The sequence below is a fragment of the Sphingobium sp. FW306-1B-F04DB genome (genome assembly GCF_058781925.1).
On the sequence record NZ_JBYSXE010000007.1, the window covers coordinates 56,088 to 112,103 of the forward strand.

Below are 56,016 nucleotides of genomic sequence, written 5' to 3' on the forward strand. Positions count from 1 at the left end.
CGGTCGGCGGTCGCCGATGCGGCCGCGGCACCGGCCGTCGCGCCGGCAGTCGCGGTCGACAGCGAGTCGCTCGCCGATTCTTTCGATATGATGCTGGTCGAGGCGATGACGCTCGACGAAGCTGCGCTCGCCGAAAGCGAGACGCTCGATACCGGCGAGTACGAGGCGATCGAGGAAAGCCGCGACCTGGAGGCGCTCGCAGAGGCGCGCGGCACGCTGATCGACAGTTTCCGGCAAGCCGATGAGCGGGCCGACCTCGCACCCGCCATCGAACAGTTCGCGCCTGTCGTCCTGATGGCGCTGCGCACCGGCATCGGCCTGGTCGGGCGGCCGAAGGTGGTCGGCTTTCTCGCCAAATATCTCGCGCAGATGATCGCTAAATGGATCGGTCCCGCGCAAGCCCGACCGCTTGCCAACGCCATCGTCGATACCGGACTGAGGATGGCCACGCTCGAGGCCGAGGGCGAGGATTTTTCGGACCAAAGCGAGATCGTCCCGACCGCGCTGACGAGCGTCGTCGAAGATAGTGTGCGGCGCTTCGCCGAAAGCGAAGACTATGTCTTCGAGGACGAGGATCTCGCGCAGATCGCGCTGGCCGATGCGTTCGGCGAGGCCGTCGCGACGCACTTTCCGCAAGAGCAGGTGCGCGAGGAATTGCAAATCGCTCCGTCGCTCGGCGGCGCGTTTGTCACGCGCCGCGCGCGCGCGCTTCGGCCGTACGGCAAATACAACCGGACGCCCGAAATCGAGGTCTCGGCCAGGATGGCGGATCGCCTGCCGGCGTTCGGCGGGTCCTCGGTCGGGGCGACGATGCGTGCCGCGGGCGCGCGGTTCCCCATGCGCGCGCGCATGCACGTCTATCAGGCCAAGGCCGGGTCGACGGTTCCGGCGATGCTTCGCCACGACCGCCGCGGCCGCGCCACGGCCTATCCACTGACCCAGGGCGCGGCGGGTTTGCTGCTCCGCGAGCCCGGTCTCGGGGGCGGGGTCGCTGCGCGTTATCTCCAGACTCCGCGACGGATCGCCGTCGGTCAGCGCGTCTATGTGCTCGAGCCGCTCGGCGCGGGCGGAATTAGGTCCGACGGCGCGCCGAGCGCCGCACCGAGCCGGTCCCGGCTGTCGATTTTGCGCGGTGGGGCGCAGATTGTCGCGAACATTTATCTGTCCGAGGCCGAAGCGCAGCGTGTCGCGGAAGCCGTTCGCCAGGGCCGGGGCCACGGCGTCCTCCTCAAGGCATTGCTCGATGTATTCGATCGAAAGCCGCGCATGCGGGGCGAGACCGAAGAGCCGGGCGAGACGTTCGGCGAGGACGGCGAGGCGTTCCAGGATTTCGCGACCGGCATCGCGTCACGGTTGCCGGCAGGTTTCAAGGCGATGCTCCGCCGCCGCATTTCTGCGTGGATCAAGCCCGCACTTGCCGGATGGGTGCGCGGCAATGGCGAAGCGTTCATGCGGGCAGCGGCGCATCCCGATCCCGGTGTCACTGTTCGGGTAAAGCTGTCCGGGGTGCCCGGGCTGACGCAAGGCACTGCAGGCAAGCCGCCGACCTTGACCTCGCTCGCCCGATCGCTGCGCGGCACGCCGGCGATAGCGATTTCGGTCGCGCCGGGGCGCTCAGGCCGGTGAGTTCGGCTGTCTCCCTCGAACAGGCGCTGGTTGCCGCAGACCTCGAACGGCAGGTGGCGCACTGGCTCGCCTCGGCGCGCACCTTCCGCGCCGCCGAGGAGTTCGCCTCGCTCGCCGCATGGGCATCGGTCGAACGTGAGATCGGCTTGCCGCTGCGCCGCCAGTTGCACGCGATCGTCGAGGAATTGATCGCGATGGGTGATTCAACCGCGGCGCTCGTCGCCGAAGCGCGCAGGGACGCAGCAGTCACCGCCAAGGCGGCCGCCGCGGTGCAACGCTTCCGCCGCCGCTACGTCCAGGTCGATACGACGCTCGATTTTCTTGGCGACGCAATCAATTCGCGCACCAGCCCGGTGCTGTGCGCGGCCCTTTCGACGCTCGACCGGCTAGCTTACGCGAGCATGACGCCCGCGCTCGAACGCGCCGGCAAACCCGTGCCGCGCGTGCTCGTCTATCAGGACAAGGGGACGGGCGCGTCGATCCTGCGCGCGGGCGTGCGGCTCTGGGCGCCCGGCGCGGTCATGCCCGTCGCGGCGATCAAGATCGTGCGGCACAATCTCTATCGTCCGACATCGCTGTTCCACGAATCGGGGCATCAGGTCGCGCATCTGACCGGCTGGACCGAGGCGACCCGCACCGCGCTCGGCAAGGCGCTGGCCGACGATCCGCAACTCGCGCAGATGTGGACGCCCTGGGCGTCGGAAATCGTCGCCGATGTCTTCGCCTTCCTCCACACGGGCTACGCCTCGGTCGCGGCGCTTTACGATGTCGTCGGCGACGCGCGGACGATCCTGCGCTGGCCGGTCGGCGATCCGCATCCGATCGGGTGGCTGCGCACGGCGCTCGGCTGCGAATTTTCGCGGCAGTCCTTCGATGCGAGCGGTCCCTGGAACAGCCTGCAGCGCGCGATGATGGCGCATTTCCCGACGTCGCGCGCGGACGAGACGCTGCGCCCGCTGCTCGAACGCTCGCTCGCGGCGATGCCCAGGATAGCGCGCGCCTGCCTCAACGCGCCGGTGCCCGCGCATGGTGACAAGCCGATGACCGAGGTGCACGATCCGGCGCGCGTCTCGCCGGCGGCGTTGGCCGAACTCGAACGCGCGGCGGGGCCAGCGCTGTGGACCTCGCCGCACTGGCGGCAAGCCGAAGGTATCAGGATCGTGGCGCTGGCGGGCCTGCGTGAGGCCGAGCGGCCGGAGACGGCGTCGCATTGGATCGAAAAGGCGCGGACCTGGCTTGGTTCGCAAGCGAAGGCGGCTTGAAGGAAAGGAATGGATGATGGCCCGATCAAGCTCAACTTACGGCGGGGACGGCGTCAGCAATGAAGAGCTCCAGACCCAGATAGATCTGATCAAGAAGGCGTTGACCGAAGTTGCCCTCGGGAACTCGATCAAGGATGCGATCGGAGATGGCTTTGCCAATCTCGCAGACATGCTCGAGCCGCTGCGGACACTGCGCCCGGCTCGCGGCGCCCTCAGCGAGCAGGAAGCGCTCGTGCTGCAATGTATCCACGCAACGCTAGCGCGGCCGGATTATTCGGACGTTGAAGGCGGTTTCGGTGAGGTCATCAGGCCCGCGACCAGCAAGACCGGAGGAAAGAGTCATGATCCAGCAACTCGTTGAGCGCTTGATGGCATCCGGGTCGGGCATGTCAAAGAAAGATGCGGCGCAAGCCGTGCTGTCGGCCGATCCTATGGACCTTATCCTGTACATGGAGCAGGTCTGGGAAGATGCCGATCGGGTCGACGGCGACCATCCCGACGAGGGCCGCAAGAAGCTCGTCAAGATGGGCCGGTTCACCGGTCTCGATCCGATTTCGCCGCTGACCTTCGGCGCATGGGATCATTTCGGCTATGCCTATGCCCTGGAGAACACGCGCATCGTTCAAATTCTCGGGCGGATCGTCCGTGAATATCGCAACGGCGAGGGCCTTGGCGTACCGACGCCCGCGACACGCCGCTGGGTCGAGGCGACCGAGGCGCTGCTCTTCGGCGCCGCCAATCCCTTCACCGCCTGGCTTTCGACGAGCAGCCTACGCAAGGATCCCGAGGCGGTCCGCCGCAACGCCTATTGGCGGATGTTCGGGCTCGACCTGGCGTTCGGCAACGAGGACAACAGCGCGCCCGTCTATGACAAGGCGCACGCCGCCAACACCGGCTTTGCGTCGCTGTTCGAGGAACTGCTCTTCGAACTCTGGCAGGCGATGAGCAACGAGCGCAATTTCGCCGGATCGAACCAGGCCGACGACGATCGCATCTTCCGCATCGCCGAACAGCTCAAATATGTGCTGACCTCGCGGCGGCAGCAGGGCCTGTTGCGGCGCGAGGAACTGTCCGCGGCGACGGCGCTGGGCTGGGCCGAATTGACGGTCAGCTTCGACACGCCCGTGGCGCTCGATCTCGGGGCGAACGCGTCCAGCCCTGCAAACCGCCTGCGCATCATGGGCGAGCGCGTCGGCTTGGCGGCGCACAGCAAATCGGCGGCGTTCTTCTCGATGGCGGCGGAGTTGTCCAAATTCCTGCGCGTCATCGAGTCGGGCATCGTCAGCGGCCCGGACAAGACCTGGGTGCTCTATGTGACGCAGCCGGCCGGACCGAACGAACCGGTGCCCATCGGTACCGAAACACGCCGCGTCATCACCGAATGGGCGGCAGCTACGGGCAAGAATCTGAAGGAGCGCAGCAAGCCCGTCGATGTTCGCCAGCCGCGCCTTGTCGCGGTGCAATAGCGGAACGATCCGGAAAGGAGCGAGCGATGGACTATCGGAGAGAGCGTTTCGACACGTTCGGCTTTGAGTCGCCCTTTGCCGAGAGCGATATTCCGGCATCGGCTTTCTCGGCGGACGGCGAAGGCGGCTTCGAGGCGTTTGCCTGGGAGAGCCCATATCCCGCGCCCACCGCGTGGCGGGGCGAGTTTGAAGCCGAATCCGGCCCGCTCAATTTGTCGGGCATGCTCGGCATCCGCGGGCGCTTCGACGACCCGGCGCGCAATCCCGCCATCGACATGGATGGGACGAAGTTCGACGCCTTCCTGCAAGGCGGCAACCGGCAGGAATTCGCGGCGAAATGGCTGGCGAGCCGGCCCGCGCTCGCCGAATCGATCGCCGCGCCGCGGGGCGATCTGAAGTCCGGCGACATCGCCAAGGCGTGGTTCGTCATTCACGATGTCGGCGTCAAAAGTTCGCTGAGCGACACGCGGTTCAATGCGAAGGACACCAAGAAGAAATCGGTCCATGGCTTCGTCAATCGCGCCGGAAATTACGCCGCGACGCATGATTTCGCGAAGCGCAAGAGCGGGACGATCTACGAATTCGTCAGCAAGCGCGGCCAGGAGATCGCGGGCGGAAAGACCGTCAACATCGAAACCGTGCCCGACATCGAGAATGTCACGTTGAAGGCCGACGGCACGCTGCCCGCGCCGCGCGATGCGGGCAACTACGCGTCGATCGGCTTCCGCCGTAACCGCAAGATGCGCAAAGGCATCTACTACAAGTGGACCAAGGCGGCGTTCGAGGTCATTGCCGATCTCTATATCCTTGCGTCTGCGCGTGCGGGCCATCTCCTCACTATGACCGCGCACAAGGAGATGGATCGCAACCTCGGCCGGTCGGTGATCTGGCGCGAATATTCGGCGGCCGAGATCGCCAGAGCCTCGACCAAATATCTGAAGGCCGCGCGCGACCGGCCGAGCGACTATCACGGCGATCCTTATGGCTTCGATTTCCAGGCGCTCTACGACGTCGTCACGCGCAAACTGAATGCGCTCGGTGGCCGGCAAATGCCCGCGGGCGCGCGCTATGGCATCAATCCGCTGCGCGTTCGCAAAGCCGATGGCGAGGATATCGGCAATGGCAGTAGCCACAAGCACGAGTTTCCGCACCAATCGAGCCCGGACATAAAGCGGGACACCGGCCTGAAGGCGGCGGGCTGGTGGCAGTCCGCGAAAATCGGTGAAGCCTTCGGATCGGATTTCGACGAGGCATTTTCGGATGAACTCGACGAGGTTCTGGCCGAGGTCGGGCACGAGTTCGAGGAATCGCAGGACGCTTTCGATCAGGAGTGGGCCGCCGAGGAGGAGGCGTTGGCCTGGCTCGACCTTGAGGACGAAGAGACCGAAAATTACCTTTTCGAAGAAGAATGGGAAAGCGTTCCGGAGCAGGTCGCGACGTCGACGCCATTGCTGGGGGGGCGGCTTTGGTCGAGCGCCGATCCGATACTGCGGACCAAACACGCGATCTTCGTTTCGCCCGCCGCAATCGGCCAAGGCCGCGTCGAAGTGCTCCTATATGTGCACGGGCTCCTGCGTCCGTGCGGCGGCATGCCGACGGGCGGCGTCGCATCGTTCATTTCGGGAGACAAGTTTGCGCTGGGCGCAAGCGTCGCGGGCAGTGGACGGCCGATGATACTGATCGTGCCGCAATTTCAGGACGCGAGCGACAAGCAATGGTCGACGCGCGGATTGGATAAGCCCGCGGTGCTCAACGCCTATGTCGAACGCTGCCTGGCGGAGGCGGGCCGAATTCTCGGGCGCGGGGCCCCCGAGTTGTCCGAGCTCATCGTCGCCGGGCATTCACGCGCTTATGGCGTGCTCTATCCGCTTGCGGGGTCGTCCGCTTCGCGAGCGATGCGCGAAGGGCCGCTGTCGAAGCTATCGGGCTTGTGGTTCCTCGACGCGAGCTACGGCGGCTTTCCGGCCTCGGCGCTCGCCAAACTTCTCACGGTCATGCCGGGCCTCAGCGTCAAGCAGGTCTACATCGCTGGAAGTCCCACCGATTCCTTTGGACGCAAGAAGCGTGAAGGGCGGCTGGCGTACATGCCCGTTTCTCGAGGAGCTTCCAATCACTGCCAGATCCCCGCAAAATGCCTGGCCGATCTCCTCGCCAACCGCCCGCTGAGCGTGGCGTACAAACCCGTCTCAAAGCGCGAGAACTTCGCGCCCGACTATCTCGGCCAGTTCGAGGACGAAGATTTCGATCTCGAGGAGGAAGATTTTTTCGACCTCCAAGACGAGGGATCTTTCGCGTTCGAGGAGGAGCAGGAGTCGTGGACCGACCGCTTCGACGAGGACGAGGATGGCGAGGATTTCGATCACGACATGGAGGCATCGCAATCTGAAGACGAGGCCGAACGTCGCTGCAGTCACAACGAGGCGCTTTTTGAAGGCATCGAGCCATTCATGGAGTCAGAGGCCTGGTCCTCGTCCCCCGAGCAAGTCGCCTTTCGCGAACGCGTGCTTACCGCGCACATCAAGCGGACCGAGGGCCGCAAGAAGATGAAGGCGCAGCCCGACTTGCGCGACGATCAGCTCGCGACGATTCCGGGGACGAAGATCCAAACGCGCAAAGACACCGCGATCGCGGCGGGCAAGCTGCTCAGCGCGATCAACGCCGACCTGGCGGTGGCACAGGCGGCGGGCGATGCCGACGCAATGAAGATCCGCAATGTTTCGGTGACGAGTGGTTATCGAAGCGCGAGTCGCCAACTCAATCTCTGGCGTGGCGTGTTTTCGGCAAAGGGCGGCTATTACGACAGCACCGAGGCGGCGCGTCGTGGCCTGCCGGGCGGGCCGCACTCTGACGCAGCGATCGACTATCTCCTGAAATCGACGGCTTCTGGCGGCTTCGGCCTCGGCGGCCGGATCGCCGCGCCGGGCTTCAGCAACCATCAAGGCGGAACCGCGCTCGATTTTCTGGTCAATCTCAAGGGTGGCGGCGCGATCAAGCATAGCAGCAAGGAGCACTTTCGCGCGATCTGGCGCAGGTCATGGTTTCACCCATGGATGCAGCGCAATGCCGCGCGCTTCGGCTTCCGCCCGATCCCGACCGAGGAATGGCACTGGGAATATCGACCTGATCCAACCTCGCAAGGCGAGGATTTCGATGCATTCGACGACGAAGACGAGCGTTTCGAAATTATCGATCAATTCGGGACGGACTGGTTCGATGAGAATTTCGATTCCGAAGCCGAGGATGAGGCGTGGGAGGCGAGCGGCGCTTTCGAGGACGAGACAGATTTCGAACACGAAGAGCCAGAGATGGCATTCGCCGATCTTGCGCCGGAGCCCTATCGGATCGCGGGCGGCCATTTCGACAAGGATCAGAAAAGGCACGCTGCGACACATCCGGCAGGTCTGCTAAGAACCATCTCGGTCGTGGGGCCGCAGGAAAAGAAGCTTGTCGCCAAAGCGCCGTACCCGATCACGGTCGGCAAGGAACTGATGCGCTTCGAAGACGGCAAGATCGGGGAATGGATCGCCGATTACAACGCCTTCACGCACGATTTCGAAGAAGTGCTTCGAGCGATCGGTCGGTTGCGTGATCTGCTCAGCGCAGGGTCGCCAGAGGCCCCCACAGACCTCAATCAACTCCAGAAATGGAGTTTCAAGCCGACCGACGACACCTCTGCAACGGCGGAGATCAAGAACCGCTACCGTCTGTGGCGCAATGCGCAGAAGGAATATGACACGACGTTAATCGCGATTGCGCAATCGGAGCGCGAGATCGGCCGATTGCGCAAAGATTTCTGGGTAGCGCAAGGCAAATTGTTGCGCAGCATCGCGCAAGCGCGGCGGCTGAAAAAGCCTGAATTCGAGGGGATTGACTTGCGTCTCAGCGACCTTGTTTCAGTGGCGACAGCCGGCACTTTTTCCTTAGGCGTGTTGACCGGTGCCGCGCTGCTGGGCGACTGGATTATGGAAGCGAGAAACAAACGCGAGGAATATGATAAAAAGCTCAAGGAATTCGTCCAGGCGACCAAAGAATCCAGCCAGGATGTACGCGATAATCTCGACGCCTTCCAAAACGCGGGCAAACGCTACTGGGACCATGTTGCGCGGCTCCAGGACCAATTTAAAGGCCTGAAGGGACGTGAGGCGGCCCGGCTCGATTCAAGGGTCGCAGCCGTGGACTTCGCTCAGGCGATCCCGCCGAAGTCGATGAAGGACGGTGCCAAGCTCGCCGCGATCAGGATGCCCGCCCAGGTGGCGAACACATGGCGCACCCTCGCCATTGTTGGACCGCGTGCGCTTGCGCTCATGATGTCCTTGAGGCGTCGCTGGCCCATCGTCGAAAGGGCGGTGTTGCGCTTCAGGCGCGGGCCGGATCCAATGGGATTGGAAGATGCCACGCAGCTGGCGCTGGCTGCAAAGCGCGCTGAGTCCTGGAACACCGTTCTCACTAAAGAGGATGTCGAAGAATGGAGGGCCGTGAATCGCCTATGGGATGAGGCTTACGCAAAATTCTATCGGTGAGACGAAATATTCATCCCGTTGCCCCGCCCCCAACTCGAGGTAGCTGGCGAAGAGGATGGAGCCTGCGGATGAATTATCAGGAGCGCGCGATCGCGGCGGTCCTTCGGGCTAATGTCACCACTACAAGGCAGGAGTTGATCTATTGCAATAGGCCAGCTCGATACCTGTTGCCCGTCGCAGAGGCACTCGCAGCAATGCAGTCTTCCGATCGGGAAGCATGGCTGCATATGCGCAATATCCGGCTAGGCGGTCGAACTCCGATGGAGGTTCTTGAGGCGGGCGATCCTGGATCGTTCATTTCCTTGTGCCGCGCGCTTCCGACAGCGAATTCATGAAGCTTCCCAGCCCTAAAAGACTGAGCCGCTACGTTCTCTTTGCCTGGATGCCACAGGCTACAGAAAGTCTTTATTGTCACTGACGTTGGGGAAGGGCGGCGCTGTGAACGCGGATCAACGGTCATATCGGTCGTCGCGGGAGATTTAGATTGTCAAAGGCAGGATTCACCTGAATGGTTCCGCCCTGCTAACCCTTGAGGCAGGTCGGAAGTTTCAATTGCGAGCCTACATCATGACCCCTCGGCGCCTGCGGCCGACCCGATCGACTTCGACCAGTTTCTCGCGGTCGATATCCGTGTGGGCACGATCGTCGCGGCCGAGCCCTATCCCGAAGCGCGCAAGCCCTCGGTCAAGCTCGTGATCGATTTCGGCCCGGCGATCGGACGCAAGAAGTCCTCGGCACAGATCGTCGCCAACTATGCGATCGAGGCGCTTGTTGGGCGCCAGGTCGCCGCCGTCGTCAATTTCCCGCCGCGACAGATCGGCAGGTTCATGTCCGAAGTGCTGACGCTCGGCTTTCCCGACGAAGCGGGGGAGGTGACGCTGTTTGCGCCCGACAAGCGCGTGCCCGACGGGGGGCGGCTGTTCTGATGCGTTGAGCCGGGCGCGGCGGGAAGCCGCTTGCCGCTCGGGAAAATCGCCTTAATGCTGCACCCCAAAGAGAGTGGGAGAGCGGGATTATATGGCGAGCATCGCGGCAGGGCCGGCGCACGAGCCGAGCAAGAAGGACATCAGGCTGGTCATCGCCGCGTCCTCGCTCGGCACCGTGTTCGAATGGTATGATTTCTTCATCTACGGCACGCTCGCCGCGATCATCGGCCGCACCTTCTTCCCCTCGGGCAGCCCGACGCTCGAGCTGATCCTGTCGCTCTTCGGCTTTGCGATCGGCTTCGGTTTCCGTCCGCTCGGCGCGGTGCTGTTCGGCTATCTCGGCGACAAGCTCGGCCGCAAATACACTTTCCTTGTCACCATCACGCTGATGGGGCTAGCCACCGCCGCGATCGGCTTCGTGCCTTCGGCCGCGACGATCGGGTTCGCCGCGCCGATCATCATATTGCTGTTGCGCGTGTTGCAGGGATTGGCGCTGGGCGGCGAATATGGCGGCGCCGCGATCTATGTCGCCGAGCATGCGCCTGACGGAAAGCGCGGCTTCTACACGAGCTTCATCCAGGCCAGCGTCGCGGGCGGCTTCATCCTTTCGCTCGCGGTCGTGCTCAGCACCCAGGCGATCGTCGGCAAGGAGGCATGGGACGCGTGGGGCTGGCGGATTCCCTTCATCTTCTCGCTGCTCCTGCTCGCGGTGTCTCTGTGGATGCGGCTGAAACTTTCCGAAAGCCCGGTCTTCAAGGCGATGAAGGAAGCCGGCGAAATCGCCAAGAACCCGCTCAAGGAAACCTTCACCTATCCCGGCAATGGCAAGCGCCTGTTCGTCGCGTTGTTCGGCGTCGCGGCGGGCCTGACCGTCATCTGGTACACCGCGATGTTCCAGGTGCTCTACTTCCTCCAGAACGCATTGAAGGTCGAGGACTCGGTCGCGCAGCTGCTCGTGGGGATCGGCGCCGCGTCGGGGCTCGTCTGGTTCGTGCTGTTCGGCTGGCTGTCGGACAGGGTGGGGCGCAAGAAGCCGATCGTGATCGGCTATGCGCTGACGCTGCTGCTGCTCTTCCCGATCTTCAAGATGATCGGCGGCGCGGCCAATCCCGAACTGGCGAATGCCGCCCAGCGCGCGCCCGTCGTCGTTGCTGGTCCCGATTGCGGTTACGACCCCTTCGCCAAGGCGCAGGCAAGCGAGTGTGGTCGGCTGCTCGACTATTTCTCCAAAAAGGGGGTGAGCTACACCAAGGCCGAGGCGCCCGTGGTTTCGGTCGCGATTGGCGGGGTGCCTGTCGCGGATCTCGCACCCGAAGCGCTCGACGCGCGGCTTGCCGGGGCCGGCTATGACCTCGACAAGGTGAGGCCCGCCGGCGTATCGATCCTCCTGATCCTGCTCGGGGTGCTTTCGCTCTCCGCGTTGTCGGGGATGACCTACGGTCCCGTCGCGGCGCTGCTATCCGAGCTGTTCCCGCCGCGCATCCGCTACAGCTCGATGTCGATCCCCTATCATATCGGGACCGGCTATTTCGGCGGATTTCTGCCCGTGATCAGCCAGTACATCATCGCGCGAACGGGCGATCCCTATTCGGGGCTCTGGTACACCATTGCGGTGGTGGCGCTGGCGCTGGTGGTCTCGCTCTTCTGGCTGCCCGAGACCGCCGACCGCACGCTCGACGCCACCGGCTGAGGCCGCTAGGGCGCGCAGGGTGAGCATCTGCGATTCCCCCCTGCGCGTACGGGTCGACGCCTCGGCGCTGGTCCATAACTGGCAATGGCTGAACCAGCGCAGTGGCACCGCGGCGTGCGGCGCGGCGATCAAGGCCAATGGCTATGGGTTGGGTGCCACCGACGTGCTGCGCCACCTGAGCGCGGCGGGCTGCCGCGACTTTTTCGTCGCCACCTGGGCCGAGGCCAATGCGCGCGCGCCGCTTGCCGAGGGAGTATCGCTCTCGGTCCTTCACGGCGTGCGTGCCGAGGACATGGCGGCAGCGCGCGCGGGACGGGCACGGCCCGTGCTCAACACGCCAGAACAGGTGCGCCGGTGGAAGGAGGCGGGCGGGGGACCATGCGATGTCATGGTCGATACCGGAATGAACCGACTGGGCGTCGCCTCCGCGGATATCACGGCAGGCCTGCTCGACGGACTGATGATCGAGACGCTGATGAGCCACCTGGCGGCTGCCGACGACGATACGCCGATGAACCGGGCGCAACTGGCGGATTTCGCTACGTTGAAGGACCGCACCAGCGCGCTGCGGATGAGCCTCGCCAACAGCGCGGGTATCTGTCTCGGCACGGATTACGCTTTCGATCTCACGCGCCCCGGCATTGCGCTCTATGGCGGCATCCCGCGCGCCGAGGCTGCGGGATATATCCGCCAGGTCGCGACTCCCGAAGCGCAGATATTGCAGCGGCGGCGGGTGAGCGCAGGAGATCGGGTCGGCTACAACGCCACGTTCACGGCGACGTGCGACATGGAGCTTGCGATCCTCAATATCGGTTATGCCGACGGCTATCTGCGCGGTTTCTCGGGCACGGGACATGCGGTGGCCGGAGGCGCGAAGCTGCCCGTGATCGGCCGTGTGTCGATGGACCTGCTGATCGTTTCGGTCGATGCGGCGCCCGAGCTCGCCGAGGGCGATTGGGTAGCGATCGGTTATGACCTGCCCGAAGCCGCAGCCGCATCAGGGCTGTCGCAATATGAGCTGCTCACCGGGCTGGGGCAGCGGATGGAGCGCGTCTGGCGCTGAGCAGCGTCAGACGCGCAGGCCCCAGGGATCGAAATCCGCGGCCCTGATCCAGCGCGTCGATATCCATTTCTCGCCGCCGTCGACGGGAAGCCCCGCGTGCCGGCTCATTTCCTCGACCTGACCGTCGCTGCGCGTATTGGCAAAGACGATCGCGTCGCCGGCCTGTCCCTTGAACTCGATGCCCGCCTCCGGAAAGCGCGTCGCGCCCCCTGCATAGCCATCGTTCAGATAAACGATCGCGGTGATGATGCGCTGGTTGCGCTCGCCGGGCAGACAGTCGTGATGCAGCCGGTATTGCTGGCCGGGACTGTAGCGCAGCACGGTGAGCGGCTCGCCCTGCTCGGCGCGCGTTCCCGTGGCGGCGGCAATGCGTCGATTGAGCGCCTCGATCACGAGATCCTGCTGGATGGGGCCGAGAACCGCGCCTTCCGAGGTGCGGATCGGGTGCAGCATCGTCTTGCCTGTGGCCGGATCCGCAACGATCGAGGGTGTGAGCAGGGGGCGTGACAGCGCCGCGACGTGCGCGCATTCCGCGACGCTGAAGAGGCCGCGGAGCACGCCGATCCGCGGCTGCCACGATAGCGGCTCGACCTTGGGCACCGACACGGGCGCACCGGCATCTGTCAGCGCCATCGCATCGATCAGCACCATTTGTGCGGCGGCGGCGGCATCATGCGCGGCGGCAGCGCGCAACAGCGCGATCGCTCCCGACCAGTCGGGCGCAAACCCGCCTGCGCCAAGCGCGGTAAAGACGGCATAGGTGATCGCGGCGCCGGCGTGGCCCGCTTCGCCCGCGCGACCGAGCAACTGGCGCGCGGCGCCGAAATCGCGCGGCAGCGGATCGCCATAGACATGCCAGAGCGCAAGCTGGTGCAGCGCCCCGGCATCGCCGCGCTCGGCGGCCTGTGCGACCACGTGCACCGCTTGTTCGGCGGCACCGGACGCGAGCAGCTCCGCGCCGTGATCGATTGCTGAAAGGGGCACTGTCACCCCGTCGGCCCTATCGGAAATCAGGGCGAAAAAAAAGGCCGGGAGGAAGTCCCGGCCTTTCAGTTTGTGTGTCGATGTCGATCAGAACTTCGCCACGACGCCCGCGTAGAAGTACTGGCCGCGCGTGTCGTAGATACCCGAACCCGCGCCGACGCCGGTCAGCCCGAACGGCGGCTTGGTGTTGGTGACGTTGTCGACACCCAGGTAAACGTTGAAGTTCTCGTTCACCTCGGCGTCCATCCGGATGTCGTGATAGAAGACGTCCGGATAGAACTTCACCGGACCGTAGTCCGCGTTCTGCGGCGGCAGGCCGTTCAGCGGGTTAAAGTCCTCATAGGTGTTGAGATACATCTGGTCGATCCAGCGCATCTGGTAACCGAAGGTGAACCTGCCGAACTTGAGGCTCGAGTTGAAGTTCACCTGATCGGTCGGATCGCCCAGTTCACCCAGGATCCGGTTCTTGAAGTCCGGGTTCGACGGGTTGGTGAAGTCGTCGCGCTGGAACATGTGAGTCCAGATTGCGCTCAGGTTCAGCTTACCCCAGCCGAGATCGTGGGTGTAGTCCACGTTCGTGTCGATGCCGCGTGCCTTCAGCTTCGCGAAGTTCGTCGAAGCCTGGAGCAGTGAGCCTTCGAGGATCCGGAAGGGCTCTTCGCCACGCGGACCGCCGCTCGCCCCTGCACGCTCGAAGAGCGCGCAGAACTGGTTGTTCAGATCAGGCGAGTCGTAGCAGAGGTTCGCGATCTGCTGCGCCGAGACCGAGGCAATGACGTTGTCGACGGTGATGTCGAAATAGTCAGCCGAGATCGAGAAACCGGGCAGGAACGACGGTGTGAAGACACCACCGACGGTCCACGAATCCGACGTCTCTTCCTTCAGGTCCGGGTTGCCGCCGCTGACGATTTCGAGCGACGACGAGTAGACATAGTCATAGCCCGCCGGACGACCGGCCGCGGTGCAGTTCGCGACGCGGTTCGCCGAACCCGTCGCCAGGTTGCGGGCCGAGCAGGGATCGACGAAGCCCGGGGCGAAGTTCTGGCCCTGTGCCGAGAAAAGCTCGGACAGGTTCGGCGCGCGGACCGAATGCGAATAGGTTCCGCGCAGGCGCAGATCCTGGATCGGACGCCAGTCGATGCCGCCGCTATACGCGTACACCGTGCCGGTTGCGCCCTTGTAGTCGGCGACACGACCCGAGCCCGAGAGCGTCAGTTCCTGAAGCAGCGGCACGTCCTTGATCAGCGGAACGCGAACCTCTGCAAACGCTTCCTTCACCTCGAAGGCGGGCGACGAGAACGACGGAATGGCGTTGTAGAAGGCGTAACCGGCCTGCGTCAGATCGTCGAGGTCGTACTCGTTGGTCTCACGGCGATATTCCGCACCGACCGAGAAGCCGATCGGGCCACCGGGCAGCTCGAACAGCTGGCTGAGATCGCCAGCAACGAAGCCGCTCGCGACGAACTGGGTGATCTTGCCCCTCGCTTCGGACTGGACGGTGAGATAGTCACGCGCCGCCTGGCTGACCGAACCCTGGCCAAAGGGATTGATCGGAACGCAGGCCGCGATATCGGCGGCAAGGACCGCCGGATTGCCGCCAACGTCGTCGCCTGCATAACGCGGATCGATCTGCGAACGGCAAACGATGCGACCGGTTGCCGGGTCGACCGCCGAGTCGACGGCAAGCAGGTAACGCTGCGTGTTGATGTTGCCTTCGATCCGGTTGCGCTCTTTGTATTCGCCGTAGTTCAGCGAGAGCTCGTAGTTCCAGTCATCATTGAAGTCGCCACGCACACCGCCGACAAAGCGGTAGGTTTCGCGCTTGATGTTTTCGTCGCGAATGCCGAGGTCGACCCAGTTGCGACGCAGGCTGAAGCGGAACGAACCATTGTTGATCGCGGCCTGCTGAGCGGTGAGCTGCGCGGCGGTGAGCGCGGCACCCGTGTTCGGGTTGACCGTGGTCGCCAGGAGCTGCGTAGTGAGAGCAGCGCGTGCCTGGGCCGACAGATAGGGGTTATCCAGCCGGATACCTTCGCGGTTCACAGCGCCGCGCGCGCCGCCCGAGATGAAGTAGGACGGGTCATTGAGGCCGGCAACGAAGATGCCGTCAGCCAACGTCTGACCCTGCGAGAAGAACGGACCGCTCTGCGAACCGAACGCTTCGGTGCGGACGTACTTCGCTTCGATGAACGGAACGAACGCGGGGGAGACCTCGAAGTGGCCGATGAGGTTGGCCGAGTAGCGCGTCAGGTCGGGTATCAGCGTCAGCAACTGACCTTCGCGGTTCGACGCGCCGTTGCCGCCGATGAAGTTGCCGTTCGGGCCAAGGCCGACGCGCGTGCCGGTCTGTGCGACAAGCGAACCGTTGGGCTGGAACAACGAGGCGCAGGTGAACGCCGCGCCAAGCGCGTCCTTGCCGCACGGCGCTGCAGCGTTTGAATAGCGCAAGGCGACCATACCGCCGAGCGAGATCGTCGCCGAGCGGATGTCGCGGAAGAAGATGCGGTCGACCACATCGTCGGCGCCGTTGACCGAACCCGCCCCGTCGCTGTCGACGATAACGAAGTTGTCGTTGGTCCTCAGATTGGGACGACCCGAACCATAGTAGCGGCTTTGGTGCGAATATTCGAGGTTGAGCGCGATATTGCCGCGATCGTCCGCGAAGTTGGTGCCCGCGAGCGCCGAGACATACTGGTTGCCGGCGTCGTTGTACTTGCTGATGCCGCCCTGGCCGCGAACTTCCAGTCCTTCGAAATCGTCCTTGAGGATGAAGTTGACAACGCCCGCGATCGCGTCCGAACCATAGATCGACGAGTTACCGCCGGTCACCAGTTCAACGCGCTCGATCAGGTCGGTCGGGAAGGTGTTGGTGTCGGGCGAGACGCCGTTCGAAAGGATGTCGGCGGCGACGTGGCGGCGGCCGTTGACGAGAACCAGCGTGCGCTGCGTGCCCAGACCGCGAAGATCGAGCAGGTTGAGGCCGCGCGTGCCGAGGAAGCGCGTCGAGTTGCCCTGGCTGAAGGTGCTGCGCAGCTGGGGCAGTTCGTTGAGGATGTCGCCGACCGAGGTCTGGCCCGTCTGGAAGAACTCCTCACCGGTCACTGTCGTGATCGGAACGGTCGATTCAAGATTGGCGCTGCGGATGCGCGAACCGGTGACGACGATGGCGTCCGCGGGGGCTTCGGTCTCGGCCGCCTGATCGGCCGCGGCTACTTGATCCTGCGCTAGGGCGGGTTGGGCCAGCGCGATGGTAAGGCCCAACGCACCAGTGCTGGCAAGCAAATGCCGTAATTTCATGTGTGATGTCTCCCAGATAGGCGACCAGCTGTGGGCCGCTTGCGACGAGATGGACCACGAACGCGCCATCCAGGGCAATATTCATGAGAGATTAAGCCAACTTTCGTCGGGCGATGATGTATTTTTGCAACATCATTGCAAAGTGTTGCTGCGCCCGATCGATACAGGTGGATGAACGGATGATGCCTTGCAGCCATCCGTGGCGCTAAAACATTTCCGAAATATTTCGTTGAATGTAATATTATTGCAAAGGCCCGATCGGGTCGATGCGGATGCGGCTATGCGCCGCGTGACGGAACCTCGCCACGGGGACCGGGTGCAACCATTTGCGGCGCGGCAATGCCGCTCGAATCAGCCAATGGTTAAATTATGTTAGGGATTCAGCGCTCGACGCACATGGCTATGCCCATGCCGCCGCCGATGCACAGCGTCGCCAGCCCCTTTTTCGCGTCGCGCTTCTGCATCTCGTAAAGCAGCGTCGCCAGCACGCGCGCGCCCGAAGCGCCGATGGGGTGGCCGATCGCGATCGCGCCGCCATTGACGTTGACCTTGTCGGGGTCGAAGCCGAGCTCGCGCCCGACGCACAGCGCCTGCGCGGCAAAGGCCTCATTGGCCTCGATCAGGTCGAGGTCGGCGACGCTCCAGCCCGCCTTTTCGAGCGCGCGGCGTGTCGCGGGCACGGGGCCGATGCCCATGATCGAGGGATCGACGCCCGCCGAGGCCCAGCTCGCGATGCGCGCAAGTACGGGCGCACCGCGCCGTGCAGCCTCGTCGGCCGACATGATCACCAGCGCCGCGGCGCCGTCGTTGAGCCCGCTCGCATTGGCGGCGGTGACGGTGCCGTCCTTCTTGAAGGCGGGGCGCACGCCCGAAACGCTGTCGAGCGTCACGCCCGCGCGGATATATTCGTCCTGATCGACGATCGTGTCGCCCTTGCGCCCCTTGATCGTGACCGCGACGATCTCGTCGACGAAGCGGCCCGCGGCCCGCGCGGCCTCCGCCAGATTTTGCGAGCGCACCGCGAACCCGTCCTGATCCTCGCGCGTCACCTGATATTGTTCGGCGAGGTTCTCGGCGGTGATGCCCATGTGATAGCCGTTGAAGACGTCGGTGAGCCCGTCCTTGATCATCGTGTCGACCAGTTCGAGCGCACCCATCTTGGTGCCCCCGCGCATCATCTGCGCGTGCGGGCTGAGCGACATGCTTTCCTGGCCGCCCGCGACGACGATCGTGGCATCGCCCGTCGCCACCGCCTGCGCCGCCAGCGCGACCGCGCGCAGTCCCGATCCGCACACCTGGTTGACGCCCCAGGCGGGGACTTCCTTGGGAATGCCCGCGGCCATCGATGCCTGGCGCGCGGGGTTCTGCCCTTGCGCCGCCGTCAGCACCTGGCCAAGAATGACCTCGGACACCTCTTCGCCCGCAACGCCCGCCTGCGCGAGTGCTGCCTCGATCGCGACGCGCCCCAGCTCATGCGCCGGCGTCGATCCGAACGCGCCAAGGAAGCTGCCAACGGGGGTGCGCTTGGCGGCGGTGATGACGATATCGGTCATGGTGTCGACTCCGGCTTGAGGATCGGTGCGGGCGCTCTCTATCACTGGTGCTGCAATTGCGAAAGCCAGCGGCCGAGCGGTTGCCACAGGTTTTCTTGTGCACTGCGGCCAACGACCATGCCGACATGACCCGCGCCCAGCTCCAGGCGACTTGGCAGACCAGTCGCGGTCGCCGCGGGCACGATCTTGTCTTTCAGGGAAATGATGTCGAATACCGGGCAGGTGATGCTCTCGGGCAGGATCTGCTTGCCCGCGACCGACCATGCCCCCTGTCCGGGTGTGTCACTTCCGAAAAAATCCTCGAATGCCTGCCTTCCCGCGCCGAAAGTCAGGGGGGCGCCGCCATTGGCCCAGTCCTCGAGCGCGACAAAGCCGCGCATTGCCGGGTCCGCCGGATCAAGCGCCGCCAGCGCCTCGTACTTCGCGATCGTCCGCGCGGGGTCGAGCCGCCAGAAGGCGGTCTGCAGAACCTCCATCGGCAAGGAGCCGATCATGTCGCAACTCGCCCTTGCGCTCGCCCAGAGCGCCAGCATGTCCGCGCGCGCTGCGGGGGGGAAGCCGTTGAAGTTCCACGGCGCCGCGATAAGCGCGAGCCCTGCCATGGGTCGCAGTGCCGCGGCGGCGAGCGCCATCGTGCCGCCGAGGCAATAGCCCGCGAGGGCGGGGCGCGCGTCCAGTGCGTCGATCAGCGGCAGCAGGAATTTTTCGATATGGCCGGCGATGTCGAGATCGCGTTCCTCGGCAAGCGGGACTCCCCAGTCGAGCAGCAATGGGCGGATGCCCGCACCGATCAGCCAGCGCAGCATGGAATTGTCCTCGGCAAGGTCGAGCACGAAGGGCGGGTTGATCAGGGATGGCACGAAGATCACCGGGCGGCCGCTGCCGCCATAATCACGCAGGCACGCCCTGCCAGAGCGCGCAACGACGGGCATCGGCGCCGGCCGATCGTGTCGCGGCGCGTGCTGATAGGCGCGCAATCCCGCCAGTGCCGCCGCCATGCGTTCGGGCGATGCTGCGGTTTCGCTGCGCAGCAAATCCAGAAACAGCGGCAGCGGGCGGGGCCCGTGTTGCGGTGCGGCATCAAATGGTGCAGTGTCGTACATATTTGTTTGCGGGGTATTCTCTATCATGAAGAAATCTTCGTCAGGGGACGGCACGGTCATCATCAAGAAATACGCGAACCGCCGCCTCTACAATACCGATACCTCAAGCTACATCACGCTCGACCACCTCGCCCAGATGACGCGCGAGGGGCGCGAGTTCAAGGTGCTCGACGCCAAGACCGAGGAAGACATCACGCACAATGTGCTGACCCAGATCATCATGGAGGAGGAAGCACGCGGCCAGACGATGTTGCCCGTCAACTTCCTGCGCCAGCTGATCTCGATGTATGGCGATTCGATGCAGGCCGTCGTGCCGGGCTATCTCGAAGCGTCGATGGAGAGCTTTCGCCGCAATCAGGAACAGTTCCGCAGCGCGGTCGAGGGCGCGTTCAGCCACGGACCCTTTGCCGAGATGGCGAAGCGCAACATGGCGATGTTCGAGGCGGCGGCCAGCGCGTTCAAGCCGGGGAGCGAAGCAAAGCCTGCCGCGCCCGAAACCAAGGACGACGAGATCGAGGCGCTCAAGCAGCAGCTCGCCAGTCTCCAGGACAAGATCGACAAGCTGAGCAAATAGGCGCGAACTGCGCGGACGCGCGCTCCGACTTCACATTTCACGCATAGGCCATCTGGATGCGACCTTCTTCGCCGGCAGCCGCTCGGCCGCCGGTGCGGAAGCGTACGGGGCAGCATTGCAGATCGTCATTTGTGCGGTCCGGCGTAAGGTGAGGAGGCGGCAAGCAAATCCACAAAGTCGCTATTGCTAGTCATTCTCATTGCCGTTAGGGCGCATCCGGATTGTTGCGTCTTAAGGGGAATCGTTTCGTGCGCCGTCTTGCCTTTCGCTCGTCCTTGCTTGCCTGCGTGGCCTTCACCTGCCTGCCGGCGCACGCCGAAACCGCGGATGAGGCGAGTGCGGTCGATGCGGGGGACGCAGACGCGATCGTGGTGACTGCCGCGCGTACCGAACTGCCTGCGAGCGCGCTGCCCTTGACGGTCGACGTCATCGACTCCGAAAGTCTTGCGCAGCAGGTTTCGATCGCAGGTTCCGTGGTCGATGCGGTCTCCAACCTGTCGCCATCCTTCTCGCCGACCCGGCAGAAACTGTCGGGCGCGGGTGAGACGCTGCGTGGGCGTTCACCGCTTTACGCGATCAACGGCGTTCCGCAGTCGACGCCGATCCGCGACGGATCGCGCGACGGCTACACGATCGATCCCTTTTTCATCGACCGGATCGAGCTGATCTACGGCTCGAACGCGCTTCAGGGCATCGGTGCGACGGGCGGCGTCGTCAACCAGGTAACCGTTGGGCCGCCGACCAAGGACGGCTTCAGCGGTCGCGCATTACTGCAGGGCTCCGCAGACAATGATTTCTCCAGCGACGGATTCGGCGGCAAGATTGCAGGTCTCGTCAGCTGGCGTGGCGGAGCGTTCGACGCGACGGTAGGCGCGACCTATGAGACGCGCGGCGCCTTTTACGATGCTGACGGGCGCCGGATCGGCGTCGACGGCACGCAGGGCGAGGTGCAGGATTCGAAGAGCTGGTCAGTATTCGGCCGCTTCGGCTGGCAGGTGAGTGACAGCGTGCGGCTCGATCTCATCGCCAACCATTTCGAGCTCAACGGCGATGGTGACTATGTGGTCGTTGCGGGCAACCGCGCGACCGGTCTACCGACGAGCAGCAAGCGCGGCACCGCGCCCGGCACGCCGCCGTCCAACACGGCCAATTCGGTGTCGCTGACGCTGACCGACGACGATCTGGCGGGCGGGCATCTCGTCGCGCAGCTGTTCTACAACAAGACGAACGATGTGTTCGGCGGCCCCGTGCCACGCCCCAACGACACCTTCCAGGATCCGACGATCGCGCCCAACGGAACATTGTTCGACCAGTCGGCGAACAAATCGCGCAAGATCGGCGGCAAGATCAGCTACGAGCGCACGATCATTGACGGCCTGACCGGAACAATCGGCTTTGACGCGATGGTCGACAAGACCGAGCAGTCGCTCGTCCAGACCGGCCGTGCCTGGGTCCCGCCCACCGAGTTCGTGACGCTCGCGCCGTTCGGCCAGCTCAATCTCGCGCTTCTCGACGACAAGGTGCATCTGGCGGGCGGCGTGCGTTGGGAGAATGACAAGCTCAAGGTGGACGACTTCCACACGCTCGCCTCGACGACGCTGTCGCGCCCCGCGCCCAACAATGTCTTCGGCGGCGTCGCCGTCTCGGGTGGCTCGCGCTCGTTCCAGGATGCCTTGATCAACGGCGGTGTGGTGATCGAGCCGGTCGAGGGCGTGCGTGCCTACGCCTCCTATGCCGAGGGTTACACCATCGCCGATATCGGCCGCATCCTGCGCGGGATCAATCAGCCCAACATCGACATCGATACCTATATCGACCTCGAACCCGTGGTGTCGAACAATCGCGAAATCGGCGTCGAGCTGAAGCGCGGCCCGCTCAACGCCAGCGCTGCCTATTTCTGGTCGTCGAGCAAGAAGGGCAGCCTTCTCGTGCTGCAGAACGGCGTGTTCAACGTTCAGCGCCAGCGCATCGAGATCGAGGGGCTCGAACTCAATGTGGCGGTGCAGATGCCGATCCCGGGCCTTGATGTCTCGGCGGGCTATGCGCATCTGACGGGCCGCACCGACAGCAACCAGGACGAGGTGGTCGACATCGACCTTGACGGCGCCAATATCTCGCCCGACCGCTTCAACCTCGCCGCGAATTATCGAAATGGCCCGTTCAGCGCGCGTCTGCAGAGCCAGTTCTACCTGTCGCGGCGGTTCGACCTGTTCATCAACCCCACGGCAGCGCAACTTCTGACCGAAAAGGAAAATGCGTTCGACGGTTACACAGTGGTCGACGCGTCGGTGCGCTACGCGACCAGATTCGGCGGCATCTCGCTCAGCGTCCAGAATCTGCTCAACGAACAGTATATTACCTACAACAGCGACACGACGCGCGCGGGGGACAATCTGCTTTATTTCGCTGGCCGCGGACGCACCTTCACGCTGGGCTGGGACTATCGCTTCTGATGATGCGCGCGCTCGACCTGATCCATCGCTGGACCGGCGGGCTGATCGGCCTGGTGCTCGCGGTGCTCGGATTGAGCGGCGCGATGCTTGTCCACAAGGATGCGTTCCTGCGCGCGACAGTGCCGCACGCCGCCGATGCCTATCGCGGCGACGCGGCGGCGATCGGCGGGGCGGCCGCGCAACTGTTCGACGCCGCGGACGCGCCGCGCTCGATCGTGCTCGCAACCGACGGCAGGGGGCTCCACCAGTTCAACTTCGGCAAAGGGGCAGGGGGTTATGCCGATCAGGCGGGACATGTCGTCGCGCGCTGGGACAGCAGCTGGGGTCGCCCCGAAACCTGGCTGTTCGACCTGCATCATCACCTGCTGACCGGCGACACGGGCGAGACGATCGCGGGAATCGCCGGGCTCATCGGGCTCGGTTTCGTCATCACCGGGATCATTCTGTGGTGGCGGACGCGCAAGACCTTTGAATTCCGCATCTGGCCCAAGCGCATGTCGCGCCCTGCGATCGTCCGGCACCATCGCGATCTGGGCGTCGTCATCGCACCGCTGCTCTTTCTGTCGATGCTGACGGGTACGGTGCTTGTGCTCAAGCCCGTCCGGAATTTCCTGCTCAGCCCCTTCTCGTCGCCCGCCGAAATGAAGGCGGCGCTGGCCCCGCCCGAGCACAAGGGCGGCGCGCTGGCTATCAAGGGGGAGGGCTGGGTCCGCCTAGTCGCTGACGCCAAGGCGCGCTTTCCGGACGCCGAGCCGCGCGTCATCGCGCTGCCCGACGAGCCCGGCGAAATGATCGCGATGCGGTTGCGCCGCGCCGATGAATGGCTGCCGCAGGGGCGCACCTATGTCTGGTTCGACCCTGCCGACGGGCGCGTGGTGGGGACGCGCGACGGGCTCGCACTGCCGCTGGGTTCGCGCATCTTCAACCTTGCCTATCCGCTTCATGCCGCCAAGGTCGGCGGCCTTGCCTACCGGCTGGTGATGACCGTCTCCGGCCTGACGCTGGCGATGCTCGGCGGTTTCGCGGTCTTCACCTTCTGGTCGTCGCGCGGGCAGCAGCGCAAGGCGCGGCGGCGTGCCGCGACAAGGCCTGTGTCGTCACGCGGTTGACAAGCCCGGCACGCCCTTTAGCTCCTGAAGCATAACCAAATGTTCGAGGAGCGGGGTATGCGTATCTGGGGTGGAATGGCGGCGATGGCGCTCGTGCTGTCGGCGGGCATGGCAGCGGCACAGCAGCCGGCGCAATCGGCGGAGACATGGATTCATGCGGGCCGGTTGCTGGACCGGCCGGGCAAGGCGCCGCGCGGCGCCACCACCATCATCATCCGCGAGGGCAGGATCGCAGAGGTGCGTGACGGCCATGTCGCGCCACCTGCCGGCGCGAAGCTGGTCGATCTCTCCAACCGCTTCGTGCTGCCCGGGCTGATCGACAGCCACGTCCATCTCGATTCGGACGCGGGGGGCGTTCAGGCGCTCGTCGAAAGCATCGAATCCGAGCCCGCCACGAACGCCTTTCGCTCGATCGTCAACGCGCGCAAGACGCTCGACGCCGGCTTTACGACCGTACGCAATCTCGGCGACGGCAGCGGCGCGACGCTGGCGCTGCGCGATGCGGTGGCGAAGGGCGTGGTGCCCGGTCCGCGGATCATCGATGCGGGCCGCCCGATGTCGACCACAAGCGGCCATATGGACGCGACGCTCGGCATTGCGGAGGAACTGCACAGCGCGATCAATCAGGAAAATCTCTGCGACGGCGCGGACGAATGCCGCAAGGCGGTACGCAAGCAGATCCGCCGCGGCGTCGACGTCATCAAGATCGCGACCACCGCTGGGGTCAACAGCCGCATCGGCGCGGGGCTCGGACGCCAGATGTTCGACGACGAGGTGAAGGCGCTCGTCGATACCGCGCATCTCTACGGCAAGAAGATCGCGGTGCACGCGCATGGGGTCGACGGGATCAACATGGCGCTTGCCGCAGGCGCGGATTCGATCGAGCACGGCACGCTGCTCGACGACCAGAGCATCAAGCTCTTCAAGCAGTCGGGCGCCTGGTATGTCCCGACGCTCTCGACGGTGAACGGCTATCTCGAGCGGCTCGCCGCCGATCCCGATGCCTATCCGCCCGCGGTGCTCGAAAAAGTGAAATGGCGCATCGGCATCACCGGAAAGGCGCTCGAAAAGGCGGTGCCCGCGGGCGTGAAGATTGCATTCGGAACCGACGCCGGCGTTTCCAAGCATGGCCGTAATGCCGATGAGTTCGCGCTGATGGTCAAGCACGGCATGACGCCGATGCAGGCGATCGAGGCGGCGACGGTCAACGCCGCGACGCTGCTCGGCGTCGAGAAGGAGGTCGGCAGCCTCGAACCCGGCAAGGCGGCCGACCTGATCGCGGTTTTGGGCGATCCGCTTGCCGACGTCTCGGTGCTGACGCGCGTGTCGTTCGTGATGAAGGATGGCCGGACCTACAAGGCGGTCGACTGATCCCATCGGAACCCGCGTGCCGCCTCGCTCATTCTGACTCCGTAGCAAAGGAGCAGAAGCAAATGGCGGCACGCGCTTACTGGCAGGGCCAGATCCGGCTGGCGCTGGTCTCGATCCCGGTGGAGATCTACTCCGCGACCAAATCGGGCGCCTCGATCGCGTTCCGGCAGATCCACGAACCTTCGGGCAAGCCGATCCGCTACGAAAAGGTCGTGCCGGGTATCGGCCCCGTCGACAAGGACGAGATCCTCAAGGGCTTCAAATATGAAAAGGGCAGTTATGTGCTGCTCGAACCCGACGAGATCGAGGCGGTCAAGCTGGAGAGCAAGAAGACGCTCGAGCTCACCCAGTTCGTCGACATGCACGAGATCGACGTGCTCTATTACGAGAAGCCCTATTATGTCGTCCCCGCCGACGATCTGGCCGAGGAAGCCTATGTCGTGCTGCGCGAGGCGCTGAGGCGCACGAAGAAGGTCGGGCTCGGCCAGCTCGCGATGCGCGGCCGCGAATATGTAGTGAGCCTCAAGCCCTGCGGGCGCGGCATGGTGATCGAGACGCTGCGCTACGCCGACGAGGTCAATCGCGCGACCAGCTATTTCCGCGACATCGGCGATGCCAAGCCCGATCCCGAGCTGCTGGAACTCGCCGAGGCGCTGATCGAAAAGAAGGCGGCTCCCTTCGATGCCAGCGAATTCCACGACCGCTATGTCGATGCGCTGAAGAACCTTGTGGAGAAGAAGCGCAAGGCGAAGGGACGCAAGATCATCGAGGACAAGGACGAGGAACGGCCCAGCGGATCGAACGTGATCGACCTGATGGCCGCGCTCAAGAAGTCGATCGAAAAGCCGGCGGGCAAGGCGCCGGCGAAGAAGAAGGCGCCCGCCAGGCCCGCGGCCAAGAAACCCGCGACGCGCAAAAGGGCGTGAACGATGGCTCGCGCCGCCGATCCGCTCGGCGAATATAACCGCAAGCGCGACTTCGCGAAGACCGCCGAGCCGCGCGGCCAGCGCGGGCGCGAGACGGGCAACAGCTTCATCGTCCAGAAGCATGATGCCACCCGGCTGCACTATGATTTCCGGCTCGAGCTCGACGGGGTGCTGAAAAGCTGGGCGGTGACACGCGGGCCCAGCCTCGACCCCGAGGACAAGCGGCTCGCGGTACGCACCGAGGATCATCCGCTGAGCTATGGCGGCTTCGAGGGCAGCATTCCCAAGGGCGAATATGGCGGCGGGACGGTGATGCTCTGGGATCGCGGCACCTGGACGCCGGTACCCGGCAAGGACCCGCGCAAGACGCTGAAGGATGGGCACCTCCATTTCACGCTCGATGGCGAGCGGATGAAGGGTGAATGGTTGCTCGTCCGCATGAAGCCGCGCCCCGGCGAGAAGCGCGAGAACTGGCTGCTGCGCAAGATCGACGACGAATATGCGGGCGCGGCCGATGCCTTGGTCGCGCGCGAGCTGACCAGCGTGAAGACGGGCCGGACGATGGCCGAGATCGAGGCGAAAGCGCCCCCGACCTCGCTCAAGGGCAAGAAGGGCAAGGCGTTCGACGCCGCAATGGCAAGGGCCGCAAAACTCGATCCTCCCCGCGCGAAGCGGGGGGAGGGGGACCATGCGAAGCATGGTGGAGGGGCCGGCTCAGCGATTGCCCCTCCACCGCCGTTCCGGCGGTCCCCCTCCCCGAGCAGAGCTCGGGGAGGAACAGCGAAGCTACCCGCCTTCCACGCGGTCCAGCTGGCGACGCTGGTCGATCATGTGCCCGCGGGCACCGGCTGGCTGCACGAGATGAAATATGACGGCTATCGCTGCCTGCTTGGCGTGGGCGGCGGCAAGGCCAGGATTTACACGCGCTCGGGGCTCGACTGGACCGACAAGTTCTCCGAGATCGCTGAGGCCGCACTCGCGCTCGACCTCCCCGCCCCGCTGATCGATGGCGAGATCGTCAAGCTCGACACCAGGGGGAATCCCAATTTCTCGGCTCTTCAGGCGGCACTGAGCGAGGGACGGCAGGGCTTCACGCTCTTCGCCTTCGACCTGCTTTCACTCGATGGCAAGGATCTGACGGGCACTCCCAATATCGCGCGCAAGGAAAAGCTCGCCGCGCTGCTCAGGGACGCGCGGTCGCCGATCGTCTATGCCGAACATGTGCTCGGCGGTGGCGAAAAGCTCTTCGATGCCATCTGCAAGGCGGGGCAGGAGGGTGTGGTCTCGAAAAAGGCCGATGCCCCCTATCGCGGACGGCGCACACAGACCTGGCTCAAGACCAAATGCACCAGGCGGCAGGAGTTCGTAATCCTGGGCTGGACGCCGAGCAGCGCCAGCGGACGAACCCTGCGATCGCTGATCCTCGGACTCAACGACAGCGATGGACTGCGCTATGCGGGCAAGGTTGGCACGGGCTTCAATGCGCGCAATATCGATACGCTCATGGCGGGGCTCGGGAAGCTCGAGCGCAAATCGGCGCCCGTGGAGGTTCCCCGCGCCGAGACGCGAGGGGCGCGCTGGGTGACGCCCAGGCTTGTAGCCGAGATCGCGTTCGCGGAATTCACCGCGGAAGGCGTGGTCCGCCATGCGAGCTTCATCGGCCTTCGCCAGGACAAGCCGGCGGCTGCGGTGAAAGAGGAGAAGGCCGTTATGCCGGAGGCTTCGGAAATCGTCGGTGCGAGCGTCAAGATCAGCAATCCCGATCGGCTGATCTTTCCCGAGGCGAAGGTCACCAAGGGCGATCTCGCCGCCTATTACGAGGCGATCGGATCGGCGATGGCGCCCTGGGCGCTCAATCGTCCAATCAGCCTTGTGCGCTGTCCGCAGGGGCGGGCGAAGAAGTGCTTCTTCCAGAAGCACGATGCGGGCAGCTTCGGCGAGGCGGTAAGGCATGTCGACATCCGCGAGAAGGACGGCAGCGTCGAGCCCTATCTCTACGCCGCCGACATCGACGGCCTGATCGCCTGCGTCCAGATGGGAACGATCGAGTTCCACGGCTGGGGCTCGTCGGTACCCGATATCGAAAAGCCCGACCGCATGGTCTTCGATCTCGACCCCGATGAGGCGGTCACTTTCGAAGACGTCAAGAAAGCCGCGCGTGATCTGCGCTCGACGCTCGACGATCTCGGCTTGACGAGCTTTCCGCTGCTCTCGGGTGGCAAGGGGCTGCATGTCGTGGTGCCTCTGACCCCCGACGCCGAATGGCCCGCGGTCAAGGATTTTGCGCAGCGTTTCGCGCTGGCGCTGTCCGAACGCGAACCCCAGCGCTTCATCGCGACCATGTCAAAAGCCAAGCGCAAGGGGCGGATCTTCATCGACTGGCTGCGCAACCAGCGCGGCGCGACCGCGGTCCTGCCCTATTCGGCACGTGCGCGTGCGGGGGCGCCGGTGGCGGCGCCCGTTTCCTGGAACGAATTGTCGAAGATCGAGGCGCCCTCGCAGTTCAGCGTGCGCGATGCGAAGAAGCTGCTCACGCGCGCCGCATCGTCGGCGCTCGGGGGTTGGGGGGAAGCCGCACAGCGGCTTCCCGCCGTGTGATCATTTTGCCGGTTTCACGAACTTGAGCGTCATGCGGTCGCTTTCGCCGATCGCCAGATAGGCCTCGCGATTGTTGTCGCCTTCGCCCAGCGTTGGCGGCAGGCGCCAGACCTTGCCATCGGCCTTGTCCTTGGGATTGGCGTTGATCTCCGATTCCGCGGCCAACTTGAAACCCGCCTTTTCGGCGAGCGCGACGATGGTGCTGCGCTTGGTATAGCCGCTCGACTTTTCGAGTGCCGCATCGCTGCTCTCGGGCAGTCGGTGGTCGACGATGCCGAGCACGCCGCCGGGCTTCAGCACGCGGAAGAAACTCGCAAAGGCGCGCTCGGCCAGCGTCGGGTCCTTGTCCATGATCCAGTTGTGGACGTTGCGGAAGGTGAGCACGACATCCGCGCTGCCGTCCGGCACCGACGCGGCCGTCATCGGGAAGTCGGCCCATTTGGCCTTGCCGAAGGTTGCGGGATCGCCCGCGACCTTGGCCTTGAGCGAGGTCAGGTAGCGTCCTTCGGGCTGTGCGAGATAGAGCGTGCCGCTCTTGGCCAGATAGGGCGCCAGTATTTCGGAATACCAGCCGCCACCGCCGGGGCTGACCTCGACCACGGTATCGCTCGGCTTCACGCCGAAAAAGCCGAGCGTTTCGGCGGGATGGCGATATTTGTCGCGCGCCTTGTTGGCATCGCTGCGATGCGGCGCGGCGGTCGCCGCCGCCAGTTCGGCCGATGGGGCGGCGGTGTGAGTGGCGTGCGCCGAATGGTCGGTCTGGGCGTGCAGCGGCGTGATGCCAACAAAAAGCGCGGCGGATGCTGCGAGGTACTGGCGCATCGAAACTCCTCTCCTATCTGGATGGACGGATAGTGGCGGCGCGGAAAGGGCCTTGCAAGTGCAGCTTTGGGGATTGGCGGGCGCGTCCGCCGCATTGGCGGTCTTTGCGAGCTATGCCGACCGCAGGCGCCAGCGCCGCGACGATCTCGACAAGGTCGGATTCATGCCCTGGACGCTGATCACGCTGTTCTCGGTGATGGCGGCACTGGTGCTGACCGCGGTGGCGCTCAAGCTGCACCAGTGAGGCTGTCCCGCGGGCCCCAAGGCGCAGGTTGCTCGCATGGGACACATCAAAAAGCCGCTTGGGCTCCAATGATGTGCTAAAGGCGCGATTCATCTGAACTTCGGCAACCGCCTTCAACATGCGGAAGGAGTGAACCGATGAAGATCAATCGCGCCACTGGCCTGATGCTGTGCGGCCTTGCCGCAGTGCTTGCCGGATGCGCCCAGCCCGAGAATGGAGGGCTGGCGACTGTGACACAGCCCGACGCCGCAGCCGCGCTTGGCGCGAGCCGCTGGGACCTTGTCGAATGGACAGGGCAGACCTTGCCCGATGGACGCAAGCTGCGGCTCGATTTCGACCCGACCAATGGCCGGTTTTCGAGCTCGACGACGTGTAACCGCGTGATGGGCGGCTATCGGGCCGAAGGCAGCACGCTCAGCATGGGCGCTGGCCGCGGCACGATGGCCTCGACGATGATGGCATGCCCCGAGCCCGCAATGGCGATGGAGCGCGCCTATGTCGATGCGCTGACCGGCGTGAGGAGCTTCAGCCTGACCGGCGATCGGCTGACACTCAACAGCGCCAACGGCGTCGCGCTGACCTATCGGGGCGTGCACAAGCCCGCCGCCGCTGCGCCGCGCAAGTTCATCTATGTCTCGGCCGAGACCAGGCCGTGCACGGGCGTCGCGCCGATGACGTGCCTGCAGGTCCGCGAGAAGGAAGACGACCCCTGGCAGCTGTTCTATGGCAGCATCGACGGCTTCCAGTTCGAGCCGGGTATCGAATACCGCCTGAGGATCATCGAGGAAAAAGTCGACAATCCCCCCGCGGACGCCTCATCGATCCGCTGGACGCTCGATCAGGTGATCGAGCAGCGCGTGGTGAAACCCACGCGCTGATACGGCGTCAGAGGCACGCCTCGAGGAAGGGCTGGTCGAAGCCGAACTGCTTGGCCTTTTCGAGCGTGTACGGGCGCAGGCCCATCGCGCGATACTCGCCGATGATCTTCCCGTCGGGGCTCTCGTCGAGATACTCGAACTTGAACAACTCCTGCGTGACGATCACGTCGCCCTCCATCCCGATCACTTCGGTGATGTTGGTGGTGCGGCGCGAGCCGTCGCGCAGGCGCTTCACCTGCACGATCAGGTCGACCGAGTCGGCGATCTGCCGGGAGATGGCTTCCTTGGGCACCTTGATGTCCGACATCATCACCATGTTCTCCATACGCGCCAGCGCCTCGCGCGGGCTGTTGGAGTGGAGCGTGCACATCGAACCGTCGTGACCGGTATTCATGGCCGCGAGCATGTCGAAACACTCGCTGCCACGAATTTCGCCGAGGATGATGCGATCGGGACGCATACGCAGTGCGTTGATGACGAGGTCGCGGATGCTGATCGCGCCCTGACCTTCGAGGTTGGCGGGGCGTGTTTCGAGCGGCAGCCAGTGCGGCTGCTGCAGGCGAAGCTCGGCCGCGTCCTCGATCGTCAGCACGCGCTCGCCCGGATCGATCATCTTGGACAGCGCGTTGAGCATCGTCGTCTTGCCCGAACCGGTACCGCCCGAGATGACGATGTTAAAGCGGCTCGCGCCCGCGATCTTGAGGCATGTGGCCATTTTGGGGCTCATCGAGCCAAAGCCCGCCATCATGTCGAGCGTGATCGGCTTGTCGGAGAATTTACGAATCGAGATCGCGGTGCCGCGCAGCGAAAGCGGCGGCACGATCACGTTGACGCGGCTGCCGTCCTTGAGGCGGGCGTCGGCGAGCGGGGTGGTCTGGTCGACGCGGCGGCCGACCGAGTTGCAGATGCGCTGCGCGATCTGGAGCAAATGCTCCTCGTCGCGAAACTGGATCTGCGCGATCTCGAGCTTGCCCTTGCGTTCGATATAGGTCTGCTCGGGACCGTTCACCATGATATCGGAGATGTCCTTGTCGGCGAGCAGCTCCTCGAGCGGCCCGAGGCCGAGCAGTTCGTCGACGAGCACCTTCTCAAGCGCGAACTGTTCGCGACGGTTGAGCGTCAGCTTGAGCTCGGCGAGCACCTCGCCGATGATGGGACGGAATTCCTCGGCCAGCTCGTCCTTGTTGAGCGTGGCGGCCGCCTCGGGGTCGACGCGTTCGAGCAGGCGCGGCAGCACCTGTTCCTTGATCTTGTGGACCGAGGCCTCGAAGCCTTCGACCTTGCTCGAATGCGTGTGAACGTCGTTCATGCGGCTGTCGAGCCGGTTCATCGCGTCGCTTTGGGTTGCGGGCGATGCCGCCATGTCCTCGGGCGCGATCGCGCCGGGATCGAGCGGCGGAAACTGCGCCCCGCCGAGCGGCTCGTTCGGCCCCTTGGGCGGGATACCGCCGCCCTGCATCGGGCGCGCTACACCGAAGGACGGCCGATTGTTCGCACCGCCGCCAATTCCACCCCGTTTTCCGAATGCGCTCATGCCTGCCTGCAATCCCTTGTCCGGCGCCCCAACGGGCATTGATGGAGAAGGTGAATAGGATGGAAACTTTGACAATTGCCTAATTGCGGCGTTCGTTGCGCGGACGCGCTGCAGGCGCGATGGCAAAGTGGGGAACCGGACGATGACGACGAGGCGTTTCCTGATCGCGATTGCGGGCTGGGCCATGCTCGCGGGCGCGGCCGAAGAGAAGGCGGAGCTGCCGGGCTGGATGGCGGGTTGCTGGGAGGCCAATTCGGGCGATCGCTGGACCGAGGAGTGCTGGACCACGGCGCGCGGCGGCATGATGCTGGGCAGCAGCCGCAGCGGGAAGGGGGATAAGGTGGATCTGTGGGAAGCGATGCAGATCATCATGGACCCGGCAGGCGGCGGAATGCAATTCTGGGCGTCGCCCAATGGTGCCGAGCGCACCCCCTTTGCCTGGCGGGCGGACGCGGCACAGGGCGTCACCTTCCACAATAGCGAGAACGACTATCCCCAGCGCGTCCGCTATTGGCGCGCGGGCGATGTGCTGATGGCCGAAATCGCGATGGCCGATGGCAGCAAGCCCATGCGGTGGGCGTATAAGCGGAAGTAACGCGTCCTTCAGTGTCATTCCCGCGAAAGCGGGAATCCATGAACGCGGATCCTCTCGGAAAAGGCGGTGGCCCTGGATTCCCGCTTTCGCGGGAATGACACAAGGTGTGCAGCTTTGAGCCCGTTGCCCAAAAGAAAAAGGCGGCGCCAATCGGCACCGCCCTTTCAATGGCCCGTGGTGACGACGGCGATCAGGCTTCCGCCTTCTCCGCCAGAACCGTCAGGCCCTTTTCGTTGACCTCGGCAAAGCCGCCCTCGATGCGGATCGTCTCGGGCGCGCCATTCTCGGTCCTGTAGATCGAGAGTTCGCCGTCCTTGATCGTCGACATGAAGGGCGCGTGGCCCGCAAGCACGCCGAATTCGCCCTCGGTGCCGGGGACGACCACCATGTGGACCTCCTCCGAGCGGACGAGCTTTTCCGGGGTGACGAGTTCGAAGTGGAGGGGCATTAGTCTTCGCCTTTAGCTACAAGTGAAACCGCTATCGTCATCTGAGGTTGCCCTTCCGTAGCAGGGCCGTCGTTAGCGGTGATCGTAATCATGGGTTGGACGTTTACGCCCGGCTTGGACATGAACACTGACCGGACAATGGGGCCATCCGCACTATCAATCTTGGAGTCAATCTCAGTTGCCTTCCAAAAATTGTCGATCTGAAGCAACTCGAACAATTTTGGCCGGACGCCCTTGGCCCACTCCGAGCGCAGCACAAATGCCCGACACAGGGGGCTGGCGTCGTATGAAATGACGTAGATCGTCGCATGTGGATCGAACCATTGCGCAAACCGTGCCGACCCGAACTTGGGATTGGCGGCTTGTTCCAATCCTTCGGGGGCCTCCTCTAAAAATTTCAGAAGCCCTTGGTCGATCGCGTACTGCTCCGGCCGCCTTACCGCCTTGTCCTGTGACCCGCCGCGAACAGCCATGGCACTGCACGCCTTGACCATGTTGTCGAGGTTCTGGGCAAGCGACTCTATCTCCGCCTCGGGCGATCCAAGAAACGATGAATGCTCGTGCGGCGCCGGAGTCTGCGCCTTCGCCTGACCAACGCAAGCGAACGCTATTGCAATGCAAACTCCGGCTGAACGCCTCACGCCGCCTCGGCAGCCAGCTTCTGCGCCTTGGCGACCGCCTCGTCGATGCCGCCGACCATGTAGAAGGCCGCTTCGGGCAGGTGGTCATACTCGCCGTCGACAACCGCCTTGAACGACTTGATGGTGTCTTCGATCTGCACGAACTTGCCCGGAATGTTGGTGAACACCTCGGCGACGTGGAAGGGCTGCGACAGGAAGCGCTGGATCTTGCGGGCGCGCGACACGGTCAGCTTGTCCTCTTCGGAAAGCTCGTCCATGCCGAGGATCGCGATGATGTCCTGAAGCGACTTGTACTTCTGCAGGATCGCCTGGACGGCGCGGGCGGTCTCATAGTGCTCCTGACCGACGACGCGGGGCTCGAGAACGCGGCTGGTCGAGTCCAGCGGATCCACCGCGGGATAGATGCCGAGTTCCGAGATCGCGCGCGAAAGCACGGTCGTCGCGTCGAGGTGGGCGAACGAGGTCGCGGGGGCAGGGTCGGTCAAGTCGTCCGCGGGGACGTACACGGCCTGCACCGAGGTGATCGAGCCCTTGTTGGTAGAGGTGATGCGCTCCTGCAGCGCGCCCATGTCGGTCGACAGAGTCGGCTGGTAGCCCACGGCCGAAGGAATACGGCCGAGAAGCGCCGACACTTCTGCGCCCGCCTGCGTAAAGCGGAAGATGTTGTCGACGAAGAAGAGCACGTCCTGGCCTTCCTGGTCGCGGAAATATTCGGCGATCGTCAGGCCCGAGAGAGCGACGCGCGCGCGGGCTCCCGGGGGCTCGTTCATCTGGCCGAACACCAGCGCCACCTTCGAACCTTCGGACACCGCGTTGCCGTCGGCGTCCTTGGCGATAACGCCCGCGTCGAGGAACTCGTGATAAAGGTCGTTGCCCTCGCGGGTACGCTCACCGACGCCCGCGAACACCGAGGTGCCGCCATGGCCCTTGGCGATGTTGTTGATCAGTTCCTGGATAAGAACCGTTTTTCCGACGCCCGCGCCGCCAAAGAGCCCGATCTTGCCGCCCTTCGCATAGGGAGCGAGCAGGTCGATGACCTTGATGCCGGTGACGAGGATCGAGCTGTCGGTCGACTGGTCGACAAAGGCGGGAGCCTCGGCGTGGATCGGCGCGCGCAGGTCGGTCGCGACGGGGCCGCGCTCGTCGATCGGCTCGCCGATGACGTTGAGGATGCGGCCGAGCGTGGCGGGGCCGACGGGGACCTGGATCTGGTTGCCGGTGTCGGCGACCGCCTGGCCGCGGGTCAGGCCTTCGGTCGAGTCCATCGCGATCGTGCGGACGGTGTTCTCACCGAGGTGCTGCGCAACCTCGAGCACGAGGCGGTTGCCGTTATTGTCGGTCTCGAGCGCCGAAAGGATCGCGGGAAGGCGGCCCTCGAAGGTCACGTCGACGACCGCGCCGATGACCTGGCTGATGCGGCCGGTGGCGCCGGAAACGGAAGCCGCGGCCTTGGGCGCGGCCGCCTTGGGAGCAGCAGCCTTCTTCGGCGCGGCTGCCTTCTTTTCGGCCGGAGCCTTGGTGGTCTTGGGTGCGGTAGCCATGACGGTTTTCCTTGCCTGTAATTCTTAGAGCGCTTCGGCGCCGGAGATGATTTCGACGAGTTCGGTGGTGATCGCGGCCTGGCGCGTCCGGTTGTACTGGATGCTGAGGCGGTTGATCATGTCGCCCGCGTTGCGCGTGGCGTTGTCCATCGCGTTCATGCGGCTGCCCTGTTCGGACGCGGCATTCTCGAGGAGCGCGCGGAAGATCTGGACGGCAACGTTGCGCGGCAGCAGGTCGGCGAGGATCGATTCCTCATCGGGCTCATACTCGACGGCCGCACCCGATCCGTTCTCGGCGCTGCCCTCGGGAAACGGCACGGGGATGATCTGCTGCCCCGTGGGGACCTGCACGAGCGCCGACTGGAACTTCGCATAGAACAGGTGCGCGACGTCGAACTCGCCCGCCTCGTAGCGACGGATGACGTCCTCGGCGAGCGCCTGCGCATCGGGGAAGGCGACATTCTTGATGTGGCCCATCTCGTGATCCGCGAGGATCTGCTTGGCGTGGAAGCGCTTGATCACCGCGCGGCCCTTCTTGCCCGCGATGTAGAACTTCACGGTCTTGCCCGCGGCGACCAGCTCTTCGGCCTTCTTGCGCGCGGCGCGGACGATGTTGGTGTTGAACGCGCCCGCAAGGCCGCGCTCCGATGTCGCGACGATGATCACGTGCACCTGATCGCTGCCCGTGCCCGCGAGCAGCTTGGGGCTCGATGCGCTGATGGTCACCTTGGAGGCAAGGCTGCCCATCACCTTTTCGAGGCGCTCGGCATAGGGACGACCGGCGACCGCCGCTTCCTGCGCACGACGCAGCTTGGCGGCGGCGACCATCTTCATCGCCTTGGTGATCTTCTGCGTCGACTTCACCGAGCCGATGCGCAGTTTGAGGGCCTTGAGGCTTGCCAATTCCAAATCCTCTTTCTTCGTCATTCCCGCGAAAGCGGGAATCCATGAACATTATCGTTCCAGTACTTGCACCGACCGTGTTCATGGATCCCGGATCAAGTCCGGGATGACGGTTCAGTGGTTACGCAAACGTCTTCGCGAACGCGTCCAGAGCAGCCTTGAGCTTGCCCTTGACCTCGTCACCCAGATCCTTGGTCTCGCGGATCGTCTTGAGCACGTCGGCGTGGTTGGCGCGCAGATCGGCCAGCATCGCGGCTTCGTAGCGGGTGACCGCCTCGACGGGGATGGTGTCGAGATAGCCGTTGGTGCCCGCGAAGATCGACGCGGTCTGCTCCTCGAAGGGCATCGGGTTGAACTGCGGCTGCTTGAGCAGCTCGGTCAGGCGCGCACCGCGGTTGAGCAGCTTCTGCGTCGACGCATCGAGGTCCGAGCCGAACTGCGCGAACGCCGCCATTTCGCGGTACTGCGCGAGCTCGAGCTTGATCGAGCCCGACACCTTCTTCATCGCCTTGGTCTGCGCGGCCGAGCCGACGCGGCTCACCGAGAGGCCGACGTTGATCGCCGGGCGGATACCCGCGAAGAACAGGTCGGTCTCGAGGAAGATCTGGCCGTCGGTGATCGAGATCACGTTGGTCGGGATGTACGCCGAAACGTCGCCCGCCTGCGTCTCGATGATCGGCAGCGCGGTCAGCGAGCCATTGCCATTGTCGTCGTTGAGCTTCGCAGCGCGCTCGAGCAGGCGGCTGTGGAGATAGAAGACGTCGCCGGGATAGGCTTCGCGGCCCGGCGGACGGCGGAGCAGCAGCGACATCTGGCGATAGGCGACGGCCTGCTTGGAAAGGTCGTCATAGACGATCACGGCGTGCATGCCGTTGTCGCGGAAGAACTCGCCCATGGTCACGCCGGTATAGGGCGCGAGATACTGGAGAGGCGCGGGCTCCGAAGCGGTCGCGGCGACGACGATCGAATATTCCATCGCGCCGTTCTCTTCGAGCTGGCGGACGATCTGCGCGACGGTCGAGCGCTTCTGGCCGACGGCGACGTAGATGCAATAGAGCTTCTGGCTCTCGTCGCCCGAAGCGTTGACGCCCTTCTGATTGATGAAGGTGTCGATCGCGACGGCCGTCTTGCCGGTCTGGCGGTCGCCGATGATCAGCTCGCGCTGGCCGCGGCCCACGGGGACGAGCGCGTCGAGCGCCTTGAGGCCGGTCTGCACGGGCTCGTGCACCGACTTGCGCGGGATGATGCCCGGCGCCTTGACCTCGACGCGCTTGCGCTCGGTGTACTGGATCGGGCCCTTGCCATCGATCGGGTTGCCGAGGCCGTCGACCACGCGGCCGAGCAGGCCCTTGCCGACGGGAACGTCCACGATCGTGCCGGTGCGCTTGACGGTGTCGCCTTCGCGGATTTCGCTGTCGGTGCCGAAGATCACGACGCCGACATTGTCGGCCTCGAGGTTGAGCGCCATACCCTGGATGCCGTTGGCGAATTCGACCATCTCGCCGGCCTGGACGTTGTCGAGGCCGTGGATGCGGGCGATACCGTCACCAACCGAGAGCACGGTTCCCGTCTCGGAAACCTGAGCTTCGGTGCCGAAATTGGCGATCTGGTCCTTGATGACCTTCGAGATTTCTGCGGCGCGGATATCCATGTTCAGCCTTTCATCGCGTGCGCGAGGGAATTGAGACGGGTCGTGATCGAGCTGTCGATCATCTGCGAGCCGATCTTGACGACGAGGCCGCCGAGGATGGCGGGGTCGACGGAGAGATCGACGGAAACGTCACTGCCGACACGGGCCTTGAGCTGCTTTGCAAGCTCGGAGACCTGGGCCGCGGTAAGCGGGTGGGCCGAGGTGACCTCGGCGGTCATCTCGCCGCGGAACCTGGCGGCGAGCATGGAAAAGGCACGGATCACGTTGCCGAGTTGGCCGAGGCGACGATTGCCCGCGAGCACGCCAAGGAAGTTGGCGGTCAGCGGATCGAGCACCATCGACTTGGCGGCGGCAGCGACACCCCTGGCGGCGTCGGCGCGCGAGAGCAGCGGGCTCGTCGTCAGCTGGCGGAAGTCGTCCGAATCGGACAGCGCGGCCTTGAGCGTCGCGAGGCTCTTTTCAACAGCCTCGATCTTGTTCGATTCGCGCGCCAGCTCGAAAAGAGCAGTGGCGTATCGCCCTGCTAAGCTGGCCTGAATGCCGCCGGAAGTCTCCACGCGCCTTGTGTCCCCTAAGAACAAACGGAATTGGCCCCATGCGAAAAGGGGGCGACAAGCGCGCCCCTATCTGGGTCGCGGCGCGGTTAGCATCGGTTGTCTTGGGATGCAAGACGCGTAACCGGGCATCGCATTCAGGCTGCGAGTCGCGGCAATTTGATCTCGTTCTTCCGACAAGGCTGTCATTGAAGTGTAACACAAAATTAACTCTGCTTTCAGCATTCGCTGCGAGAGGCGGCGGCGGGGCAAATCGGAAGCGGGTCGCTATCGCAATGAAAATGGAACTTGGCCTGGCACGGATGGCGCGGCGCGCGGACCGGCTCGGGCTCGACGGCTCGATCAAGGGGCGGCTCAAGTTGATCCTCGTCGCGCTGCTGTCGATCCAGGCGGTGCTGGTGCTGTCGCTGGTGGTGATGACGGTGGTGACGCAGGGCGCGGTATCGACGCTGCTCGACGACCGCATCCAGCCGATCAGCGATGTGCAGTCGGTGGCAGGCGGATATGCTGAGGCGCTGGCGATCGCCAACAAGGTGCGCAGCGGCAACATGTCGGCGGCGAGCGGCGTAGGCGCCATCCAGGCGGCGACGGCTGAGGCCGATGCGGCGTGGCACCGGTTTCGTTCGAGCAATCTCGGCGCGCGTCATGCCGATGATATCGTCCGGATCGAGCTTGCGCGCGGCGAGGCCGAGCGGACCACCGACCGGCTGATCGCGCTGCTGCGATCGGGCCGGATCGACAATCTCGATTTCTTCGTGAGCGGCGCGCTGTACGCCGCGGTCGACCCGCTGACGATCACCAGTCGCGATCTGATTGCCGAGCTGCGCGCCGATGCCGGGCGCGAAGGACAGTTCCTCAAATGGGGCTTCATCATCGCCTATGGCATCGCGCTGCTACTCACGATCGTCGCTTTATGGGTCGGCTACTGGGGCGTCAGGACCGCGACCAGGGCCATCAACCACCCGCTCGAGCAGATTGCGGCAGCAACGCGGCAGATCGGCCTGTCGGGCGGCAACGTCGCGATCCCCGGGCTCGAGCGCTGCGACGAGATCGGCGACATCGCCCGCGCATTGCTGTTCGCGCGCGAGCGCGCGAGCGAGGCGCGCCGGCTCGAGCAGGAGGCGCTCAGGATCGAGAACGAACTGCGCGCCAGTGACGCCGAAATGCTGCGCGCAAAGGACCGTCGCGCCACCGAGCTCGACGCCTTGTTCGCGCGCTTCGAGCAGGACATTGCGCGCATCGTCGCCAATCTCGCGCAGGCGGGCAGCGAGATGCGCGGGGCTGCCTCTGCGGTGTCGAGCGAGGCGGGGATATCCGAGGCCTATGCGCTGACCGCCGCGACGCTCGCCGACCAGACCGCCACTACGGTGCGCGTCGTCTCCGAAAACGGGCAGGCGCTGGCCGAGGCGATCGCGCACATCCGCGACAATGCCAATGAAGCGCGCGCCAGTGCGCGGACGGTCCGCGACAAGGCAGCGCATAGCAAGCTGCGCGCGACGCGGCTCAACGATCTGGTCAGCGAGATCACCGATGTGCTGACGCTCATCACGGGGATCGCCAAGCAGACCAACCTGCTCGCGCTCAACGCATCGATCGAGGCGTCGCGCGCGGGGCAGGCGGGCGCGGGCTTCGCGGTGGTGGCCGAGGAGGTGAAGGGTCTCGCACGCCAGACCCAGGCCGCGGCGGCGACGATCGGCGAGCGGCTCGGCACGATCGGCGCCACCGCGGGCGACGCGATGCAGAGCTTCCACCAGATCGACGCGCTCGTCACCGACCTCGAACAATCCGCACAGGCGATCGCGCACGCGGTCGAGCAGCAGAGCGACGCCAGCCGCGAAATCGTCGATTCGATCGTGCTGGTCGACACGGGCAGCCGCGAAACCGCGTCCAACATGGTCGGCCTGCGCGGACGCGCCGAGGCCGCGCGCCGGATGGCATCAGGCCTCAGCGCAACCGCCGACGATCTCGCCAGCCAGACCGAATATCTCCGCAACGAAATCGCGCGGATGATGGAGTGCGTGAAGGCAGTCTAGCGCGGGGTGGCGCGAATGTCTCGTGGCGAGCGGACGTTCACTTAAGCCCTCTCCCGCTTGCGGGAGAGGGTTGGGTGAGGGCTTTCTTCGGCTTCTTGGCATCAACTCTGACGGAGCGCTGTGACAATGGTCTCAAGAACACCTTCAAAGCTCTCGATCACCACGGTGTTCCAGAACCGAAGCACGCGATGGCTGCGATCCTCGAGATAGGCGGTGGCTTCGCATCCGCCTCCTCATCATGCTGCCCGCCATCAAGCTCGACGATCAACCGTGCCTCGATGCACAGAAAATCGACAATGAACGGGCCGATGGTGGCCTGCCGACGAAATTTGAACCCGCCAAGCCGACGATCGCGCACCGCAAACCACAGCTTGCGCTCGACATCGGTCATGTCGCGCCTCAGGCGCGCTGCATGCAGGCTGATCTGTCGCGTTACGGGGCCGATGTCGCTGATAATAGGGGAAAGAAGACCCTCACCCAACCCTCTCCCGCAAAGGGCGGGAGAGGGCCTGTAGGAATAGTCCGCAATGTCGTCGAAACCGCCCGAAAAAGTCCTGTCCTACACCCCCCCGAACTGTCACGCTCGCGCGACAATCGGTTCTTTGAATGCGTGCAGACGGCCAGCGAAGTGTTGATCGAAAAAACCGATCGATGCGGGCCTACTGATCGAGGGGATTGTTTCGGCAGGGCTGACCTTACTGACCTTTGCAGGAAATCGGGCGGTTTCCGTTCAATTCGCGCGACCCGCGTCGAACAGCCGCGTCAGGCCGAGCAGCGCGTCCATATAGGGCGTCGAGATCCCCGCTCGCTCGCCGATAGCACGCGGCGCGGCGAGCAGCGCGTCGAGTTCGATCGCGCGGCCCGCCTCGACGTCCTGCAGCATCGAGGTCTTGAACGCGCCCAGCTTGCGCGTGACCAGCATCCGGTCCGCGCCACTCTCGGCAATCGGGCAGCCGATCGCCGCACCGATCTCGGCGGCCTCGGCCATGATGCGGAGCGTGAAGGCGGCAACGAGCTTGTCGTCGAGGATCCGGTCCGCGGTCGCGCGCGTCAGCGCGGAGATGGGATTCATCGTCATGTTGCCCCAGAGCTTGTACCAGATGTCCTGCTGGATCCGCTCGCTGCTGGTGACGTCGAGCCCGGCATCGGCGAAAAGCGCGGCGACGCGCCCGAGCCTTTCGGTCATCGCGCCCGAGGGCTCGCCGAGGATCAGCCCCTTGCCGAAATGGCGGCGGATCACGCCGGGTTCGGGGGAGGCGCACGAGGCGTGGACGACGCTGCCGATCACCTGTGTGGTGGGGAGTGCGGCGCCGATCGCGCCATCGGGATCGAGCATCGCCGGGCGTAGCGCGGGCCTGTCGGCGAGGAACCACCACGGCACGCCATTGAGCAGCGGGACGATCACCGTGTCTGGTCCGATCATCGGTCGCGCCGCCTCAGCCGCGCCGCGCAGCGCGGGCGCCTTGACCGCGATGACGAGCAGATCCTGCACGCCGAGCGCGGCGCCGACATCGGATGCGGCGACGCGGTGGACAGTGCTGCCGCCGTCTTCGTGGAGGACGAGGCCATTGGCGCGGATCGCCTCCAGCGTCGCGCCGCGCGCGAGCACCGATACGGGGGCTCCTGCCTCGGCAAGCTTCGCCCCGATCCATCCGCCGATCGCGCCGGCACCCACGATTCCGACCTTCATGGCCTCGCCTCGCCACAGTTTCGCTTTGAACGCAAGGTGCGGGATGATCGTGGGGCGCGCATGCACTAGATAGGATGCATGAGCACCGAAATCCTCATCGATCCCGATCTGGCCTGGGCCGCCTTTGAGCGGCGCGACCGCAGCTTCGACGGCAGGTTCGTCGGCGCGGTCAAGACCACGGGCATCTATTGCAAGCCGAGCTGCCCCGCGCGCCATCCGAAGCGCGCGCATGTCAGCTTCTTCCGCGACGGCGAAGCCGCCCGCGCGGCGGGCTATCGCGCCTGCCTGCGCTGCAAGCCCGACGAGGTCGGCCGCGAGCGCATCGCGGTGGCGCAGGCCATCGAACTGCTCGAAGCGGCCGAAGAGACCGTCTCGCTCGAAGAACTCGCCATGCGGGTGGGCTATGCCCCGCACCATTTCCACCGCCTGTTCAAGCGCGCCACCGGCGTGACCCCCGCCGCCTATGCAAGGGGGCTGCGCGCCGGCAAGGCCGCACAGGCACTATCGACGGAGGACAGAGTGACCGACGCGATCTATGAAGCGGGCTATTCGGGCCCGAGCCGTTTCTACGCCGAGGCGGGCAGGCGCCTCGGCATGACCCCCAGCGCATGGAAGCGCGGCGGTGCGGGCGTGACGATCCGCTGGGCCGTCGCGAAGACCAGCCTTGGTACCCTGCTGATCGCGGCGACCGACAAGGGGCTGTGCCGCGTATCGTTCGAGGAGGGCGAGGAGGCGCTCAGAGCGCGCTTCCCCAATGCCGACATCCAGTCGGGCGGCAAGGCGCTCGCGGAGCTGGCTGAGAAGGTCGTCGCGGAGGTCGAGCATCCCGAACGCCATCACGACCTGCCACTGGACGTGCAGGGCACCGCATTCCAGGAAGCCGTGTGGCAGGCGCTGCGCGCGATCCCGGCGGGCGAGACGCGCAGCTATACCGAGCTTGCCGCGATCGCGGGCAACGCAAAGGCTGTCCGCGCGGCGGGAACGGCATGCGGCGCCAATCACCTTGCGGTCGTCATCCCCTGCCACCGCGCGCATCGCAGCGACGGCAGCATGGGCGGCTATGCCTATGGCATCGAACGCAAGGTCGAACTGCTCAATCGTGAGAAGGCATCATGACGGGCTATATCATCGCGGGGATCGACCCCGCGCCCTTCGTCCCGCTCTACGGGCTCGACGACGCGGCGCTGGCCGAGCGCGGTGCGATCCGCATGCGCTCGGATGCGGAGGTCGGTTTCCCGTGCCGGATCACGCTCGAGGACGTTGCTCCGGGCGGCGATGTGCTGCTGCTCAACCACGAGCACCTGCCGGTCGACACGCCCTATCGCTCGCACCACGCGATCTTCGTCAAGGAGGGCGCATCCGAGGCCGCACGCTATGAGAACGCGATACCGAAGCAGCTGGCGGTCCGGCTGCTCTCGGTCCGCGCCTTCGACGCCGATGACATGATGGTCGACGCCGAGGTCATCGACGGCAGCGAGCTTGAGCCGCTGATCGATCGCATGTTCACGGACGAGCGTGTGGCGTGGCTTCACGTCCACAACGCGAAGCGCGGCTGCTTCGCCGCACGCGTCGAACGGCTCTAGGGCACGCTCCCCTTCTGGCATTTGAAGACAAGCCGCTCATTGGGCGCGTTCGGCAGCATCGCGCGGATCGCGCGCTGGTTCTCGCCGAGCTGCGCGAGCCGGGCCGCATCGCCGGTGCACTGTCCGCGCGGGGCATTGCGCCGCATCGCACGGATCTCGGCCATCGCCTCGGCGGGCATCAGGTAGCGCGAAACGAGATACTCGCCCGTCGCCGGGTCAAACTCGGCGAGCGAGACAGTGGCCTCGGTATCGGGCACGAGGATGCGGCTCCAGCGCGCGCCCTCGGCGGCATATTGGGTGCGGCCGTTGACGCAGCCATCCGCCTTCCAGTCGAAGAGGACGTCGCTCGTATCCGACACCGTGACGCGGCTGCGCTCGGGCTGGATGATGCAGACATTGCTGCCCACCGCATCATAGGCGGGACGCGAAGGGGCGGGCCTGTCCTCGGCGATCGCGATATCGTCGGCGCCGGGGCGAGTTAGGAACAGGCCGAGCGCGGCGAGCATCAGCACGCCGCCGGTGCCGCCGCCGATCATCGCTCGGCGCTTGTCCCCGCGCGACAGGAAGATGCCGCCCGCGCCCGTTGCGAGCGCGCCAAACACGAACAGCGCCAGCGCCACCGCAATGCGGTTCTCGCGCGCGGCCTCGATCCGGTCGCGCTCGGCGGCAAGCTTGCGTTCGGCCGCGGCCTGCCGACCCGCCGCATCCGCCGCCTGTGCGCGCGCCGCCTCGGCAAGTCGTTCGCGCTCTTCGCGAAGCCGCGATTCCATGCTCACGCATTCGCTCGCCACCGTTGCCGCCTTCTGCCCTGCCGAACGCAGGAACTCGGCAAGCTCGCGGTTGGAGATCGCGAATCCGAAATTGGCGTCGCCCTCCTCGGCGCGCGTGATAAAGGTGTTGACACCGATGATCCGGCCGCAGCCGTCGAGCAGCGGGCCGCCGCTGTTGCCGCGTGCGATCGCGGCGGTGTGGAGCAGTGTCTCGATGCCCTCGATGGTGCGAAGGTTGGAGAAGTTGCCCTCCGAGCGCGTCGGCGGCAGCGGCGTGATATAGTCGTCGGCCGATCGTGCGGTGGCGAGATCGACGTTGCCCGGATAGCCCAGCGCGACGACATGGGCACCATCTGCGAGCGGACCCATGTAGAGCGTCGCGGGCGGCAGCCGTCCCTCGACAAGTTCGACGAGCGCGAGATCGCGTGCCTCGTCGACCGCGACAAGCCGGGCATTGTAGCCGCGCGAGCCTTCCGACGGCACGACGCCCAGAAAGACGTTGCCCGGATAGCGCGCGGCCTCTTCGACCACATGCGCGTTGGTGACGACGCGCGTCGGCGAGATCGCGAAGCCCGAGCCGTGGCCGAAGCCGACCACCTCGTCCTCGATCACCGCGACCGCGACCACGCGGACGACGCTGCGCGCGGCCGCGGAGATGTCGTCGACCTGCGCATGTGCCGGTGCGGACAGCCCGAGCACCAGCATCACCGCCAGCATCCACCGCATCACAGCTCCAGGCGCCATTGGCCGACTTCCCCCGTTCGCCCGACTTTCGCTTGGCATTAGCCCCGTTGCAAGCTGTCCTTACAGGAAACTGTAAGGATCGACATCGACCGCGACGCGAACCTTGGCCGACCAGTCGAGCTTGCCGAGCCAGTCGCGGATCACGTCCTGCACGTCCAGTGCGCGGCGCGCATGGACGAGCAGGCGGAAGCGGTGGCGCCCGCGCAGCATCGCGAGCGGGGCGGGGGCGGGGCCATAGACCTGCATCCCCTCGATGCGCGGTGCGGTGCGGCCGATCAGGTTGGCGGTCTCGAGCGCGAGCTTCTGATCCTCGGCGGAGATGATGATCCCCGCATAGCGGCCGAAGGGCGGGGCGCCCGCGTGGCGCCGCGCCTCGGTTTCGGCCTCGTAGAAGCTCACCGCGTCGCCCGACACCAATGCCTCCATCACGGGGGCGGAGGGGCTGTGCGTCTGGATGAAGACATGGCCCGGCTTCTCGCCGCGGCCCGCACGCCCCGCTACCTGCATGATCTGCTGGAAGGTGCGTTCAGCAGCGCGGAGATCGCCGCCCTCCAGCCCCAGATCGGCATCGACCACGCCGACGAGGGTGAGGTTGGGAAAATGATAGCCCTTGGTGACGAGCTGGGTGCCGACGACGATGTCGATCTCGCCGGCTTCCATCCGGCCCACGAACTCGGCCGCCTTGGCGGGGGACCAGATTGTGTCCGAGGTGACGATCGCGGTGCGGGCTTCGGGGAAGAGCAGCTTGACCTCATCGGCGATGCGCTCGACCCCGGGGCCACAGGCGACGAGGCTGTCCTCGTCCTGGCATTCGGGGCAGCGCTCGGGTGGCGACATCACATGCCCGCAATGGTGGCAGGCGAGCCGGCGCACGAGCCTGTGCTCGACCATCCATGCCGTGCAGTTGGGACACTGGAAACGGTGCCCGCAGGTGCGGCACAGCGTCAGCGGCGCATAGCCGCGCCGGTTGAGGAACAGCAGCGCCTGTTCACCGCGCTCCAGCGTCTCCTGGATATTGGCGACCAGCCGGGGCGCCAGCCAGCGTCCGCGCTCGGGCGGTTCCTGGATCAGGTCGATCGCCTCGATCTCGGGCATGGTCGCGGCGCCGAAGCGCGCGGCGAGCTTGAGTTCGCGATAGCGGCCGATCTCGACCTGCTGGCGAGTCTCGATCGCGGGCGTGGCCGAGGCGAGGATGACGGGGCAGGTCTCGAAATGCCCGCGCATCACCGCGACGTCACGCGCATGGTAGTGGACGCCTTCCTCCTGCTTGAAGCTCGTCTCGTGCGCCTCGTCGACGACGATCAGGCGGAGATCGGCATAGGGCAGGAACAGCGCCGAGCGCGCGCCCACCACGACGCGTGCTTCGCCGCTCGCGATCGCGCGCCATGCGCGGCGCCGCTGCGACTGGCGAAGGTCCGAGTGCCAAGCGACCGGCACATGGCCGAAACGCGCGGCGAAGCGCTTGAGAAAGGGCTCGGTCAGCGCGATCTCGGGCAGCAGCACGAGCGCCTGCCGGCCCTGCCGGATTACCTCGGCGACCGCCTCGAAATAGACCTCGGTCTTGCCCGATCCGGTGACGCCGTCGAGCAGGAAGGGCTCGAAGGCGCCGGCGCGCACTGCGTCGACCAGCGCATCCGCCGCGGCGGTCTGAACGGCGGACAGTTCGGGCGGCGCATGATCGGGGTCGGGCGCGTCATAGGGCGTGTCGATGCTGACCTCGACCGCCTCGATCGCGCCCGCCTTGACCAGCCCGCGTATCACGCTGTCCGAAACATCGGCGATCAGGGCGAGTTCGCGGATCAACCCCTGCCGGTCGCCGATCCTGTCGAGCGCCTGCGCACGCTGCGGGGTCAGCCGCTCGGGTCGGAAACCCGTCAGCCGATATTCGGTGATCATCCTGGCACCCTCGAGCGCCGAGGAGGAGGGCAGCGCCATCCGCACCACCGCGGCCGGGGGTGCGAGATAATAGCCCGCGGTCCATTCGATCAACCGCCTGAGTGGATCGCGCAGCGGCGGCAGGTCGTAGACCGCAATCAGGTTGCGCAGCCGGTTGTCACCCACTTCGGCATCGGAGGGCATCCGCTCGGGCTCCCACACGACTCCGACGAGCTGGCGCGGGCCGAGCGGTGCGACGACGATCGAGCCCGGCCCGACCTCCATGCCGCGCGGCACGCGATAATCGAGTGGACCCAATGCGCTGTTGAGGACGAGGACGCGGGCGCGAGTCATGGCGCCCTAGTTAGGGTGTGTCGCGCGGAAAGGGAATCTCCCCGCCGGCCCCTCAATGTTTTCGTGACGTGCGGCTATGCTCTGCGCGTGAACGAGCCCGATTCAATGCGTTGCTGGCTGTGCGACCGGCCCTTGGGCCGTCGCGTCGAATGGCATCATCCCGTGCCCCGGAGCCGGGGCGGATCGGAAACTGTGCCGCTTCACCCGATCTGCCACAGGACGATCCATGCCCTGTTCAGCAATGCCGAGCTATCGCGGCTCGCACCGACCTCCGCTGCGCTGCGCAGCAATGCGGCGATGGCGCGCTTTCTCGAATGGGTTGCGGGGAAGCCGCCCGATTTTCATGCGCCGACGCAATCGCGGCGCGGGTCGTGATCAGCCCGGATGGTGGGAGGCGCTGCCCCGCGCGAGGAACGGTGCGCCGGTGACGAAGACGATCAGCGCCGTCAGCACGCCGATGATGGGGTCATCGATCGCGCGTGCAAGCAGCATCAGCGGTGCGGCCAGCGCGACGATGAGCGCGCCGATCATGGCGGCGGAGAGCAGCCGGGAATTCACCGCTTCGCCCCCGCGACATGCTGCGCCAGTGCAGTCAGCTGGGTGTGCGAGAAGCCGGCGGCGACGAAACGCGCGATCTCTTCGGGGGCGAGCCGGGCAAGACCGCTGCGAAGCAGCACGGCCATCCGGCGCAGCGCTTCGAGCCGCGGATCGGCGAGCCCGTTCGAACGGCGAACGTCGAACAGCTTTTCGATGAAACGACGGACACGGCCGGGCTCGAAGAGGCTCGACGGGTTGTCGTGGCGCGCGAGGTTGACCACCGCCCATTCGCAGGGGTTGAAGCTGGGCGCGATTGCAACGGCGCGCGCTCGGGGGCTCGTTGCGGCGGTGATCGGGTCGGAAAGATCGAGATAAGCCATGATCGAGATCCTGCTTCCTGTTTGGACCCGGCCGGTCTGGGAGGGGGCTGGCCGGGTCCTTGGAGGGGCAGGTCCTATTTACGGCAGACTCGACAGTTTCATTAGAGGGGTAATTTGCTACACATCGTTTCTGAAACTGTAATAATGCGCACTACTGGACTGGCTCGGCGTCATAGGCTGCCTTCAGCTTTCCGACATCGAGCTTGACCATCTTCAGCATGGCTTCAGCGACGCGCCGGCCCTTGTCGCGATCTGGATCCTTCATCATCTCGCCCAGCGCCTTGGGAACGATCTGCCACGCTACGCCGTAGCGATCCCTGATCCAGCCGCATGCCTCGGGCGTGCCGCCGTCGAGTAGCGCGTCCCATAGCCGGTCGACTTCCGCCTGATCGTCGCAATCGATCGTGAATGATATGGCATGGTTGAAATCGTCCAGCGGACCCGCGCTCATTGCCTGAAAGCGCTGGCCGGCGAGCGTAAAATCCACGACCTGGACCGAGCCGGGAGGACCGCTCGGGCTTTCGGCGGGCAGTGTGTAGACACTGTCGATATGGGAGTCGGGAAGCAGTGAAATGTAGAATTTCGCGGCTTTTTCGGCATTTTCGGGGAACCACAGGCTCGGGATGACCTTGGACATGATCAATCCTCCTTGTTGGGTCGTGGCCCGACAAACGCGAACATGGCGCCTTGCGGATCCTGAGCGTTGATGATCCAGGCATCGCCAGGCACCTCGCCCGGGCCATAGAGGATCTTGCCGCCATTGTCGGTAACGCGCTTGCCTGCCGCATCGACGTCGTCGACGCTGACATAGTAGAGCCAGGCCGGGTGCGGGAATTCCTTGTCATCCATCATGCCGCCGATATCGGCATCGCCGGCCTTGAAGAGCTGATAGGTTCCCATCTCGCCCATATCCATCGAGGTCGATTTGCTCCAGCCGAACTGGCTGGCATAGAAATCGAAGCCCGATTTCCAGTCGCTCGAATGGAGCTCGTTCCAGGCGAAATGGCCCGGACTCATGCCAAAGGCCTTGCTTGTGCCATCGACCGCACCTCGCATGATGCAGAACGGCGCCCCCTGCGGATCGGCGACAACCGCGAAACGGCCGACGCCAGGAATGTCGCTCGGGGGGCGATGGATCGTCCCACCCTCCTTCTCGATCTTCGCCGCGGCGGCATCGACGTCGTCGACCGTGATATAGCCGATCCAGCCCGGTTTGCCGCCCGCCTCGCAAACCTCGGCGGGCATTTCCATCAGTCCGCCGACATCGGTGCCGTTGGTCGACAGCAGCGTATAGCCCGAATTGGGTCCGCCCGCGTCGCGGGTCGCCCAACCGAAGACCGCGCTATAAAAGGCCTGGGCCTTGTCGGGTTCAGTGGTGATCAGTTCATACCACAGCGGATCGCCGTGTGAATTGGACATGATCCTTCTCCCTATGTGGTGGCGATCAAGGCGCCCCAGTTTCGACAATCGTTTCGAAACCGCCGAAGAACATGCGCTTGCCGATAAAGGGCATTTCGCCCTCGGGCTTCATCCGTTCGTCCGCCATGATCTTTTCCCATGCGGCGTCGCGCGTCTGGCGCGAAGGCCAGGTGATCCAGGAAAAGACGACATTCTCGCCTTCCTCGGCCTTCACCGCCATGTAGAAGTCGGTGACTTCGCCCTTCTTCAGGTCGTCACCCCAGGCTTCGACCACCTGCAGCGCGCCATATTCCTGGAAGATCGGCGCCGCCTTTGCCGCCATTGCGCGATAGGCTTCCTTGTTCGCGGTGGGCACGGGGACCACAAATCCATCTACATATGCCATTTTTGGTTCCTCTCCATTATTGAAATGCGCGATTTTCAGGCGTCGACAGCTTCGGTGGGCGTGCTGCCCGCCAGCACGGCCTCGACATCCATCCACATCACTTCCCAGATATGGCCGTCGGGATCCTCAAAGCTGCGGCCATACATCACTCCATAATCCTGCTTCGGCGTCGGATCGATGACCACGCCCGCCGCTTCTGCCTTGCCGACCAGCGCGTCCACCTCGTCGCGGCTCTCCGCGGAAAGGCAGAGCAGCACCTCGCTCGTGCTGTGTGCATCCGCGATTTTCTTGGGCGAGAACTGGCTGAACTTTTCATGCGTCAGCAGCATCACGCTGATCGTATCGGAAAACGTCATCATCGACGCGGTTTCGTCGGTGAACTGTGCATTCTGTTCGGCGCCGATGGCGGTGTAGAAGGCGATCGCCCGGCCAAGATCGGCAACAGGCAGATTGATAAATATCATGCGGGGCATCGCCACTCTCCTCTCGACTCGATGTTTGACGATCATGCGATGGTAAGTTATTAAAGGCAACTATGCAGTCAGAAAAAATAACTAAAAAGTCTTTCAAGGCCACCCAGCGTCGCTACGACGATGCGTGCGCCACCGCGCATGCGCTCGACCTGCTTGGCGAACGCTGGGCACTGCTCGTGATCAGAGAACTCATGTTCGGCCCGAAAAGGTTCAGCGACCTGCGCGCGGATCTCCCCGGGATAAGCGCGAACGTACTGACCCAGAGGCTCGAGGGCCTTGCCGCATCGGGTATCGTCGAGCGTCGCAAGCTCCCGCCGCCCAGCGGCGCGCAGGTGTATGAACTCACCGAATGGGGCTACCGGACCGAACCGATTTTCCAGGCTTTGGGCCGTTGGGCGGTGCATTCGCCCTATCATGACCAGAGCCTGCACTTCGGCGCGGCCTCGCTGCTCCTGTCGCTGCGCACAATGTTCGCGCCTGATCTGGCGAAGGGAATTGCGGCAAGCATCGGCTTCCGGCTGGGCGTCGAAAATTTTGTCGCCGAGCTTGCCGAAGGTGCGATTGTGATCGCGCGCGGGGAACCCGACCGAGCCGACGCGGTGTTTACCGGCGCGCCATCAGCGGTCGCCGCCGCAATCTATGGCGGGCAGCCGCTCGAGGCGCTCGAGCGTGCGGGCGCGCTGGCGTTGGCGGGCGATCGTGCGCTTGCCGAGCGCTTCGTGAAGCTCTTTCCAATCCCCGATCCCGCAACCGCGTGAAGCCAAGGGTTTTTACACAACTGACTCAGGGTTTGTCCTGATATCCGATCGGGCGTGTCCGGGTGAACATGGCGGCATGTTCAAGCGTACCGGCGAAGAGAACCATTGTTTGCTCGATGATGGGGGAGCGACATGCCAAGGCGCCATATTCCACGCGGTTACGCGCACGGATTTTCGCTTGTCGCGGCGATGTTGCTCTCGGGAGGCTGGTTCGCCGCACCGGCCCACGCGCAGGCCCTCGAAGACAAGGTGTGGGTCCAGCTGGCGGGCTATCGTCCCAATGTCGATTCTGAAGCGCAGATCGGATCGGAGCAACTCGGGATCGAGGGGACCGTATTCGACTTCGAGGAAGATCTGGACCTCGCCGACCGCAAGACCTTGCCCGCCTTCATGGCAGGATTGCGCTTCGGCGGCGGTCGCAAATGGCAGGTCGTGGGCGAATATTATGGCCTCGACCGAACCGGCACGCGCGTGCTGCAACGCGACATCGTCATCAATGACGTCACGTACCCGGCCAATGGGACGCTCGAAAGTGGTCTCGATTCCAACATCTATCGCCTGACGGTCGGCTATTCCTTTATCCGCAACGACAAGGTCGAGGTCGGCGCCGCGCTTGGTGCGCATGTCACCGATTTCACGCTGCGCTTCGAAGGTAATGGTACGGTAGGCGGTGGGACCTTCCAGACCGAGCTGCGACGCCGCGAGGCGCTTGCGCCTTTGCCCACGGTCGGACTCTATGGCAGCTTCGAGGTCCTCCCCTCGGTCACTCTCGGGGCACGGATCGACTATCTATCGCTCAAGATCGATGACTATGACGGCGAACTGATCAACGCCCAGGCGACGCTGCAATATCGCATCACCAGGAATATCGGGATCGGCGCGATGTATCGCTATGTCGATTACACGCTGAAGGTCGACAAGCCCAACTGGCAGGGGCGCGTCGAGTATCAGTTCAAGGGGCCGGCGCTGTATCTGGAGGTCGGATTCTAGCACCCCGGTTTCACGAATGCGCGCGCTGGTCCTATAGAGCGGGCCAACGAATCACCTATCCAAGCGAGCGCATCCCATGAAATTCTTCGTCGACACCGCCGACACCAAGGAAATTGCCGATCTGGCCGCCACTGGCCTGCTCGACGGCGTCACCACCAATCCTTCGCTGATCCACAAGTCGGGTCGCGAGTTCCTCGACGTCGTCAAGGAAATCTGCGGTATCGTCGCGGGCCCCGTGTCGGCCGAGGTCGTCGCGCTCGACCATGAAGGCATGATGCGCGAGGCAGAAATCCTGCGGAAGATCGCCGACAATGTCGCGGTCAAAGTTCCGCTTACCATCGACGGCCTCAAGACCTGCAAGAAGCTGACCGGCGACGGCACGATGGTCAACGTCACGCTGTGCTTCTCGGCCAATCAGGCGCTGCTCGCGGGTAAGGCGGGCGCGACCTTCGTCTCGCCCTTTGTCGGCCGCCACGACGATGTCGGCTTCGACGGCATGGAGCTGATCGCCGATATCCGTCAGATCTACGACAATTACGATTTCCCGACCGAAATCCTCGTCGCGAGCGTGCGTCATCCGATCCACATTCTCCAATCGGCGAAGATCAGTGCCGATGTGATGACCGCGCCGCCGGCCGTCATCAAAGCGCTGTTCAACCACCCGCTGACCGACAAGGGCATCCAGGGTTTCCTCGCCGACTGGGAAAAGACCGGACAGAAGATCGGCTGACGTCCCGCATCTGCACGCTGGCCAAGTTCAGCGTGACGACCATGTGACGATTGGGGCATGGTGCGCCGATGACCGGGGCACCATCGCTCATTTCCGCCTGGCGCGAACATCTGCGCGTCAATCGTCGCCGTTCGGAGCACACGGTGCGCGCCTATGTGGCGACCGCCGAGCGGCTAATCGGCTTTCTGCAGAACCATCGTGGTGGCGCCGCGGACGCGGCGTTGCTCGGTACGCTGACACCCGCCGACCTTCGCGCCTATCTGGCCTTCCGCCGGGGCGAGGGGCTCGGCAACACGTCGGCCGCGCGCGAGCTTTCGGCGGTACGCGGTTTCCTTGCCTTTGTCGCCGGCGAGGGGGCTGAAATCCCGCGCCTGAAGGGCCCGCGCGTCAAGAAGGGTGTGCCGCGTCCGGTTTCACCTGACGAGGCGATCGCGCTTGCCGAGGACGCTTCGGAACATGCGCGCGAACCCTGGATTGGCGCGCGCAACTGGGCGGTGCTGCTGCTGCTTTACGGCGCAGGGCTGCGCATCGGCGAGGCGATGGCGCTCACCGGCAGCGTACTCCCGATCGGCGAGACGATGAGCGTGACGGGAAAGCGCAACAAGACGCGCATCGTCCCGATTCTGCCGCAGGTGCGGGAGGCGATCGAAGCCTATGTCGCGCAATGCCCCTTTGCACCCGCCAAAGACGGTCCGCTGTTCCGCGGTGCGCGCGGCGGCCCATTGTCCCCCGCGCTGATCCGGCGCGCGGTGCAGGGCGCGCGGGGGCGGCTCGGCCTATCCGACCGCACCACGCCGCATGCACTGCGCCACAGCTTCGCGACGCACCTCCTTGGCCGGGGCGCCGACTTGCGCACGCTGCAGGAACTGCTGGGCCATGCCAGCCTCAGCTCGACGCAGATCTACACAGCGGTCGATGCCGCGCACCTGCTCGACGTCTATCGCAACGCACATCCGCGCGCCTGATCAGGCCTTGGGTCGCCAGAAGATCACGCGCCAGAGATAGGTGACGACGATCACGACGATCACCGCGGTCGAAACCGGGCCGATGAAGTCGTCGATGCTGTCGACATTGTTGCCCAGCGTCCAGCCGAACAGCGCGAGCAGCGTCGTCCATCCCGCGGTGCCGATCGTGGACCAGATCACGAAGGTCGACAGCCGCATGTGGAGCAGGCCGGCGGGAATCGAGATCAGCGAGCGCAGCGTCGGCAGCATCCGCCCGAAAAAGACGAAGGCGAAGCCGAACTGACCGAACAGCTTCTCCGCGCGCTGGACCTCGTTCCAGTCCATGGTCAGCCAGCGGCCATAGCGGTCTATCAGCGGCTTGAAGCGCTCGATGCCGACCACGCGCGCGGCCAGATACCAGAAATAATTGCCCAGCATAGCGCCCGCGGTGCCGCTGACGATCACGCCCGCGAGTGACATATGTCCCTGCGCCGCCTTCACGCCGGCGATCGACATGATCACTTCCGACGGGATCGGCGGGAACACGGTTTCAAGGAACATGAGAAAGGCAACGCCGAGATAGCCCGACTGCTCGATGAGCCTGATCATCCAATCTGACAAATGCAATTCCTCAGCGCGAAAGTTTGTTTTCGATCGCATCCCAGATCATCGCAGCCGTATCAGTGCCGTTGAAATGGTCGATCGCGACGATGCCAGTGGGGGAGGTGACGTTGATCTCGGTCAGCCAACCGCCGATCACGTCGATACCGACGAAGAGCAGCCCGCGCTTTTTGAGCTCGGGGGCCAGTGCGTCGCAGATTTCCTGCTCGCGCGCAGTGAGCACGGTTTTCTCCGCACGGCCGCCCGCGGCGAGATTGGAGCGGATCTCGCCCTTGCCCGGAATGCGGTTGATCGCGCCCGCGACCTCGCCGTCGACAAGGACGATGCGCTTGTCGCCGCCCGATACCTCTTTCAGGAAAGCCTGGACCATGAAGGGCTCGCGCCAGACCTCGCCAAACAACTCGACGAGCGAGGCGAGGTTGGCGCCGTCGGCGCCGACGCGGAATACCGCCGAACCCGCATTGCCGTGCAGCGGCTTGACGACGATCTCGCCATGCTTCTCCTGGAAGATGCGTACTTCCTCGAGCGAGCGCGTGATGAGCGTTGGCGGCATGAAATGCGCGAAATCGAGTACGAACAGCTTTTCGGGCGCGTTGCGGACCGATTCGGGATCGTTGACCACCAAGGTCTGGTGCCTGATGCGTTCGAGGAGGTGGGTCGTGGTGATGTAGCCCAGATCGAAGGGCGGATCCTGCCGCATCCACACGACGTCGACCTCCTGACCGAGATCGAGCTTCACGGGGTCGGCGAAACTGTAATGGTCTCCCTCGACGCGGCGGACGGTGACCGGATGCGCGCGTGTCCAGACGCGGCCATCGGCGTAGCTCAGGTCCTGCGCCTCGTAGTGATAGAGCCGATAGCCGCGTTCCTGCGCGGACAGCATGATCGCAAAGGTGGAATCGCCTCCGATCTTGATGCTTTCCATCGGGTCCATCTGGATGGCGACCTTGAGGCTCATAGCTTTCTCCGAACAAACGCGCGTGGGGCTTTAGGCGAGCAGCCGCGTCGTGTCACCCGTGCCAGGCATTGGCGATGTGGCGCGGTAAACGCCACGGGGCGAGCAGGAGGACGTCGATCCTGATGTCTTCGCCATTGCGCGCATAGCGCGGTGCGAGCACGTTGGCGGCTGCGGCGACGCGCGTGAGGCGATGCCGGTCTATTGCGAGATTGAGCTCGGCCGATGTCGCGCGCGTCTTGACCTCGACGAACGCGACGGTCCGCCCGCGCTTCGCGACGAGATCGACCTCGCCCATCGGCGTCTTCACGCGCCGGGCGACGATCCGCCAGCCCTGAAGGCGCAGCCACCATCCGGCGAGCGTCTCGCCCGAACGTCCGCGGCGCTCGGCGTGGCGGCGGTTCTCCAATTAACCCCTCCCTTTCAAGGGAGGGGATGGGGTG

At 64.8% G+C, this 56,016-nt stretch carries 51 protein-coding genes (1 of these 51 cut by a window edge); 25 read left to right on the forward strand and 26 right to left on the reverse strand.

The genetic code is table 11. The features are described from left to right. The 8 genes from AC3WJD_RS05795 to alr form a co-directional block, all read left to right on the forward strand. Positions 1–1,626 carry the 3' portion of a hypothetical protein gene (locus tag AC3WJD_RS05795; protein WP_492745363.1) on the forward strand. 732 nt of this gene lie to the left of the window's left edge, so only the last 1,626 of its 2,358 coding nucleotides appear in the window; its start codon lies beyond the left edge, outside the window; it ends in the stop codon at positions 1,624–1,626. Then, a complete protein-coding gene (locus AC3WJD_RS05800) occupies positions 1,623–2,888 on the forward strand; it encodes a hypothetical protein (RefSeq protein ID WP_492745364.1) in 1,266 nt (421 codons plus the stop codon). Before AC3WJD_RS05795 ends, AC3WJD_RS05800 begins: the two co-directional genes overlap by 4 nt. A gap of 13 nt (positions 2,889–2,901) precedes the next feature. Further along, a complete protein-coding gene (locus AC3WJD_RS05805) occupies positions 2,902–3,249 on the forward strand; it encodes a hypothetical protein (RefSeq protein ID WP_492745366.1) in 348 nt (115 codons plus the stop codon). After that, positions 3,230–4,354: a hypothetical protein gene (locus AC3WJD_RS05810; protein WP_492745368.1), complete on the forward strand. Its 1,125-nt coding sequence runs from the start codon at positions 3,230–3,232 to the stop codon at positions 4,352–4,354. The genes AC3WJD_RS05805 and AC3WJD_RS05810 overlap by 20 nt, the downstream gene beginning before the upstream one ends. Before the next feature lie 26 nt (positions 4,355–4,380). Continuing rightward, positions 4,381–8,874 (forward strand): D-alanyl-D-alanine carboxypeptidase family protein, encoded by a 4,494-nt coding sequence (locus AC3WJD_RS05815; protein WP_492745369.1) that lies wholly within the window; start codon positions 4,381–4,383, stop codon positions 8,872–8,874. Positions 8,875–9,425: 551 nt separating this feature from the next. Then, entirely contained in the window at positions 9,426–9,800 is a 375-nt protein-coding gene (locus AC3WJD_RS05820; RefSeq protein ID WP_492745442.1) for a tRNA-binding protein, read from the forward strand. A gap of 91 nt (positions 9,801–9,891) precedes the next feature. Continuing rightward, positions 9,892–11,490 carry an MFS transporter gene (locus tag AC3WJD_RS05825; protein WP_492745370.1) on the forward strand — a complete coding sequence of 533 codons (1,599 nt, stop codon included), beginning with the start codon at positions 9,892–9,894 and terminating at the stop codon, positions 11,488–11,490. Positions 11,491–11,509: 19 nt separating this feature from the next. Continuing rightward, complete coding sequence (alr, locus tag AC3WJD_RS05830) at positions 11,510–12,553, forward strand: alanine racemase (RefSeq protein ID WP_492745372.1); 1,044 nt, start codon at positions 11,510–11,512, stop codon at positions 12,551–12,553. Positions 12,554–12,559: 6 nt separating this feature from the next. Here alr and AC3WJD_RS05835 read toward each other — a convergent pair whose 3' ends face one another. The 4 genes from AC3WJD_RS05835 to AC3WJD_RS05850 all read right to left on the reverse strand — a co-directional run bounded on the left by AC3WJD_RS05835 (position 12,560) and on the right by AC3WJD_RS05850 (position 19,517). After that, positions 12,560–13,537, reverse strand: a complete 978-nt coding sequence (locus AC3WJD_RS05835; protein WP_492745373.1) for a 2OG-Fe(II) oxygenase — start codon at positions 13,535–13,537, stop codon at positions 12,560–12,562. Positions 13,538–13,624: 87 nt separating this feature from the next. After that, the gene (locus AC3WJD_RS05840) at positions 13,625–16,834 is read right to left on the reverse strand and encodes a TonB-dependent receptor domain-containing protein (protein ID WP_492745374.1); all 3,210 of its coding nucleotides are present in this window, start codon (positions 16,832–16,834) and stop codon (positions 13,625–13,627) included. A gap of 380 nt (positions 16,835–17,214) precedes the next feature. Beyond that, the gene (locus AC3WJD_RS05845; protein WP_492745376.1) at positions 17,215–18,387 is read right to left on the reverse strand and encodes an acetyl-CoA C-acetyltransferase; all 1,173 of its coding nucleotides are present in this window, start codon (positions 18,385–18,387) and stop codon (positions 17,215–17,217) included. Positions 18,388–18,428: 41 nt separating this feature from the next. Next, the gene (locus AC3WJD_RS05850) at positions 18,429–19,517 is read right to left on the reverse strand and encodes an alpha/beta hydrolase (RefSeq protein WP_492745377.1); all 1,089 of its coding nucleotides are present in this window, start codon (positions 19,515–19,517) and stop codon (positions 18,429–18,431) included. Between AC3WJD_RS05850 and phaR the strand changes: the two genes are divergently transcribed. From phaR to ligD, 6 genes are all read left to right on the forward strand, one after another. Further along, positions 19,516–20,064 carry a polyhydroxyalkanoate synthesis repressor PhaR gene (gene phaR, locus AC3WJD_RS05855; RefSeq protein ID WP_492745378.1) on the forward strand — a complete coding sequence of 183 codons (549 nt, stop codon included), beginning with the start codon at positions 19,516–19,518 and terminating at the stop codon, positions 20,062–20,064. The genes AC3WJD_RS05850 and phaR overlap by 2 nt on opposite strands. 248 nt (positions 20,065–20,312) lie before the next feature. Next, positions 20,313–22,517 (forward strand): TonB-dependent receptor, encoded by a 2,205-nt coding sequence (locus AC3WJD_RS05860; RefSeq protein ID WP_492745380.1) that lies wholly within the window; start codon positions 20,313–20,315, stop codon positions 22,515–22,517. Further along, complete coding sequence (locus tag AC3WJD_RS05865; RefSeq protein ID WP_492745382.1) at positions 22,517–23,626, forward strand: PepSY-associated TM helix domain-containing protein; 1,110 nt, start codon at positions 22,517–22,519, stop codon at positions 23,624–23,626. The genes AC3WJD_RS05860 and AC3WJD_RS05865 overlap by 1 nt, the downstream gene beginning before the upstream one ends. Before the next feature lie 57 nt (positions 23,627–23,683). Next, complete coding sequence (locus AC3WJD_RS05870; RefSeq protein WP_492745384.1) at positions 23,684–24,997, forward strand: metal-dependent hydrolase family protein; 1,314 nt, start codon at positions 23,684–23,686, stop codon at positions 24,995–24,997. 62 nt (positions 24,998–25,059) lie between these two features. Further along, a complete protein-coding gene (gene ku / locus AC3WJD_RS05875) occupies positions 25,060–25,923 on the forward strand; it encodes a non-homologous end joining protein Ku (protein ID WP_492745386.1) in 864 nt (287 codons plus the stop codon). Between the two features lie 3 nt (positions 25,924–25,926). Next, the gene (gene ligD / locus AC3WJD_RS05880; RefSeq protein ID WP_492745388.1) at positions 25,927–28,521 is read left to right on the forward strand and encodes a DNA ligase D; all 2,595 of its coding nucleotides are present in this window, start codon (positions 25,927–25,929) and stop codon (positions 28,519–28,521) included. Here ligD and AC3WJD_RS05885 read toward each other — a convergent pair whose 3' ends face one another. After that, entirely contained in the window at positions 28,522–29,343 is an 822-nt protein-coding gene (locus tag AC3WJD_RS05885; RefSeq protein ID WP_492745390.1) for a class I SAM-dependent methyltransferase, read from the reverse strand. Positions 29,344–29,401: 58 nt separating this feature from the next. Between AC3WJD_RS05885 and AC3WJD_RS05890 the strand changes: the two genes are divergently transcribed. Then, positions 29,402–29,587 (forward strand): hypothetical protein, encoded by a 186-nt coding sequence (locus AC3WJD_RS05890; RefSeq protein WP_492745444.1) that lies wholly within the window; start codon positions 29,402–29,404, stop codon positions 29,585–29,587. A gap of 137 nt (positions 29,588–29,724) precedes the next feature. Then, positions 29,725–30,465, forward strand: a complete 741-nt coding sequence (locus tag AC3WJD_RS05895; RefSeq protein WP_492745392.1) for a DUF4377 domain-containing protein — start codon at positions 29,725–29,727, stop codon at positions 30,463–30,465. Positions 30,466–30,472: 7 nt separating this feature from the next. Here the strand turns inward: AC3WJD_RS05895 and AC3WJD_RS05900 are convergent, their stop codons facing one another. Beyond that, positions 30,473–31,999, reverse strand: a complete 1,527-nt coding sequence (locus tag AC3WJD_RS05900; protein WP_492745393.1) for a TadA family conjugal transfer-associated ATPase — start codon at positions 31,997–31,999, stop codon at positions 30,473–30,475. A gap of 142 nt (positions 32,000–32,141) precedes the next feature. Between AC3WJD_RS05900 and AC3WJD_RS05905 the strand changes: the two genes are divergently transcribed. Then, on the forward strand, positions 32,142–32,594 hold the full coding sequence (locus AC3WJD_RS05905) for a DUF6265 family protein (protein WP_492745395.1): 453 nt from the start codon (positions 32,142–32,144) through the stop codon (positions 32,592–32,594). Between the two features lie 190 nt (positions 32,595–32,784). On the opposite strand, the gene AC3WJD_RS05910 is transcribed toward AC3WJD_RS05905, so the two are convergent. The 6 genes from AC3WJD_RS05910 to AC3WJD_RS05935 all read right to left on the reverse strand — a co-directional run bounded on the left by AC3WJD_RS05910 (position 32,785) and on the right by AC3WJD_RS05935 (position 38,335). After that, positions 32,785–33,042, reverse strand: a complete 258-nt coding sequence (locus AC3WJD_RS05910; RefSeq protein WP_492745397.1) for an ATP synthase F1 subunit epsilon — start codon at positions 33,040–33,042, stop codon at positions 32,785–32,787. Continuing rightward, a complete protein-coding gene (locus tag AC3WJD_RS05915; protein WP_492745399.1) occupies positions 33,042–33,515 on the reverse strand; it encodes a hypothetical protein in 474 nt (157 codons plus the stop codon). The genes AC3WJD_RS05910 and AC3WJD_RS05915 overlap by 1 nt, the downstream gene beginning before the upstream one ends. Positions 33,516–33,679: 164 nt before the next feature. Further along, complete coding sequence (atpD, locus tag AC3WJD_RS05920; protein WP_492745401.1) at positions 33,680–35,224, reverse strand: F0F1 ATP synthase subunit beta; 1,545 nt, start codon at positions 35,222–35,224, stop codon at positions 33,680–33,682. 24 nt (positions 35,225–35,248) lie between these two features. Next, positions 35,249–36,127 (reverse strand): F0F1 ATP synthase subunit gamma, encoded by an 879-nt coding sequence (locus tag AC3WJD_RS05925; protein WP_492745403.1) that lies wholly within the window; start codon positions 36,125–36,127, stop codon positions 35,249–35,251. A gap of 121 nt (positions 36,128–36,248) precedes the next feature. Then, positions 36,249–37,778, reverse strand: a complete 1,530-nt coding sequence (atpA, locus tag AC3WJD_RS05930; RefSeq protein WP_492745405.1) for a F0F1 ATP synthase subunit alpha — start codon at positions 37,776–37,778, stop codon at positions 36,249–36,251. Between the two features lie 2 nt (positions 37,779–37,780). Continuing rightward, positions 37,781–38,335 carry a F0F1 ATP synthase subunit delta gene (locus AC3WJD_RS05935; RefSeq protein ID WP_492745408.1) on the reverse strand — a complete coding sequence of 185 codons (555 nt, stop codon included), beginning with the start codon at positions 38,333–38,335 and terminating at the stop codon, positions 37,781–37,783. 278 nt (positions 38,336–38,613) lie between these two features. Between AC3WJD_RS05935 and AC3WJD_RS05940 the strand changes: the two genes are divergently transcribed. Next, complete coding sequence (locus AC3WJD_RS05940) at positions 38,614–40,365, forward strand: methyl-accepting chemotaxis protein (protein ID WP_492745409.1); 1,752 nt, start codon at positions 38,614–38,616, stop codon at positions 40,363–40,365. Between the two features lie 101 nt (positions 40,366–40,466). Here the strand turns inward: AC3WJD_RS05940 and AC3WJD_RS05945 are convergent, their stop codons facing one another. The 3 genes from AC3WJD_RS05945 to AC3WJD_RS05955 form a co-directional block, all read right to left on the reverse strand. Further along, on the reverse strand, positions 40,467–40,550 hold the full coding sequence (locus AC3WJD_RS05945) for a hypothetical protein (RefSeq protein WP_492745446.1): 84 nt from the start codon (positions 40,548–40,550) through the stop codon (positions 40,467–40,469). Further along, entirely contained in the window at positions 40,523–40,756 is a 234-nt protein-coding gene (locus AC3WJD_RS05950) for a DUF559 domain-containing protein (protein WP_492745410.1), read from the reverse strand. The genes AC3WJD_RS05945 and AC3WJD_RS05950 overlap by 28 nt, the downstream gene beginning before the upstream one ends. A gap of 339 nt (positions 40,757–41,095) precedes the next feature. Further along, entirely contained in the window at positions 41,096–42,055 is a 960-nt protein-coding gene (locus AC3WJD_RS05955) for a ketopantoate reductase family protein (protein ID WP_492745411.1), read from the reverse strand. Between the two features lie 78 nt (positions 42,056–42,133). Between AC3WJD_RS05955 and ada the strand changes: the two genes are divergently transcribed. Both ada and AC3WJD_RS05965 read left to right on the forward strand, forming a co-directional pair. Then, positions 42,134–43,171: a bifunctional DNA-binding transcriptional regulator/O6-methylguanine-DNA methyltransferase Ada gene (gene ada / locus AC3WJD_RS05960; protein ID WP_492745412.1), complete on the forward strand. Its 1,038-nt coding sequence runs from the start codon at positions 42,134–42,136 to the stop codon at positions 43,169–43,171. Then, complete coding sequence (locus AC3WJD_RS05965; protein WP_492745414.1) at positions 43,168–43,638, forward strand: DUF1203 domain-containing protein; 471 nt, start codon at positions 43,168–43,170, stop codon at positions 43,636–43,638. The genes ada and AC3WJD_RS05965 overlap by 4 nt, the downstream gene beginning before the upstream one ends. Here the strand turns inward: AC3WJD_RS05965 and AC3WJD_RS05970 are convergent. Beyond that, positions 43,635–45,134: a S1C family serine protease gene (locus AC3WJD_RS05970; RefSeq protein WP_492745416.1), complete on the reverse strand. Its 1,500-nt coding sequence runs from the start codon at positions 45,132–45,134 to the stop codon at positions 43,635–43,637. The two genes, AC3WJD_RS05965 and AC3WJD_RS05970, sit on opposite strands and share 4 nt — an antisense overlap. A gap of 78 nt (positions 45,135–45,212) precedes the next feature. Further along, positions 45,213–47,381, reverse strand: a complete 2,169-nt coding sequence (locus AC3WJD_RS05975) for a primosomal protein N' (protein ID WP_492745418.1) — start codon at positions 47,379–47,381, stop codon at positions 45,213–45,215. A gap of 105 nt (positions 47,382–47,486) precedes the next feature. Between AC3WJD_RS05975 and AC3WJD_RS05980 the strand changes: the two genes are divergently transcribed. Beyond that, positions 47,487–47,756: an HNH endonuclease gene (locus AC3WJD_RS05980; RefSeq protein ID WP_492745419.1), complete on the forward strand. Its 270-nt coding sequence runs from the start codon at positions 47,487–47,489 to the stop codon at positions 47,754–47,756. On the opposite strand, the gene AC3WJD_RS05985 is transcribed toward AC3WJD_RS05980, so the two are convergent. The 6 genes from AC3WJD_RS05985 to AC3WJD_RS06010 all read right to left on the reverse strand — a co-directional run bounded on the left by AC3WJD_RS05985 (position 47,757) and on the right by AC3WJD_RS06010 (position 50,611). Continuing rightward, the gene (locus tag AC3WJD_RS05985) at positions 47,757–47,939 is read right to left on the reverse strand and encodes a hypothetical protein (RefSeq protein WP_492745421.1); all 183 of its coding nucleotides are present in this window, start codon (positions 47,937–47,939) and stop codon (positions 47,757–47,759) included. Then, complete coding sequence (locus AC3WJD_RS05990) at positions 47,936–48,298, reverse strand: hypothetical protein (protein WP_492745423.1); 363 nt, start codon at positions 48,296–48,298, stop codon at positions 47,936–47,938. The genes AC3WJD_RS05985 and AC3WJD_RS05990 overlap by 4 nt, the downstream gene beginning before the upstream one ends. A 151-nt stretch (positions 48,299–48,449) precedes the next feature. Beyond that, positions 48,450–48,935 carry a VOC family protein gene (locus AC3WJD_RS05995; RefSeq protein ID WP_492745424.1) on the reverse strand — a complete coding sequence of 162 codons (486 nt, stop codon included), beginning with the start codon at positions 48,933–48,935 and terminating at the stop codon, positions 48,450–48,452. 2 nt (positions 48,936–48,937) lie between these two features. Further along, positions 48,938–49,717 carry a VOC family protein gene (locus AC3WJD_RS06000; protein ID WP_492745426.1) on the reverse strand — a complete coding sequence of 260 codons (780 nt, stop codon included), beginning with the start codon at positions 49,715–49,717 and terminating at the stop codon, positions 48,938–48,940. A 25-nt stretch (positions 49,718–49,742) separates the two neighbouring features. Further along, the gene (locus AC3WJD_RS06005) at positions 49,743–50,102 is read right to left on the reverse strand and encodes a DUF1428 domain-containing protein (protein ID WP_492745428.1); all 360 of its coding nucleotides are present in this window, start codon (positions 50,100–50,102) and stop codon (positions 49,743–49,745) included. A 35-nt stretch (positions 50,103–50,137) separates the two neighbouring features. Continuing rightward, positions 50,138–50,611, reverse strand: coding sequence for a VOC family protein (locus tag AC3WJD_RS06010; protein WP_492745430.1), 474 nt, complete (start codon positions 50,609–50,611; stop codon positions 50,138–50,140). A gap of 26 nt (positions 50,612–50,637) precedes the next feature. On the opposite strand from AC3WJD_RS06010, the gene AC3WJD_RS06015 reads away from it, so the two are divergent. The 4 genes from AC3WJD_RS06015 (at position 50,638) to AC3WJD_RS06030 (ending at position 54,018) form a co-directional block, all read left to right on the forward strand. After that, positions 50,638–51,333: a winged helix-turn-helix transcriptional regulator gene (locus AC3WJD_RS06015; protein WP_492745431.1), complete on the forward strand. Its 696-nt coding sequence runs from the start codon at positions 50,638–50,640 to the stop codon at positions 51,331–51,333. Between the two features lie 132 nt (positions 51,334–51,465). Then, positions 51,466–52,323 carry a hypothetical protein gene (locus tag AC3WJD_RS06020; protein WP_492745432.1) on the forward strand — a complete coding sequence of 286 codons (858 nt, stop codon included), beginning with the start codon at positions 51,466–51,468 and terminating at the stop codon, positions 52,321–52,323. Between the two features lie 76 nt (positions 52,324–52,399). Beyond that, the gene (gene fsa, locus AC3WJD_RS06025; protein ID WP_492745433.1) at positions 52,400–53,053 is read left to right on the forward strand and encodes a fructose-6-phosphate aldolase; all 654 of its coding nucleotides are present in this window, start codon (positions 52,400–52,402) and stop codon (positions 53,051–53,053) included. A 68-nt stretch (positions 53,054–53,121) separates the two neighbouring features. After that, a complete protein-coding gene (locus tag AC3WJD_RS06030) occupies positions 53,122–54,018 on the forward strand; it encodes a tyrosine recombinase XerC (protein WP_492745434.1) in 897 nt (298 codons plus the stop codon). Here the strand turns inward: AC3WJD_RS06030 and AC3WJD_RS06035 are convergent, their stop codons facing one another. Genes AC3WJD_RS06035 through AC3WJD_RS06045 form a run of 3 tightly spaced genes read right to left on the reverse strand, consistent with a single transcriptional unit; the run spans position 54,019 to position 55,982 of the window. Continuing rightward, entirely contained in the window at positions 54,019–54,618 is a 600-nt protein-coding gene (locus tag AC3WJD_RS06035) for a DedA family protein (protein WP_492745436.1), read from the reverse strand. A gap of 10 nt (positions 54,619–54,628) precedes the next feature. Next, a complete protein-coding gene (gene gshB / locus AC3WJD_RS06040; protein WP_492745437.1) occupies positions 54,629–55,576 on the reverse strand; it encodes a glutathione synthase in 948 nt (315 codons plus the stop codon). 52 nt (positions 55,577–55,628) lie between these two features. Continuing rightward, positions 55,629–55,982 carry a YraN family protein gene (locus AC3WJD_RS06045; RefSeq protein WP_492745438.1) on the reverse strand — a complete coding sequence of 118 codons (354 nt, stop codon included), beginning with the start codon at positions 55,980–55,982 and terminating at the stop codon, positions 55,629–55,631. Positions 55,983–56,016 lie beyond the last annotated feature (34 nt).

Bases quoted from the DNA above. Each gene is read 5' to 3' on its own strand.
- AC3WJD_RS05805 (WP_492745366.1), top strand. From the start codon at position 2,902: ATGATGGCCCGATCAAGCTCAACTTACGGCGGGGACGGCGTCAGCAAT.
- AC3WJD_RS05810 (WP_492745368.1), top strand. From the start codon at position 3,230: ATGATCCAGCAACTCGTTGAGCGCTTGATGGCATCCGGGTCGGGCATG.
- AC3WJD_RS05815 (WP_492745369.1), top strand. From the start codon at position 4,381: ATGGACTATCGGAGAGAGCGTTTCGACACGTTCGGCTTTGAGTCGCCC.
- AC3WJD_RS05825 (WP_492745370.1), top strand. From the start codon at position 9,892: ATGGCGAGCATCGCGGCAGGGCCGGCGCACGAGCCGAGCAAGAAGGAC.
- AC3WJD_RS05840 (WP_492745374.1), bottom strand. From the start codon at position 16,834: ATGAAATTACGGCATTTGCTTGCCAGCACTGGTGCGTTGGGCCTTACC.
- AC3WJD_RS05845 (WP_492745376.1), bottom strand. From the start codon at position 18,387: ATGACCGATATCGTCATCACCGCCGCCAAGCGCACCCCCGTTGGCAGC.
- phaR (WP_492745378.1), top strand. From the start codon at position 19,516: ATGAAGAAATCTTCGTCAGGGGACGGCACGGTCATCATCAAGAAATAC.
- AC3WJD_RS05850 (WP_492745377.1), bottom strand. From the start codon at position 19,517: ATGATAGAGAATACCCCGCAAACAAATATGTACGACACTGCACCATTT.
- AC3WJD_RS05865 (WP_492745382.1), top strand. From the start codon at position 22,517: ATGATGCGCGCGCTCGACCTGATCCATCGCTGGACCGGCGGGCTGATC.
- AC3WJD_RS05870 (WP_492745384.1), top strand. From the start codon at position 23,684: ATGCGTATCTGGGGTGGAATGGCGGCGATGGCGCTCGTGCTGTCGGCG.
- ku (WP_492745386.1), top strand. From the start codon at position 25,060: ATGGCGGCACGCGCTTACTGGCAGGGCCAGATCCGGCTGGCGCTGGTC.
- ligD (WP_492745388.1), top strand. From the start codon at position 25,927: ATGGCTCGCGCCGCCGATCCGCTCGGCGAATATAACCGCAAGCGCGAC.
- AC3WJD_RS05885 (WP_492745390.1), bottom strand. From the start codon at position 29,343: ATGCGCCAGTACCTCGCAGCATCCGCCGCGCTTTTTGTTGGCATCACG.
- AC3WJD_RS05895 (WP_492745392.1), top strand. From the start codon at position 29,725: ATGAAGATCAATCGCGCCACTGGCCTGATGCTGTGCGGCCTTGCCGCA.
- AC3WJD_RS05900 (WP_492745393.1), bottom strand. From the start codon at position 31,999: ATGAGCGCATTCGGAAAACGGGGTGGAATTGGCGGCGGTGCGAACAAT.
- AC3WJD_RS05905 (WP_492745395.1), top strand. From the start codon at position 32,142: ATGACGACGAGGCGTTTCCTGATCGCGATTGCGGGCTGGGCCATGCTC.
- AC3WJD_RS05910 (WP_492745397.1), bottom strand. From the start codon at position 33,042: ATGCCCCTCCACTTCGAACTCGTCACCCCGGAAAAGCTCGTCCGCTCG.
- AC3WJD_RS05915 (WP_492745399.1), bottom strand. From the start codon at position 33,515: ATGGCTGTTCGCGGCGGGTCACAGGACAAGGCGGTAAGGCGGCCGGAG.
- atpD (WP_492745401.1), bottom strand. From the start codon at position 35,224: ATGGCTACCGCACCCAAGACCACCAAGGCTCCGGCCGAAAAGAAGGCA.
- atpA (WP_492745405.1), bottom strand. From the start codon at position 37,778: ATGGATATCCGCGCCGCAGAAATCTCGAAGGTCATCAAGGACCAGATC.
- AC3WJD_RS05940 (WP_492745409.1), top strand. From the start codon at position 38,614: ATGGAACTTGGCCTGGCACGGATGGCGCGGCGCGCGGACCGGCTCGGG.
- AC3WJD_RS05950 (WP_492745410.1), bottom strand. From the start codon at position 40,756: ATGACCGATGTCGAGCGCAAGCTGTGGTTTGCGGTGCGCGATCGTCGG.
- AC3WJD_RS05955 (WP_492745411.1), bottom strand. From the start codon at position 42,055: ATGAAGGTCGGAATCGTGGGTGCCGGCGCGATCGGCGGATGGATCGGG.
- ada (WP_492745412.1), top strand. From the start codon at position 42,134: ATGAGCACCGAAATCCTCATCGATCCCGATCTGGCCTGGGCCGCCTTT.
- AC3WJD_RS05965 (WP_492745414.1), top strand. From the start codon at position 43,168: ATGACGGGCTATATCATCGCGGGGATCGACCCCGCGCCCTTCGTCCCG.
- AC3WJD_RS05970 (WP_492745416.1), bottom strand. From the start codon at position 45,134: ATGCGGTGGATGCTGGCGGTGATGCTGGTGCTCGGGCTGTCCGCACCG.
- AC3WJD_RS05975 (WP_492745418.1), bottom strand. From the start codon at position 47,381: ATGACTCGCGCCCGCGTCCTCGTCCTCAACAGCGCATTGGGTCCACTC.
- AC3WJD_RS05980 (WP_492745419.1), top strand. From the start codon at position 47,487: ATGCGTTGCTGGCTGTGCGACCGGCCCTTGGGCCGTCGCGTCGAATGG.
- AC3WJD_RS05990 (WP_492745423.1), bottom strand. From the start codon at position 48,298: ATGGCTTATCTCGATCTTTCCGACCCGATCACCGCCGCAACGAGCCCC.
- AC3WJD_RS05995 (WP_492745424.1), bottom strand. From the start codon at position 48,935: ATGTCCAAGGTCATCCCGAGCCTGTGGTTCCCCGAAAATGCCGAAAAA.
- AC3WJD_RS06000 (WP_492745426.1), bottom strand. From the start codon at position 49,717: ATGTCCAATTCACACGGCGATCCGCTGTGGTATGAACTGATCACCACT.
- AC3WJD_RS06005 (WP_492745428.1), bottom strand. From the start codon at position 50,102: ATGGCATATGTAGATGGATTTGTGGTCCCCGTGCCCACCGCGAACAAG.
- AC3WJD_RS06010 (WP_492745430.1), bottom strand. From the start codon at position 50,611: ATGATCGTCAAACATCGAGTCGAGAGGAGAGTGGCGATGCCCCGCATG.
- AC3WJD_RS06015 (WP_492745431.1), top strand. From the start codon at position 50,638: ATGCAGTCAGAAAAAATAACTAAAAAGTCTTTCAAGGCCACCCAGCGT.
- AC3WJD_RS06020 (WP_492745432.1), top strand. From the start codon at position 51,466: ATGCCAAGGCGCCATATTCCACGCGGTTACGCGCACGGATTTTCGCTT.
- fsa (WP_492745433.1), top strand. From the start codon at position 52,400: ATGAAATTCTTCGTCGACACCGCCGACACCAAGGAAATTGCCGATCTG.
- AC3WJD_RS06030 (WP_492745434.1), top strand. From the start codon at position 53,122: ATGACCGGGGCACCATCGCTCATTTCCGCCTGGCGCGAACATCTGCGC.
- gshB (WP_492745437.1), bottom strand. From the start codon at position 55,576: ATGAGCCTCAAGGTCGCCATCCAGATGGACCCGATGGAAAGCATCAAG.